At 67.5% G+C, this 56,713-nt stretch carries 50 protein-coding genes and 1 pseudogene (1 of these 51 cut by a window edge); 19 read left to right on the top strand and 32 right to left on the bottom strand.

What is annotated here, in order from left to right; all coding sequences use genetic code 11:
• Positions 1 to 524, bottom strand: partial view of a response regulator transcription factor gene (locus tag KME82_RS00250; RefSeq protein WP_036103392.1) — the 5' portion only. Its footprint begins 142 nt before the window's first position; 524 of the gene's 666 nt are visible here — the first part of the coding sequence; it begins with the start codon at positions 522 to 524; the stop codon falls past the left edge of the window.
• Between the two features lie 290 nt (positions 525 to 814).
• Between KME82_RS00250 and KME82_RS00245 the strand changes: the two genes are divergently transcribed.
• Positions 815 to 1,351, top strand: a complete 537-nt coding sequence (locus KME82_RS00245; protein ID WP_215496748.1) for a GNAT family N-acetyltransferase — start codon at positions 815 to 817, stop codon at positions 1,349 to 1,351.
• Between the two features lie 368 nt (positions 1,352 to 1,719).
• On the opposite strand, the gene dinB is transcribed toward KME82_RS00245, so the two are convergent.
• A complete protein-coding gene (gene dinB / locus KME82_RS00240; RefSeq protein ID WP_286673196.1) occupies positions 1,720 to 2,844 on the bottom strand; it encodes a DNA polymerase IV in 1,125 nt (374 codons plus the stop codon).
• 167 nt (positions 2,845 to 3,011) lie between these two features.
• Positions 3,012 to 3,509, bottom strand: coding sequence for a hypothetical protein (locus tag KME82_RS00235; RefSeq protein ID WP_215496746.1), 498 nt, complete (start codon positions 3,507 to 3,509; stop codon positions 3,012 to 3,014).
• 116 nt (positions 3,510 to 3,625) lie between these two features.
• On the opposite strand from KME82_RS00235, the gene KME82_RS00230 reads away from it, so the two are divergent.
• On the top strand, positions 3,626 to 3,928 hold the full coding sequence (locus KME82_RS00230; protein ID WP_215496745.1) for a hypothetical protein: 303 nt from the start codon (positions 3,626 to 3,628) through the stop codon (positions 3,926 to 3,928).
• Entirely contained in the window at positions 3,925 to 4,470 is a 546-nt protein-coding gene (locus tag KME82_RS00225; protein ID WP_215496744.1) for a hypothetical protein, read from the top strand. Before KME82_RS00230 ends, KME82_RS00225 begins: the two co-directional genes overlap by 4 nt.
• 203 nt (positions 4,471 to 4,673) lie before the next feature.
• Here the strand turns inward: KME82_RS00225 and KME82_RS00220 are convergent, their stop codons facing one another.
• Positions 4,674 to 5,015 (bottom strand): hypothetical protein, encoded by a 342-nt coding sequence (locus tag KME82_RS00220; RefSeq protein ID WP_215496743.1) that lies wholly within the window; start codon positions 5,013 to 5,015, stop codon positions 4,674 to 4,676.
• Between the two features lie 194 nt (positions 5,016 to 5,209).
• Positions 5,210 to 5,776 (bottom strand): hypothetical protein, encoded by a 567-nt coding sequence (locus KME82_RS00215; protein ID WP_215496742.1) that lies wholly within the window; start codon positions 5,774 to 5,776, stop codon positions 5,210 to 5,212.
• A 440-nt stretch (positions 5,777 to 6,216) separates the two neighbouring features.
• On the opposite strand from KME82_RS00215, the gene KME82_RS00210 reads away from it, so the two are divergent.
• From KME82_RS00210 to KME82_RS00195, 4 genes are all read left to right on the top strand, one after another.
• The gene (locus KME82_RS00210) at positions 6,217 to 7,272 is read left to right on the top strand and encodes a class 1 fructose-bisphosphatase (protein ID WP_215496741.1); all 1,056 of its coding nucleotides are present in this window, start codon (positions 6,217 to 6,219) and stop codon (positions 7,270 to 7,272) included.
• A gap of 255 nt (positions 7,273 to 7,527) precedes the next feature.
• Positions 7,528 to 8,991 carry a sigma-54 dependent transcriptional regulator gene (locus tag KME82_RS00205; protein ID WP_215496740.1) on the top strand — a complete coding sequence of 488 codons (1,464 nt, stop codon included), beginning with the start codon at positions 7,528 to 7,530 and terminating at the stop codon, positions 8,989 to 8,991.
• A 48-nt stretch (positions 8,992 to 9,039) separates the two neighbouring features.
• Positions 9,040 to 9,708, top strand: a complete 669-nt coding sequence (locus tag KME82_RS00200) for a hypothetical protein (RefSeq protein ID WP_215496739.1) — start codon at positions 9,040 to 9,042, stop codon at positions 9,706 to 9,708.
• Positions 9,693 to 10,703 carry a Cthe_2314 family HEPN domain-containing protein gene (locus KME82_RS00195; RefSeq protein WP_215496738.1) on the top strand — a complete coding sequence of 337 codons (1,011 nt, stop codon included), beginning with the start codon at positions 9,693 to 9,695 and terminating at the stop codon, positions 10,701 to 10,703. Before KME82_RS00200 ends, KME82_RS00195 begins: the two co-directional genes overlap by 16 nt.
• On the opposite strand, the gene KME82_RS00190 is transcribed toward KME82_RS00195, so the two are convergent.
• The 7 genes from KME82_RS00190 to KME82_RS00160 all read right to left on the bottom strand — a co-directional run bounded on the left by KME82_RS00190 (position 10,598) and on the right by KME82_RS00160 (position 16,535).
• Entirely contained in the window at positions 10,598 to 11,923 is a 1,326-nt protein-coding gene (locus KME82_RS00190) for a transporter (protein ID WP_215496737.1), read from the bottom strand. The genes KME82_RS00195 and KME82_RS00190 overlap by 106 nt on opposite strands.
• Before the next feature lie 36 nt (positions 11,924 to 11,959).
• Positions 11,960 to 12,622 carry a hypothetical protein gene (locus tag KME82_RS00185; protein WP_215496736.1) on the bottom strand — a complete coding sequence of 221 codons (663 nt, stop codon included), beginning with the start codon at positions 12,620 to 12,622 and terminating at the stop codon, positions 11,960 to 11,962.
• A 130-nt stretch (positions 12,623 to 12,752) separates the two neighbouring features.
• Complete coding sequence (locus tag KME82_RS00180; protein WP_215496735.1) at positions 12,753 to 13,484, bottom strand: C39 family peptidase; 732 nt, start codon at positions 13,482 to 13,484, stop codon at positions 12,753 to 12,755.
• An 89-nt stretch (positions 13,485 to 13,573) separates the two neighbouring features.
• The gene (locus tag KME82_RS00175; RefSeq protein ID WP_215496734.1) at positions 13,574 to 14,395 is read right to left on the bottom strand and encodes a hypothetical protein; all 822 of its coding nucleotides are present in this window, start codon (positions 14,393 to 14,395) and stop codon (positions 13,574 to 13,576) included.
• Positions 14,396 to 14,469: 74 nt separating this feature from the next.
• A complete protein-coding gene (locus KME82_RS00170) occupies positions 14,470 to 15,237 on the bottom strand; it encodes a hypothetical protein (RefSeq protein ID WP_215496733.1) in 768 nt (255 codons plus the stop codon).
• Positions 15,238 to 15,288: 51 nt separating this feature from the next.
• Complete coding sequence (locus KME82_RS00165; RefSeq protein ID WP_215496732.1) at positions 15,289 to 15,969, bottom strand: hypothetical protein; 681 nt, start codon at positions 15,967 to 15,969, stop codon at positions 15,289 to 15,291.
• Positions 15,966 to 16,535 carry a hypothetical protein gene (locus KME82_RS00160; protein ID WP_215496731.1) on the bottom strand — a complete coding sequence of 190 codons (570 nt, stop codon included), beginning with the start codon at positions 16,533 to 16,535 and terminating at the stop codon, positions 15,966 to 15,968. The genes KME82_RS00165 and KME82_RS00160 overlap by 4 nt, the downstream gene beginning before the upstream one ends.
• Before the next feature lie 389 nt (positions 16,536 to 16,924).
• Between KME82_RS00160 and KME82_RS00155 the strand changes: the two genes are divergently transcribed.
• Positions 16,925 to 17,644: a 2OG-Fe(II) oxygenase gene (locus tag KME82_RS00155; RefSeq protein ID WP_215496730.1), complete on the top strand. Its 720-nt coding sequence runs from the start codon at positions 16,925 to 16,927 to the stop codon at positions 17,642 to 17,644.
• 443 nt (positions 17,645 to 18,087) lie between these two features.
• Here KME82_RS00155 and KME82_RS00150 read toward each other — a convergent pair whose 3' ends face one another.
• Positions 18,088 to 18,522, bottom strand: coding sequence for a response regulator (locus KME82_RS00150; protein WP_031374300.1), 435 nt, complete (start codon positions 18,520 to 18,522; stop codon positions 18,088 to 18,090).
• Positions 18,515 to 19,738 (bottom strand): sensor histidine kinase, encoded by a 1,224-nt coding sequence (locus KME82_RS00145; RefSeq protein WP_215496729.1) that lies wholly within the window; start codon positions 19,736 to 19,738, stop codon positions 18,515 to 18,517. Before KME82_RS00145 ends, KME82_RS00150 begins: the two co-directional genes overlap by 8 nt.
• 115 nt (positions 19,739 to 19,853) lie before the next feature.
• Here KME82_RS00145 and KME82_RS00140 point away from each other — a divergent pair, with 115 nt between their 5' ends.
• The 3 genes from KME82_RS00140 to KME82_RS00130 all read left to right on the top strand — a co-directional run bounded on the left by KME82_RS00140 (position 19,854) and on the right by KME82_RS00130 (position 25,317).
• Positions 19,854 to 21,653: an SLC13 family permease gene (locus KME82_RS00140; RefSeq protein WP_215496728.1), complete on the top strand. Its 1,800-nt coding sequence runs from the start codon at positions 19,854 to 19,856 to the stop codon at positions 21,651 to 21,653.
• 882 nt (positions 21,654 to 22,535) lie between these two features.
• Positions 22,536 to 22,754 carry a hypothetical protein gene (locus KME82_RS00135; RefSeq protein WP_215496727.1) on the top strand — a complete coding sequence of 73 codons (219 nt, stop codon included), beginning with the start codon at positions 22,536 to 22,538 and terminating at the stop codon, positions 22,752 to 22,754.
• A gap of 667 nt (positions 22,755 to 23,421) precedes the next feature.
• Complete coding sequence (locus tag KME82_RS00130; protein ID WP_215496726.1) at positions 23,422 to 25,317, top strand: M4 family metallopeptidase; 1,896 nt, start codon at positions 23,422 to 23,424, stop codon at positions 25,315 to 25,317.
• Between the two features lie 392 nt (positions 25,318 to 25,709).
• Here KME82_RS00130 and KME82_RS00125 read toward each other — a convergent pair whose 3' ends face one another.
• From KME82_RS00125 to KME82_RS00115, 3 genes are all read right to left on the bottom strand, one after another.
• The gene (locus KME82_RS00125; RefSeq protein ID WP_215496725.1) at positions 25,710 to 26,414 is read right to left on the bottom strand and encodes a lysozyme inhibitor LprI family protein; all 705 of its coding nucleotides are present in this window, start codon (positions 26,412 to 26,414) and stop codon (positions 25,710 to 25,712) included.
• Between the two features lie 43 nt (positions 26,415 to 26,457).
• Positions 26,458 to 26,985, bottom strand: coding sequence for a hypothetical protein (locus tag KME82_RS00120; RefSeq protein ID WP_215496724.1), 528 nt, complete (start codon positions 26,983 to 26,985; stop codon positions 26,458 to 26,460).
• Between the two features lie 114 nt (positions 26,986 to 27,099).
• On the bottom strand, positions 27,100 to 27,939 hold the full coding sequence (locus KME82_RS00115; RefSeq protein WP_215496723.1) for a lysozyme inhibitor LprI family protein: 840 nt from the start codon (positions 27,937 to 27,939) through the stop codon (positions 27,100 to 27,102).
• A 452-nt stretch (positions 27,940 to 28,391) separates the two neighbouring features.
• On the opposite strand from KME82_RS00115, the gene KME82_RS00110 reads away from it, so the two are divergent.
• On the top strand, positions 28,392 to 29,348 hold the full coding sequence (locus KME82_RS00110) for a GlxA family transcriptional regulator (RefSeq protein ID WP_215496722.1): 957 nt from the start codon (positions 28,392 to 28,394) through the stop codon (positions 29,346 to 29,348).
• Positions 29,349 to 29,829: 481 nt separating this feature from the next.
• Here KME82_RS00110 and KME82_RS00105 read toward each other — a convergent pair whose 3' ends face one another.
• A complete protein-coding gene (locus KME82_RS00105; protein ID WP_215496721.1) occupies positions 29,830 to 30,732 on the bottom strand; it encodes a LysR family transcriptional regulator in 903 nt (300 codons plus the stop codon).
• Positions 30,733 to 30,932: 200 nt separating this feature from the next.
• Here KME82_RS00105 and KME82_RS00100 point away from each other — a divergent pair, with 200 nt between their 5' ends.
• From KME82_RS00100 to KME82_RS00090, 3 genes are all read left to right on the top strand, one after another.
• Positions 30,933 to 32,534, top strand: coding sequence for an MFS transporter (locus KME82_RS00100; protein ID WP_215496720.1), 1,602 nt, complete (start codon positions 30,933 to 30,935; stop codon positions 32,532 to 32,534).
• Between the two features lie 420 nt (positions 32,535 to 32,954).
• A complete protein-coding gene (locus tag KME82_RS00095; protein WP_215496719.1) occupies positions 32,955 to 34,706 on the top strand; it encodes a hypothetical protein in 1,752 nt (583 codons plus the stop codon).
• 39 nt (positions 34,707 to 34,745) lie between these two features.
• A complete protein-coding gene (locus tag KME82_RS00090) occupies positions 34,746 to 35,024 on the top strand; it encodes a hypothetical protein (protein ID WP_215496718.1) in 279 nt (92 codons plus the stop codon).
• A gap of 75 nt (positions 35,025 to 35,099) precedes the next feature.
• On the opposite strand, the gene KME82_RS00085 is transcribed toward KME82_RS00090, so the two are convergent.
• Together KME82_RS00085 and KME82_RS00080 are read right to left on the bottom strand one after the other, a co-directional pair.
• Positions 35,100 to 36,203, bottom strand: coding sequence for a PA0069 family radical SAM protein (locus tag KME82_RS00085; protein ID WP_215496717.1), 1,104 nt, complete (start codon positions 36,201 to 36,203; stop codon positions 35,100 to 35,102).
• A 1,082-nt stretch (positions 36,204 to 37,285) separates the two neighbouring features.
• On the bottom strand, positions 37,286 to 38,041 hold the full coding sequence (locus tag KME82_RS00080) for an SIMPL domain-containing protein (RefSeq protein ID WP_215496716.1): 756 nt from the start codon (positions 38,039 to 38,041) through the stop codon (positions 37,286 to 37,288).
• A 357-nt stretch (positions 38,042 to 38,398) separates the two neighbouring features.
• Between KME82_RS00080 and cls the strand changes: the two genes are divergently transcribed.
• The 3 genes from cls (at position 38,399) to KME82_RS00065 (ending at position 41,833) form a co-directional block, all read left to right on the top strand.
• Positions 38,399 to 39,835: a cardiolipin synthase gene (gene cls / locus KME82_RS00075; RefSeq protein WP_215496715.1), complete on the top strand. Its 1,437-nt coding sequence runs from the start codon at positions 38,399 to 38,401 to the stop codon at positions 39,833 to 39,835.
• An 860-nt stretch (positions 39,836 to 40,695) separates the two neighbouring features.
• Complete coding sequence (locus KME82_RS00070; RefSeq protein WP_036103330.1) at positions 40,696 to 40,959, top strand: hypothetical protein; 264 nt, start codon at positions 40,696 to 40,698, stop codon at positions 40,957 to 40,959.
• A gap of 118 nt (positions 40,960 to 41,077) precedes the next feature.
• Positions 41,078 to 41,833: a pyridoxine 5'-phosphate synthase gene (locus KME82_RS00065; protein ID WP_215496714.1), complete on the top strand. Its 756-nt coding sequence runs from the start codon at positions 41,078 to 41,080 to the stop codon at positions 41,831 to 41,833.
• Positions 41,834 to 42,357: 524 nt separating this feature from the next.
• Here the strand turns inward: KME82_RS00065 and KME82_RS00060 are convergent.
• From KME82_RS00060 to gyrB, 9 genes are all read right to left on the bottom strand, one after another.
• Entirely contained in the window at positions 42,358 to 42,762 is a 405-nt protein-coding gene (locus KME82_RS00060; RefSeq protein WP_215496713.1) for an ExbD/TolR family protein, read from the bottom strand.
• A 190-nt stretch (positions 42,763 to 42,952) separates the two neighbouring features.
• Positions 42,953 to 43,366, bottom strand: a complete 414-nt coding sequence (locus KME82_RS00055; RefSeq protein ID WP_215496712.1) for an ExbD/TolR family protein — start codon at positions 43,364 to 43,366, stop codon at positions 42,953 to 42,955.
• A 15-nt stretch (positions 43,367 to 43,381) separates the two neighbouring features.
• Positions 43,382 to 43,795, bottom strand: coding sequence for an ExbD/TolR family protein (locus KME82_RS00050; protein WP_215496711.1), 414 nt, complete (start codon positions 43,793 to 43,795; stop codon positions 43,382 to 43,384).
• Between the two features lie 41 nt (positions 43,796 to 43,836).
• Positions 43,837 to 44,586 (bottom strand): MotA/TolQ/ExbB proton channel family protein, encoded by a 750-nt coding sequence (locus KME82_RS00045; RefSeq protein ID WP_036103316.1) that lies wholly within the window; start codon positions 44,584 to 44,586, stop codon positions 43,837 to 43,839.
• Between the two features lie 83 nt (positions 44,587 to 44,669).
• Positions 44,670 to 45,347, bottom strand: a complete 678-nt coding sequence (locus KME82_RS00040; RefSeq protein ID WP_056109564.1) for an energy transducer TonB — start codon at positions 45,345 to 45,347, stop codon at positions 44,670 to 44,672.
• 146 nt (positions 45,348 to 45,493) lie between these two features.
• Positions 45,494 to 46,717, bottom strand: a complete 1,224-nt coding sequence (locus KME82_RS00035; RefSeq protein ID WP_215496710.1) for a tetratricopeptide repeat protein — start codon at positions 46,715 to 46,717, stop codon at positions 45,494 to 45,496.
• A 137-nt stretch (positions 46,718 to 46,854) separates the two neighbouring features.
• Positions 46,855 to 47,658 (bottom strand): M48 family metallopeptidase, encoded by an 804-nt coding sequence (locus tag KME82_RS00030; protein ID WP_215496709.1) that lies wholly within the window; start codon positions 47,656 to 47,658, stop codon positions 46,855 to 46,857.
• 101 nt (positions 47,659 to 47,759) lie between these two features.
• Positions 47,760 to 48,431 (bottom strand): CPBP family intramembrane glutamic endopeptidase, encoded by a 672-nt coding sequence (locus KME82_RS00025; RefSeq protein WP_215496708.1) that lies wholly within the window; start codon positions 48,429 to 48,431, stop codon positions 47,760 to 47,762.
• A 172-nt stretch (positions 48,432 to 48,603) separates the two neighbouring features.
• Entirely contained in the window at positions 48,604 to 51,087 is a 2,484-nt protein-coding gene (gene gyrB / locus KME82_RS00020; protein ID WP_215496707.1) for a DNA topoisomerase (ATP-hydrolyzing) subunit B, read from the bottom strand.
• Between the two features lie 409 nt (positions 51,088 to 51,496).
• Between gyrB and KME82_RS26905 the strand changes: the two are divergent.
• Positions 51,497 to 51,718, top strand: a pseudogene (locus tag KME82_RS26905) (DUF6053 domain-containing protein); the annotation flags it as partial.
• On the opposite strand, the gene recF reads toward KME82_RS26905, so the two are convergent.
• The 3 genes from recF to dnaA all read right to left on the bottom strand — a co-directional run bounded on the left by recF (position 51,627) and on the right by dnaA (position 56,613).
• Positions 51,627 to 52,712 carry a DNA replication/repair protein RecF gene (gene recF / locus KME82_RS00015; protein WP_215496706.1) on the bottom strand — a complete coding sequence of 362 codons (1,086 nt, stop codon included), beginning with the start codon at positions 52,710 to 52,712 and terminating at the stop codon, positions 51,627 to 51,629. The pseudogene KME82_RS26905 and the gene recF overlap by 92 nt on opposite strands.
• 680 nt (positions 52,713 to 53,392) lie before the next feature.
• A complete protein-coding gene (gene dnaN / locus KME82_RS00010) occupies positions 53,393 to 54,493 on the bottom strand; it encodes a DNA polymerase III subunit beta (RefSeq protein WP_046658564.1) in 1,101 nt (366 codons plus the stop codon).
• Positions 54,494 to 55,278: 785 nt separating this feature from the next.
• Positions 55,279 to 56,613 (bottom strand): chromosomal replication initiator protein DnaA, encoded by a 1,335-nt coding sequence (dnaA, locus tag KME82_RS00005; RefSeq protein WP_215496705.1) that lies wholly within the window; start codon positions 56,611 to 56,613, stop codon positions 55,279 to 55,281.
• Positions 56,614 to 56,713: the final 100 nt, after the last annotated feature.

Raw genomic sequence — 56,713 nt, 5'->3', positions numbered from 1 at the left:
TCCAGCTGCTCGCGCGTGACCACCCGGCCCTGGCGTTCGAGCAGCAGCATCAGGGTGCGGAATTCATGGCCGCTGAGCGCGACCGGCTCGCCGTCGCGGGTGACCAGCCGGCGCGCCGGATCGAGCACCACCGCGCCGCAGCTGAGCACCGGCGAGACCCGGCCCTGGCTGCGCCGCATCACCGCGCGCAGGCGCGCGCACAACTCGTCGAGCTGAAACGGTTTGACGATGTAGTCGTCGGCGCCGGCATCGAGCCCGGCGATGCGTTCGCTGAGTTTGTCGCGCGCGGTCACGATCAACACCGGGGTGGCGTCGTAGCGGTTGCGCAGGGTCGCCAGCACGCCCAGGCCGGAGCCGCCGGGCAGGCCGACGTCGAGCACCACCGCATCGAAGTTGTGATCGACCAGCGCAGTCTTCGCCAACGGCGCGTCGGCGACCCACTCCACGCACCAACCGTCGTGCGTGAGTCCCGCGCGCACCGCTTCGGCCAGCATCGCGTCGTCTTCCACCAACAGAATGTTCATGCCTGGTACTGCGTCACCTGGTCGCATCGTCGTCCGCACAATGCGGCCGCACGATTAAAAACTTCTTAAAAGCCGGCGCGCACGATGCCTCGCATGCTCGCTCCGACCTCCGCCATGACCGCTGCCCGCCGCACCGCCCACGCGCATCCGCGCGCCGGCCGGTCCCGGCGCCGGTCCGCGCGGCCGATGCTACGCCTGTGGCCGGCGCGCGACCGTATCGGCGCTCGACGAAGTCACCGCGCCGGTCCGCCGCACCGCATCCCTTTCCTCCCCTGCCCCGGACCTCCGCGATGAATGCCCCGCTCGCCGTATCCGTAAGCCCCGCCGCCGTCGCCATGCCCGTCCCCGGCCTGGTGGTGCGTCCCGTCGTCCGCGCCGATGCGCCGCTCCTGATCGCCCTGTGCGACGAGCATGCCGACAGCCGCGCACTCGAACGCCGTCCCTACGGCCCGCCGCGCGCGCAGCCGCTGGAGCTGCTGGAGGTGCTGTTCGAGCCGCCGTTCGGCGCCTGGGCCTGGATCGCCGAAATCGACGGCGCGGTGGTGGGTTACGCCAGCGCGACCGCCGGCTTCTCGATGCTCGAACGCGCCTACTGCCTGCATCTGGACGAGCCCTACCTGCGCGCGCCCGGCCGCGATCGCGGCGTGGAGACCGAGCTGCTGCGTTGCGCGCTCGACGCCGCCCAGCGCTTCGGCTGCTTGAACCTGCAATGCCAGTCGCCGGCCTGGAGCGAAGCCGCGCGCGAGCTCGACGCGCCGCTGCGTGCGGTGCGGATCGAGGCGGTGCGGTATGTGATGCGGATGGAGAGCGACGTCGTCGACGCTTGATCGGCGGCGGTTTTCGCATCGCTGGCATTAACGGTGCGGCCCATCGCTACGCCACGCACATCGATTCATCGATGCGCCCCTGTAGGAGGGGCGCGAGCCGCGACCGCGCTACCGCGCATACGTCATTGCCGAGAGGTCGCGGTCGCGACTTGCGGCGCTCCTACAGTCGCTTTCGGCGGTATTCCCGGCATCTGGCGTTGCCGATCGTCGATGTCGCTTTCCTCATCCAACAAGATCTGTCGGTTCTCCATGTAGGAGCGGCGCGAGCCGCGACCGCGAAACCGCGCATGCATCGTTGCCGAGAGGTCGCAGTCGCGGCTTGCGCCGCGCCTACCCTCCCGTTGCGCACAGTGCACCGTGCGTCAAGATCACAACGCGTCGATGTCGCTGTCGTCGTCGAACAGATCGCTTTGCAACACCGCGGCATCCTCGTCTTCATCGACGAACCCCGACAAACCCACGCCGACCAACCGATACAAGGTCTGCGCCGGCAATTCGACCCGCGCGCGCAGGCCGCTGGCGATGTCGGCCAGTTCGGCTTCGCCGCTCGGCGGGTGCGGCGCGGTCAGGCTGCGGGTCAGGATGCGGAAGTCCGAGGTCTTGAGCTTGAGCACCACCGTGCGCGCGATCCGCCCCGGGTTGCGCTGCAGTTCGCGCTGATACCCGGCCCAGGTCTTGCCGGCTAGGCGGCGGATGTCGGTCTCGACCTGCTGCAACGGCAAATCCTTCTCGAAGGTGTCTTCCGAGGAAATCTGCAGGGTCGGCCGCTCCGGCTCGACCGGATGCTCGTCGATGCCGTGCGCCAGTTCGTGCAGGCGCCGGCCCCAGCGGCCGAAGCGCTGCTCCAGCGCGAGCGCGCCGAGCGCGCGCAGGTCGGCGACCACGCCCACGCCCAATTCGGCCAGCTTGGCTTCCATGACCTTGCCCACGCCGGGCAGGCGCCCGACCGGCAGCGGCGCCAGGAACGCCTCGACCTGATGCGGCTTGACCACGAACAGGCCGTCGGGCTTGTTCCAGTCCGAAGCGATCTTGGCCACAAACTTGTTCGGCGCCACCCCGGCCGACGCGGTCAGCCGGGTTTCCTCGCGGATCGCGTCGCGGATCGCTTCGGCGGTCGCGGTCGCCGACGGCAATCCGGTCTTGGTCGTGGTGACGTCCAGATACGCCTCGTCCAGCGACAACGGCTCGATCAAGTCGGTGTGGCGGGCGAAGATTTCGCGCACCTGGCGCGAGACCGCCTTGTAGCGCACGAAGTCCGGCGGCACGAACACCGCATGCGGGCACAGCCGCTCGGCGCGCACCGCCGGCATCGCCGAACGCACGCCGAACTTGCGCGCCTCGTAGCTGGCCGCGCACACCACCGAGCGCGCGCCGCGCCAGGCCACCACCACCGGCTGGCCGCGCAGTTCGGGCGCGTCGCGCTGCTCCACCGACGCGTAGAACGCGTCCATGTCGACATGCAGGATCTTGCGGCGGGGCGCGGACTCGGGCACACGATCGGCGAAAGCTCGGGTGCGTGCATGGTAGCGCCTGCCCGCGCGGCGGCCGTTGCCGGCGCGGGTGGATTCGCGCCGGGCGTGGGCCTGCGGTGCCGATCCGGGCGCGCGCGGCAGGTCGCCGCGCGCGGGTCGGTGGTCGAACGCCGGACCGCGAGCGAGGCTCAGCGCGGAATCGGATACGCGGTGTAGAGCACCCAGCGCCGATCGATGAAACGCATGACCACGCGCACGGTGTTGGTCTGGATTTCACGGCCGGCGGTGCATACGCCGGCGGCGTTGGCGGCGGTGCATTGGTAGGAGAAGAACTGGATCGGCAGATCGCGCGCGGCCTCGGCGTTGGGCTGCGGGTTCTGCGCGCAGTACAGCGGCGGGTTCTGCGCGGCCAAGGTGTTGTAGGCCTCGGTCCAGTCCTGCGCGTCGCGGAACAAGGTGCGGTTGTTCTGAGTGAAACCCTGCGGCGGGACCTGGCCGCGGATGTGCGCGTTGAGGTGACCGCCGTATTGGTTGTTCATCAGCGGCGAGGACGAAATCTGCACCGTGTTGATATTGGTGCAGGCGACCTGCGCGAACGCCGGCGCGGCGCACAGGGCCAGCGGAACGGCGAGCGCGGCGAGGAAGCGGCGGGCGGCGGGGGCGCGGCGCGAAGCGATGTGGTTCATGGCGAACTCCGGTGAGGTGGCGGAAAGAGGAGGCGGGACCGGCGCGCGCTGCGAGCCGGTCGGCCCGACGGATCGGATGCGCGGGTTGCCTGGAAAAACGCCCTGCGAGGCGCTCCGTGAATCCGGCCGCGGCTGGCGTGGATGCGCGCGCGGCGGCGAGTGCGGGCCGTGCGCATCGCCGGCGCGTTCGAACGCTCGGCGCGGGTATCGAATGCCTCGCGACGGCGCGTTCGGCCGGCGGTCGCGATGCGGCGTCGCGATGCGGTCGTCGTATTCGCGCCATCGTCGTTCGACCGACGTCGCCCGCCATCGAGCGCGCGACCGCGATCGCGATCGGATCGAACCAGGCCGCGCCGAACGAACGGCGCGACCGCGCGCCCATTCACGACCACCCCGGCATCGCGTTCTCACCGGCATGACTCATCCCCCCAGCACGCGTACCGACGCCGGCGAGGCGCCCGTCATCGCCCACCCTTACTTCGCCGGACTGCCGGCGCCGGATTCGAGCGATTTCGAATCGCTGTGCCGGTTCTGCGAGGACCACCGCATCGCCGTGCTCGCCGCGCTGCCGTGGGTCGCCGCCGAGGTCGCCGCGCTCGGCGGGTTCGCCTCGATGCTGCGGCTGGTGCGCCGCCACGGCGGCCGCCGGCTGTACCTGCCGCGCGGCCGCACCGCGTGCTCGGTGCGCCTGGGCGTGGCCCTGGACGCGCCGACCCACCGGCGCCTGCTCGACCGCGCCAGCGCCGCCGGCACGATCGAGATCCCCTCGGCCTGGGGCGTGTTCGTCGGCCTGCGCCGGGTCGCGATCCGCGCCGCGGTCCGCGCCGGGCGCAGCCAGCGCGAAGTCGCCCAGAGCTTCGGCGTGACCGAGCGCCATCTGCGCCGCGAAGCCGATTCGATCCAGTTGGCCGACCATCCCCGCACCGATGCGGACGACGCCACCGCCGCGCCGAATAACTGAGCGCGAAGCACCCCGTCGGGATCCAGGCTTACGACCCATCGACTCGGATAACGTGCGTCGGGGCTGACTTGTTCGGCCCGGCGCATCCTTCATGTGTGCCGATCGTGGCGCGCCACGATCGGCATGCCGGTTAATCCGGCGGCGAGACGAACGGGGCGTTCGATGCGGCCTGGGCGATCAATCGCCGGCCATCGAATCGACGGTCATGCATTGCCGTCTTCGGGCCGGCGCAGATCCAGTCGGCAGTGAAGACAGAAATCGGTCTGATAGTTGGTGCATACCCTGTCGTCGGACGGGTCGGGGGCCACCCACTGGTGCGGCGTGTTGCCGCAGCAGGGGCAGCGGAATTGATCGGCGCTGTTGAGCCGCCGAACGGAGCGCACGCTCACAGCCACCACAATGAAGATCGCGATGGCGATTGAAGCGACGACGACCACGGTCGACTGCGCGAGGCTACCCAGCAGGGCGACGAAAACCGCGATCCAGGCAAGCAGCGGACCGGAATCGGTGGGCGCCCTTAGCCGGTTGTACTCCGCCAGTTTCATACGTCCAAGGTTCCGCGGGGCCTGCGCGGTTCGATGGCCGCAGGATAGCAGCGGAGACGACCGCGGCCATCGATACATCCGCCGCGGCGTGCCGACCTGACCAGGTCGTGTTTGCAATCACGAGGCTCCGATTACCGGAGCATCGCGACAGCACGACCGGCGCCTGCGATGGCGAGGTGCGAATGGAGGGGTGATTACCGCTTCTTCTTGACCGGCAATTTGTCGCATTCAAGATCGCCGGCGCCCATGTGATCGAATCCAAGCATGAGCAGGTTCGGCGTGCAGTTCGTGTCGCCCGGGCATTCGGTGATGCTCACGTTCATGACGTTGGCGGGCCGCCGTTCACCCGCATCCAGTCCCATCAGAACCTCGATCGCATGCTTGCTCGTACCCGGATCGAAATCGATCGACACGTATTGCGCTTCGCCGTGCTCCCAGACCGTTTCCACTGACTTGATCGGCGCCGGCAGGGTCTTGGCGACGCGGGCCGGCAGCTCCGGCCCGGCATGATAATTGCCGCCGCCATCGCAACCGTCGCCCCAATCGATGCGGTCGAAATCGGCGGCGCAACCGAACTTCTTGTCCTGCACCCCGAAACGCTTTTCGAGCATGCAGCCAAAATCGGTCGCCCGCATTCTCGGCCAGGCCGTCAATTCGGTGGGGGCCAGCCCGGCGCCAGCGGCCTGGCTGGCGGACGCTGCCGCAGCGAAAGCATTTCCTGCGACGAGCATCGATACGGCAACGAATATCCATTTATGCATGGCGAGATCTTCCTTTGATCGGTCGTTTGGCAAAACCAATGACGAGGCCGATCTCCACGAGGTCGGTCGTCTCGTCGTCCATGATTGCCGTTCGCGCAAGACAAACACAGTCTGGGGCATGCCCTAGTGGACACACCGCGGTCAGCACACCGCCAAGGCCAGGGTAAAGCCCGCGACCTCGGGACATCCCAACCTCCGGGCTTGCGGCCGACGTAGCCACCGCACGATGCCGCCCTGGCGAGGCGGCAAGGCGCGGGTCGATGCGTTCGTCCGCCCGGCGCCGCCACGGCGGCCGCTGGATGCCGCGTGTACACGCCGGCCCGTCCGGCCTCGCCCGCACGCCCGCACGCCCGCAAAAACTGAACGCGTCGCGCGGCGGCCACCCGGCCGGTCATCCGCATCGGCGACAATGACGGCCCTCGCCGCCACCGCCCCGAGCCATGTCCGCCGCTCTCAATCCCAGCACCAGCCCCATCTCCCTGACCCGTTACCTGATCGAAGAACAGCGCGCCGGGCGCATCAACCCCGACCTGCGCCTGCTGATCGAAGTGGTCGCCCGCGCCTGCAAGACCATCTCGATCGCGGTCGGCAAAGGCGCGCTGGGCGGCGTGCTCGGCGAGGCCGGCACGCCCGGCGAAGCGAGCATGAACATCCAGGGCGAGGCGCAGAAGAAGCTCGACGTGCTCAGCAACGAGATCCTGCTCGAAGCCAACGCGTGGGGCGGCCACCTCGCCGGCCTGGCCTCGGAGGAAATGGACACCTCGCACCCGATCCCCGACGTCTACCCGCGCGGCAACTACCTGCTGCTGTTCGATCCGCTCGACGGCTCCAGCAACATCGACGTCAACATCTCGGTCGGCACGATCTTCTCGGTGCTGCGCTGCCCCGACGGCGTCACCCAGGCCGCCGACAAGGACTTCCTGCAGCCCGGCAGCGAACAGGTCTGCGCCGGCTACACCACCTACGGCCCGAGCACGATGCTGGTGCTGACCATCGGCAACGGCACCCACTCGTTCACCCTGGACCGCGAAGTCGGCAGCTTCGTAATGACCACCCGCGGCATGCAGATCCCCGAAGACACCAAGGAATTCGCGGTCAACATGTCCAACCAGCGCCACTGGCAGCCGCCGATGCAGGCCTACGTGGGCGATCTGCTGGCCGGCAAGGAAGGCCCGCGCGGCAAGGACTTCAACATGCGCTGGGTGGCCTCGATGGTCGCCGACGTGCACCGCATCCTGACCCGCGGCGGCATCTTCAGCTATCCGCTCGACGCCAAGTGCGCCGCCCAGGGCGGCAAGCTGCGGCTGATGTACGAGGCCAACCCGATGGCGTTCCTGGTCGAACAGGCCGGCGGCGCGGCCAGCACCGGCCGCCAGCGCATGCTCGAGGTCGAACCGACCGGCCTGCACATGCGCGTGCCGGTGTTCCTGGGCAGCAAGAGCGAAGTCGAAACCGCGGTGCGTTACCACCACGAGTACGACGCCGAGCAGGGCTGAGCCCGCTCGCGCGTCGCGCGACACCGGGCCGCGACGGCCCGGCGTCGCACCTGCGACCCGCGGCGCAGGCCCGGCCGGCAGGCACACCAAAGCCACCCGTCCTCCCCATACGCTCGATTCGTCCCAAACCCGGCCGAGATCGCCTAAACGCGCCGCGCCCGCCGCAGCGGCCTTCGATGACCGGCTTTTGCCGCGCCCCGCGTTTGCCTAAGGACTTGCAGGTGCCGGTGCATTTGCGCCGGCGGGGAAGCTTCGATGTCCAACACCACTCGGGGCGACTTGGGGAGTCGTCGCACCACCAACCGTCACGCCGCCGCGCGCTCGATCGCCTCGCGCGGCGACGGCGCGCGCGAGCTGATCTACCTCAGCCCTGGCGGGGCCGGCCGCATGCATGCGCTGGCGCCGCTGCAGACCCTGGGCTGGACCCTGCGCCGCGCCGCCGACGCCCGCACCGCCCTGCGCATGCTGCAGTCCCAGCCGCAGCTGCCGCACGCGGTGCTGATCGACCTGCGCGAGGGCTTCGACGCCCGCGACCTGGACGAACTCGGCCCGGCCCTGGCCACCCAGAACGCCGGCTGGATCGCCGGCATCGCCGCGGCCCAGCTCGACGACGAACACGCGCGCCGGCTGATCCGCGACTACTGCTACGACTACGTCACCCTGCCGTGCCCGGAAGCGGTGCTGCACACGGTGATCGGCCACGCCTACGGCATGGCCGCGCTGGCCTGCGGCCACGACGCCGACAGCATCGGCGCCGGCGGCGTGGACGGCATGATCGGCGAGAGCCAGCCCATCCGCAGCCTGTGCCGCGGCCTGCACAAGGCCGCCGCGACCGACGCGCCGGTGTTCATCGCCGGCGAGACCGGCACCGGCAAGGAACTGGCCGCGATGGCGGTGCATCGCCACTCGCATCGCCAGCGCCATCCCTTCGTCGCGATCAACTGCGGCTCGATCCCGCACAACCTGGTCCAGTCCGAACTGTTCGGCTACGAACGCGGCGCCTTCACCGGCGCGCAGCAGCGCAAGCTCGGCCGCATCGAGATGGCCAACGGCGGCACCTTGTTCCTCGACGAGATCGGCGACCTGCCGATGGACAGCCAGGCCTCGCTGCTGCGTTTCCTGCAGCAAGGTTCGATCGAGCGCCTGGGCGGCCACGAACAGATCCCGGTCGACGTGCGCATCGTCTCGGCCACCCACCACGACCTCGACGACGCCATCGCCGCCGGGCGCTTTCGCGCCGACCTGTTCCATCGCCTGTGCGTGCTGCGCCTGGAACAACCGCCGCTGCGCGACCGCGGCGGCGACATCGACCTGATCGCCGACCACGCCCTGCAGCGCTACGCCCAGGAAACCTCGCGCGGGATCAAGGGCTTTTCGCCGTGCGCGCGTCAGGCCCTGCACCGCCACCCGTGGCCAGGCAACGTGCGCGAACTGATCAACCGCGTGCGCCAGGCGGTGATCATGGCCGAAGGCCGCTACATCACCGCCGCCGACCTGCACATCGACGACGCCGGCGACGGCCTGCCGGTCACCCTGGAAGAAGCCCGCGACGCCGCCACCCGCGAAGCGATCGAACGCGCCCTGCACCGCAACCGCCGGCGCCTGGGCGAATCGGCGCGCGAACTGGGCGTGTCGCGGGTGACCTTGTACCGGCTGATGCAGCGCCTGGGCATGCGCGGCAGCGAGGACGAAGCCGACGAGGAATCTCAGGCTGTGTGACGCCGATCACGCACAATTTCCGGACTAACCAAGACGGGGAGTCAGGGGATGAAGCCAAGGATTTCGGTCAACCAACTCGGCGAATACATGATGGCCACGCCGACGCGTCGGCGGCAGATCGTCAGGGATCAGAAAAACCCGCCGCTGTTCAAATCCACCCGCTACCGCGACGCGCGCGAAGTGATCGCCGAGCACATCGCCTCGAACATGGTCGACGACACCGCCGCGCTGACCGCCGCCGAAGCGCTGCGCGAGAACACCGAGGGCGGCGACTTCGCGGTCCAGGACCGGATCCATTCGGCGCATGCGATCACCGCGTTCCTGGATATCTGCGAGGACATGAAGGTCGGCGCGCTGACCGCGGTGCGCGTGGACACCTTTTCCAGCGACGGGCTCGAACTGGCCGGGGTCAAGGTGGTGATGCGTCCGGAGGCCTTGTTGCTGGACCCGGCGACGCAGGAGGTCGTCGGCTGCGTCAAGCTGCACTTCTCCCGCACCCAGCCATTGGATGGCCGCAGCGCCGCCTACGTCGCGACCGCGCTGCGCGCGCACCTGGAGCAGAACCTGTCGTCCCCCGGTACGGTCAATCCCGATCGCTGCTACGTCGTCGATATCGCCACCCGCAGCATCCTGAGCGCGCCGAAGGCCAACAAGCGCCGGCTCGGCGATCTGGGCGCGGCGTGCGAGGAGATCAAGGACCGGTGGGCGCAGGTTTGATGCCTGCGCGGCAAGGCGCGGCCGTTGCGTATGCAGCGACGGTCGCGCGCTCGATCGTCGCCGTTTTATGCGGCCGGGCAACCCCCTGCCCTGCAGGGCCGTCGACCCGGGTTCACGATCCGTCCATGACTCGAACTCAAGCGCAAACACCTGCACGCGATGCCGGATCGACCGATCCCGCCGCGCGGCGAACATCGCCGACGTTGATCGATCATCCCGCGCTGAAAACGCTGCTTGGGCAGTTTAAAGCATATGCGCAGTGCGGAATGAGCGCGGTTCAATCCGGGCACAGGCAGTTCAAGGCGTCCGAGGCATCGCTCCACGCCGCCGCGATCATGGAACGAGTGGCCGCGGTGGACGACGCCCTGGCTTCGCTGCACATCGCATCGAGGTATCTGCATGAACTGTCCGCGCAAGCCGAATCGGCGGCGGCGCTGCACCGCTACCACTACGAGAATTTCGTACTTCGCGCGATCGGCGCCGTCGACCGGGTTTATCGACTGATCGGCGCCGCCTTGCGGCTGGATCCAAGACGCTACGATTTGTCGTCGGGCAATCGCCATGTAGACCAATACGTGCGGCTTCATCATCCCGGGCTGCACGCCTCGGTCGCGACCGTCCACGGCCTGGGCGAGCACTACCGGACGATCCGCAACGCGTTGATCCACGCCGAGGCCTACTCGAACCGCGAGCTCGGCCTGTTCGATACCGCGCAAACGCTCGATTGCCGTTTCGAGAACATCGACACGCCCGCGCTGTATCGGGCCTGCATGCGCCAACGCTGCGACGAAGCGGACGCGCGGCTCGCGCAATTGCAGGCCGCGATGAGCGCAGTGCTCGACCAGCTCGCGCCGCTGCTGGCAAACGGCGCGGCCGCGGCCGCGCAGACTCAAAACGAGCGCGAGCCCCGCATCGAAAACACGAAGTTGGGCGCGTCCGGCGTCAGCCCCGCGGCGAGTTGTCCGTTGAGCGTCCAGCCCGAAGGCAGCACGTAGCTCGCGCCGATGTTGAGCGTGGTCGAGTTGCTGGAGCTGCCCGGCACGCGACGTTTTTCGCCGCCCGGCGCGGTCAGGTGGGTGGCGCCGGTGACGGCGGTGGCGACGGCGAAACTCACCGCGGAACGATCGTTGAGCGCGATCGCCAGGCCGCCGCTGAGCTGGATGCTGTTGCCCAGTTCGACCCGCGCCGGCGACACCTGTTCGGCCACCGGCGAGATGTCGTCGAAATTCGTCGGCTGGTTGTAGGTGTAGCCCAGGTTGCCGAACAGGATCACCGGATCGTAGGTGCGCAGCGCCGATACGTTGACGGTCGCGGCCCAGACGCCCGAACCGGTCGGCAGGTCCTCGGGGATGTTGAGGTTGTTGTTGTCGCCGTCGGGCTGGATCAGTTTCAGGCCGAACGGGTCGCGCCCGGTCGGCGCGCGCACGCGCACGCTGGTGACGATGTCGGGCCAGCGCTGCGATTCCTTCACCCATTGGTAGTACGCGGCGATGCTGGCGTCGCCGATGCCCTGCGAGCGCATCCGCACTTCGCTGACCACGCTGGACGCGCCGCCGGCGCCGCCGCTGACGAAACGCGAGTCGCGGTACACGTAAGGCAGGCTGGCTTCGATGCTGAGCCGGTCGCTGAGGCCGTAGCGGCCGCTGAGTTCGAAGGTGCCGACGCTGGCCTTGGTCTGGTCCAGGTTGATGCTGCCCAGGAAGATCGCGTCCAGCGCCAGGAAGCCGCTCAACGCCAGTTGCCGGCGGTCGTAATAGCTGTAGCTCAAACCGGTGTCGAGGGTGAACTTGCGTTCGAACAGCGGCGCGTGTTCGCGCACGACCAGGGCCTTTTCCTGTTCGCGGCGCTGGGCGTCCTCGGCGCGCTGGGTCTGGCCGACCTGCACCGGCGCGTCGTCCTCGCCGTCGCGCGCGGCGCTCGCCGAGGCCTTGCGTTGCGCCTGTTCGGCCACATCGCGCGCGTTGTCGGTGGCCTCGCTTTGCTGCGCGAGCGACGGTGGCGCGCCGCTCAGGCCGCGTCCGCGCTGGCTCAGTTCGAGCTCGTCGACCTGGCCGCGCAGCCGCTGGATCTCGGCTTTCTGCGCGGCCAGTTCGTCGCTCATGTCGAGCATGCGCTGGTGCAGCGACTTGAAATCGGTGGCGGCTTCGTCGGCATGGGCCGGCGCGCTTAGGGCGAGCGCGAGGGCGACGGACAGGGGAGCGAGTAGAGGGCGCATGGTCTCGGCGTCCGTGACAAGAGGGAGGGAAGACGATCAGCGCGGCACTGCGCGCAGGCCGTCCAGGGCCTGCTGCAGGCCGAGTTGCCGGCTCAGTTCCGGAGTGATCGCCGAGGTCACGATCTGCAGCTGCATGCGGTTGCTCGCGTCCACGCCGTTGCCGGCGATGCGGCCGAGCTGGGCGATGCCGCCGACGGCGCCTGCATCCAGGCGTTGTTGCAGCGATGCGCCGGGGCCGTCGACGGCGATGCGCGCGCCGCCGTCGAGGAAGGTCACCCGCGCGCTCATCGCGCCGGCGCTGGCTTGGCTGTGCGATTGGCCGTTGAAGCCGGCGGCATCGGCGCGATCGACGAATGCGATCGAGGTCAGGTTGCGCAGACGATTGCCGTCGCCGGCGATCTGCGCGATCTGGCCGATGCCGCGCACCTGCACCGATTCGGCGCCGCTCGCGTTCGCGCCGGCCGCGCCCGCGGCGAGCGTCGCGTTGCCCGCGTCGGCTCCGCTGCGCGCGTCGACCTGCACCTCGAAGCCGCCGCCGCGACGCTCGACCAGCAACGCGCCGCTGGCGAAGGTGCTGCCCTGCTGCGGCGTGTCGAGGCTGGACACCAGGTCCACGCGCAGGCCGACCAGCATCTGCGCGCCGAAGTATTTGCCGCTGATCGTGGCCAGGGTGGCGTCGTCGACGATGTACGCCGTCAACGCCTGTGCTTTCGAAGGAGGCAGGGCGGCCGCGGGTTGCAACGCGGCCGCCGCTGCCAAGAGGGCCGAGAACAGCGTCGGGGGGAGTAGTGGACCGTTCATCGGACACCTCGAAACGTGCGAAACGACGTCAAAAAAGATCGGTGATCACCAGCCCGAACTCGACCACGCGCGGCGGCGCGGTGACGCGATCGAGCGCGTCCACGCGTCGCTGCAGCGCGGGCGAGCTGCGGCTGGTGACCAGATAGGAATCGGCGCGCATCGGTTGATCGCCGACCACGGCCAGCACGATGCCGTTCCAGCCGCGCACGAAATCGGCTTCCTGCATGACCCGGTGGCCGAGCGCGGGATCGGCGAGGAACACCCGCCCGCCGGCCGCGCCCTTGACCACGACGAAATGGCGATAGCCCTTGAGATCGAGCAGCGCGATCACCGGCATCTGCAGGCGGTACAAGGCGTCGGCGTCGATGCGGAAGCCGTGCGCGCGCATGCCGATGCTCTCGACGTAGCGTTTCATGTCGAGCATCGAAAAGCCGTTGCGCACCACTTCCTTGGGATCGACTCCGACCATCATCTTCTTGATCAGCTCCGGCTCGCTGACGTCCAGGCCGTAGCCGTAATGCAGCACGCTCGCCAACGCCGCCGAGCCGCAGCTGAAGTCGTAGCGCTGGCGCAGCAGTTCGCGGTAACGCAGATCGCGCAGCGTGCGCATCGGTTTGAGCACCGGCATGCCGCCGTTGCCGGTCAGGCGGGTCAGGTCGACCGTGCCGCGGCTGTCGTCCGCACGCTGCGCGCGAACGGCGCCGCAGTGCAGCGCGACGAGGGTCGCGATGGCGATCAGCGAGGCTCGATGTACGGTCATGGCGGCAAGGCACCTGGACGTTGCGCGATCGAAGCGGGAACCACGGTGGCCGCGTCGCGGCCACCGTGGCGGTTGCGGTGCAGCCAGGCTCAATCGCCGCAGCCGCTGCCGCAGGTCGGCGGCGGCGGCGGTGGCGGCGCGCAGGCGCCGCACGACGCGGTCGCGATCGACAGGCCGTTGTGTTGCAGGTTGCCGACGCCGGAGGCGACGTTGACGCCGATGTTGCCCTGCGCGCCGGACAGCGCGTTGCCGTCGAGCGAGGCGTACAGGTCCAGGCTCAGGCGACGGCCGTCGCTGTCGAGCAGGTTCGAGATCGCCAGTTGTTCGCTGTCGGCGGTCGCGATGGCCAGGCGGCCGGAGCTGTTGACCGATGCGGCCATGCCGTTGCCTTGCGCGTTGCCGACACCGGCGGCGACGTTGACGCCGAGGTTGCCCTTGGCGTTGGACAGTGCGTTGCCGTCGAGGGTGGCGTCGTAATACGTGTTGTCGGTGTTGGTGGTGGCGTAGTTGCCCAGGCTGACCTGGCGGCCGAACACCATCGCCGAGGCGAACACTTTTTCGCCGTCCACCGCCGACAGCGCGGTGTCGTTGGCCTGGGCATTGCCGACGCCGGCCGCGACGTTGGCGCCGATGTTGCCTTGCGCATCCGACAGCGCATCGCCGCCCAGGTGCGCGTCGTGATCGCCGTCGCCGAGCGAGCTGTTGAGCAAGGTGGTCTGGTCCTGATCGACGGTCGCCGCCGATTCGGACGCGACCCGGATCTTGCCGCGGACCTTGACCCGACCCGATACATCGATCTGGTTGGCGATGAAGGTGGAACTGTCGATGACGGCATCGTCGCCTTCGGCCAGGGCCGGCAGGGCGATGCCCGAGGCCAGCGCGATCGCCAGCAACGTGGTGTGCAGTTTCATGTGCGTTCTCCGGAGGTAAGTCGATGGAATGCGGACCGTTCGCGGCCGCGGCACGGGCCGCGGCCGCGCACGCATCACTGGCAGCTGCCGCACGACGCGGTGGCGATCGACAGGCCGTTGTGCTGCAGGTTGCCGACACCGGCGGCGACGTTCGCGCCGATGTTGCCCTGCGCGCCGGACAGGGCATTGCCGGTCAGGGTGGCGAAGGTGTCGAGGTCGCAATTGGCGGCCAGTTCGTTCAACCACGCATCCTGTTCGCTGTCGGAGGCGGCCTTGGCGATCGTGCCGGAGCTGTTGACCGAGGCGGCCATCGCATTGCTCTGCGCGTTGCCGACGCCGGCGGCGACGTTGACGCCGATGTTGCCCTTGGCGTCGGACAGCGCGTCGCCGTTGAGGGTCGCGCGGTATTCGGTGTCCTGCTGCGAGGAGTACGCGTAGTTGTAGCTCGAACCCTGGCTGTTGAAGGTCATCGCCGAGGCGAACACCTTCTCGCCGTCGACCGCCGACAGCGCGGTGTCGTTGGCCTGCGCGTTGCCCACGCCGGCGGCGAGGTTGGCGCCGATGTTGCCCTGCGCATCCGACAGCGCGTTGCCGCCCAGATGCGCGGTGTGGTCGCCGTCGCCCCAGGACTCGTTGCTGTCGGTGATCTGATCCTGGTCGACGGTCGCCGCCGATTCGGACGCGACGCGGATCTTGCCTTTCACATGCACCTTGCCGGACACGTCGATGCTGTTGCCGATGCGGGTCGTGCTGTGGATCTGCGCATCGTCGCCTTCGGCGTAGGCCGGCGCGGCGATGGCCAGACTCAGGGCGAGGGCCAGCAGAGTGAATTGAACGTTCATGGGTCGGACTCCTGGTAGTGGTGGTTAGGGCCTTGCGGTCTGCCGTTTTTTCTATGGAACGCCCCCGGGCAGTTGGAGCACGATGGCGTTGACCGAGGTATTGCCGGTCCCCGCCGTCTGATTGAGTTGCAGCACGCCCTGGCCGCCGCGGAAGGCGTCGTCGGCGATGACCGCTTCGCGCAGGCTCGGCGCGGCGTTTGCGCCGTAGGCGTCGGCGGCGGTCGCGCCGGCCACCGACGCCAGCGCGGCATCGTCGAGTCCGGCGGCCACGACGCCGGTCGCGATGCGGCCGTTGCTCAGCGCGAACGCATTGAGTTGGCGATTGCCGGTGCCCGCGCTCTGGTTCAACTGCAGCAGGCCGCGACTGTCGGCGAAGGCGTGCGCGTCGATGCGCGCGGATGCGGCGCGGCCGGAGGCGATGCGTGCGGCGTCAGCATCGATATCGATGTCGGTCTCGCCGATGCGCTGGTCGGCATGCAGCGATGCCAGCGCGAGGCCATCGGGCGAGAGCGCGAACGCGGCGAGATTGGCTTGGGCGTTGCCGACGCCGGCGGTCTGGTTGATCGCGGCGCGGCCGTCGAGGCCGCGGGCGGCATCGGCGATGCGGGCGCGGTCGCTGCCTGCGGGCGCGGTCGGCTCGGCGGCGCGCGCGTCGCTGCAGATCGCGGTCGCCAACAGGCACGCCGCCAAGCCGAACGGCGTCAGCCGCTGTGGACGCAGCCGCGCGCTCATCGACCCGGCCCCTGCGTCGGCGCGACTTGCGGCGCCAGGGCCTGCATGACGCTGCCGGTGACAAGATCGCCGATCCCGGCGGTGGCGCTTTTCACCGCGCCGCCGACGCTCATGGTCGGACCCATCGGCGGCGCCGCGGCGGAACCGCCGAGCATCGCCTTCGGATTGGCCGCGCCCATCGCATCGGCCGGCACCAGCAGGCCGGTCAGCGCCTGCGCGGCCGTCGCCGGACTCAGGCCGGCCGAGCCGTGCTGATCGAGTTCGGCGTCGCCGATCAACGGTGCGAGCGAGCGTTCCAGGGTGCCGTGGAAGATCTGCGCCGGGAACGTCGTGGCCTGGGTGCGTACCGGATTGTCCTGCGCCGGCAGCGCGCGGTAGGCGATGCGCGGGTGGACGGTGCGGGCGATCACGACGCTTGGGTCCTCGCTCGGGTTCGCGTTCGGCGCGGCGTCCTGGGCGTGGACCTGGCCGGCGAACGCAAACAGCGCCGCGACGGCACGGGGCAAAGCGGCGCTTATCGCCCGCTGCAACGCGGTGCGGTCGAACCGACGGGGGATGGCGAACATGACGGCGTACTCCGAAGCGGGAACTCAGTGCGTGCGCTTCGGGGCAGTCGAAGCGGCGCGAGAGGACCTACGCGAGAGTCGTGCCAAGTTTTCAAGTGGCTGAAAATTATGGATTTTCCGCCAAATATTTAAAACACGCCGAGGGCTTGGGCGATTAAACGTTGCGCCGCGGTTACGCGGCCTGGCGCTGAACGCGGACATGCTGCGCAGCGTCAATGGATGAACCGTTCACCGCTCAGGCTTGCTGAGCCGGGCCTTTGGCGGTTTGGCTGACCGTGTTCGCGATCGCTTGCCGTGGTGTTGCGTTTTCGCAACCCGGCGCGCGCATGCGACGATGCCCGCCTTCCCCTCGGCCAGGCCCGGGGCGCCCTCTTGCAGCCATCAACGCCATGTCATCGACGACCGATTCCAGCGCAGACGATTTCATCGAGGTCTATCCGCAGGCGCTCACGCGCGAGCAATGCGCGACGCTGGTGCAGCGCTTCGACGCCAGCCGCGACAGCGAGCCGGGCCGGGTCGGCGGCGGCGTCATGCCCGACCTCAAGGACAGCCGCGATCTCACCATCACCGGCCGCGACGGCTGGAAGGACATGGAGCTCGCCTTGAACCTGGCGGTGTTCCGCGGCCTGCTGCAGTACCTGCGCCGCTATCCGCACACGATGATCGCGCCGCTGATGCTCGAAGCGCCGAGCGCCGACGGCAAGCGCCATCGGCTCACCGCCGAGCGCGTGGCCGAGATGGACGACAACGCGTTGTCGCCGATCGCGCAGACCGTGTTCCGTCCCGGCGCGATCAACCTGCAGCGTTACACCGCCAACCGCGGCGGCTACCCGTACTGGCATTGCGAGCTGTACCCGCGCGACCAGAGCGCGGAGACGCTGCACCGGCACGTGCTGTGGACGATCTACTTGAACGACGGCTTCGAGGAAGGCGAAACCGAGTTCCTTTACCAGCGCCGCAAGATCGCGCCGCGCGCGGGCGACCTGCTGATCGCGCCGGCCGCGTTCACCCACACCCACCGCGGCAATCGGCCCAAGGGTGGGGACAAGTACATCGCGACCAGCTGGATTCTGTTTCAGCGCGCCGAGCGGTTGTACGCGGGCGGGTAAGGGTGGCGCTGCCAGGCCGTGATGGTTGCCAGGAGCAAATCCCCCGGCGCTGACGATGTGGTCGCTGCGACGGTTTTCGCCGGGCGCCCGCCCCCTTTTTCAAAGTGGGCTCATTGACGCGCTTGATGGATCTTGTGGATGCGATTGCGGCCGCAGATTCGGGCGCTGCTTCGCGTTCGGGAATCGGGAATCGGGAATCGGGAATCGGGAATCGGGAATCGGGAATCGGGAATCGGGAATCGGGAATCGGGAATCGGGAATCGGGAATCGGGAATCGGGAATCGGGAATCGGGAATCGGGAATCGGGAATCGGGAATCGTAAAAAGGCTCCGATCGCCTGTTCCCCAACGCAAGGGGTTCCCCCCTTTGAAAAAGGGGGGCCAGGGGGGATTTGCTTTTGCTCCTAAAGCTTTGCGCTTAAGGCTTCCACGCCCCGCCCGTCCTCACGGATTGCGCGGATGATTCAACACCAGCCAATACAACCCCACCTGCTTCACCGCCCACACGAACTGCTCGAAATCCACCGGCTTTTGGATATAGCTGTTGACCCCGAGCGCATAACTGGCCTCGACGTCGAACGGCTCGGTGCTGGTGGTCAACACCACCACCGGCAGAGTGCGGGTGGGTTCGTGCGCGCGGATCGCCTGCAGCACCTCGCGGCCGTCGACCTTGGGCAAGTTGAGGTCGAGCAGCACGATCGACGGCAGATCGTTGGGATCGCGATCGGAATAGCGGCCACGGGCGAACAGGTAGTCCAGCGCCTCGGCGCCGTCGCCCATCACCACCAGCCTGTTGGCGATCTTGGCCTCGTCGAAGGCGAGCCGGGTCAGCTCGACGTCGTCGGGGTTGTCTTCGACCAGCAGGATTTCCTTATGCATTCGGGGTTTCCTCGCCCGCGGATACGACGGGCAGTTCTACGGTAAACGTGCTGCCCACATCGGGCTGCGAATGGGCGCGCAGCTGGCCGCGGTGGCGCTCGACGATGCGCCAGGCGATCGCCAGCCCGAGGCCGTGACCGCCGCCCTGATCCGGCCCGTGCAGGCGCTGGAACGGTTCGAACAATTTGTGAGCATATCGCATGTCAAATCCGGTGCCTTGGTCGCGTACCGACAGCACCAGCCGGTCGCCGGACCGTTCACCGAAGACCTCGATACGGACCGGTTCGCGCTCGTCATCCGGCGGCGCGGAAGCCGGCTGTACTGAAGACTGGGCCGCAGCATGCCGGGCGGCACTTCGTTCGCAGGTGAATTTCCAGGCGTTGTGCATCAATTGGTTCAGCATCAGCTTCAGCAACCGCTCATCGCCCTCGACCTGCAGGCCGGGCTGGACGCTGATCTGGGCGCGGTGACGCGGGTCGGCGTCCTGCAGCTCGGCGCCGACCCAGTCGGCGAGCAGGCTCAGGTCGACCGGCGCGATCCGCATCTCGGTACGGGTCACGTGCGACAGCTCGGTCAACGCCGCCAGCAGCCCGGTCATGCGCGAGGCCGCGGCGCGGATCCGCGCCAGGTAATCGCGATCGGTTTCGTTGAGGCGCTCGGCGGCGCGTTCGTTGAGCAGCGCGGAAAAACTTTCGATCGAACGCAGCGGCGCGCGCAGGTCGTGGGCGACCGCGTCGGCGAACAGCTGCAGCTGCCGGTGCGAGGCGTCGAGCTGCGCGCTGCGCTCCTCGGCGCGCGCGCTCAACTTCATCCCGGCCTCGCGTTCGCCGCGGATGTCGCGCATGTGCGAGATGAAATACTGCGCGGTGCCGTCTTCGTCGCGCATCACCGCGACGTTGAGCTGCACCCACACCTCGCTGCCGTCGCGATGCACGTAGCGCTTGTGCTCGTCGACCGAGGCCAGCGCGCCGCTGACCAGCGCGGCGACCAGATGCTGGCTGATCGCCAGATCGTCGGGATGGGTCACTTCGCTGTAATGGTGGCCGCGCAATTCGTCGACGCGGTAACCCAGCAGCGCGCACAGGGCCGGATTGACTTCGAGCCAGATGCCGTCGGTGGACACGATCGCCATGCCGATGTTCGATGCCGTCATCGCCAGGCGGAAACGGTCGTCTCCGGCCTTGGGGGCGTTGATCGGGGCGTGCGGCAGGCTCATCGAATGCGGCGGCAGGCTCAGGCGGCGTGACCGCGCAGTGTAGCCAAAGCGGTCGTGACGGCTCGGTGGATGGCGCATACGGCGTCGACACGGCCAAGTCTTGCACAATGCGGCGATGGACTTTTCGCAAATCGCCTTCCTGCTGATCCTGGGCGCAGCGCTGTATTTGTTCGTCAGCGAGCGGCTGCGGGTCGACGTCACCGCGATGTTGACCCTGCTGGCGCTGGTGCTGACCGGGGTGCTCGATGCCAAGCAGGCGCTGTCGGGGTTCGCCAGCGAACCGGCGATCATCGTCGCGGCGGTGTTCGTGATTTCCGGCGGGCTGGCCGCGACCGGCATCACCGAGCGGCTGGGTCAGTGGATCGGTCGTGCAGCCGGGCACAGCGAGGGCCGTGCGATCGCGGTGACCATGCCGGCGGTCGCGGCGCTGTCCTCGTTCACCCACCACGTCATGGTCACGGCAATGATGCTGCCGATCCTGACCCGGTTCGCGAAGTCGCGCGGGCTGTCGGCCTCGCGCCTGCTGATGCCGATGTCGTTCGCGGCCTCGCTCGGCACCACCCTGACCCTGGTCAGCGCGCCGGCCTTCCTGCTGGCCGACAACCTGCTCGAACGCACCGGTTCGCCGGGCCTGGGCATTTTCTCGATCACCCCGATCGGCCTGGCGCTGGTCGCGATCGGCGTGCTGTACATGCTGGCGGCGCGCTGGTTCCTGCCCAAGCGCGGCGGCGAACACGGCGACGACGGCTACCTGCGCCTGGACCGCTACCGCACCGAACTGGTGATCGTGGACGGCTCGCGCTGGAGCACCCGGCCGCTGGCCGAGCTGCAGAAGGCGCTCGGCGACCGCTTCGTGATGACCGGCTGGCTGCGCGACGGCCAGCGCCGCCAGGACCTGGGCCCGAGCAGCCCGCTGATCAGCGGCGACATCCTGCTGGTCGAGGCCTCGGCCGATGCGCTGGCCTCGCTGCACGACGACGCCGGCCTGGACCTCAACGCGATCAAGCGCTTCGGCGAACACGCCGACGGCGACGGCGAGGCGCAGCTGGTCCAGGCGGTGGTCGCGCCGGGTTCGGAGTTCATCGGCCGCAGCGTGCGCGAACTGGATTTCGCCCGCCGCTTCCACGCGGTGATCGCCGGCCTGTGGCGGCAGCAGGGCGCGGTCGCGCCGCGCCTGTCCGACGCGCGCCTGCGCGAAGGCGACCTGCTGGTGCTGTGGGGCCGGCCGGCGCGTTTCACCGAGCTGGCCGCGCACCACGGCTTCCTGATGCTGGTGCCGTTCGCCGGCGAGGCGCGCCGGCGCATCCGCGCGCCGCTGGCGCTGGCGATCCTGGCGCTGACCGTGCTCACCGCCGCGACCGAATGGCTGCCGGCGCCGCTGGCGTTCCTGCTCGGCGCGGTGGCGATGGTGGCCACGCGCTGCGTCGATGTCGAACAGGCCTATCGCGAGATCGACGTGCGCATCTTCGTGATGATCGCCGGGGTGATCCCGCTGGGCGTGGCGATGGAGCAGACCGGCACCGCGCAATTGCTGGCGCAAGGGATGCTGCACGTGATCGCGGGCTGGTCGCCGCTGATGATCCTGCTGGTGATGTTCACCGCCGCCGCGCTGCTGACCCAGATCCTGTCGGACGCGGCGACCACGGTGCTGCTCGGGCCGATCGCGATCTCACTGGCGCAATCGCTGGGCCTGCCGCCGACGCCGTTCGTGGTATGCACCGCGCTGGGCGCGGTGGTCGCGTTCCTGACCCCGATCGGGCATCACGGAAACCTTCTCATCCTCGGCCCGGGCCAGTACCGGTTCGGCGATTTCCTGCGCATCGGCTTGCCTCTGACCACGCTGATCGCCTTGGTCAGCGCCTGGATGGCGCGCTGGCTCTGGCTCGACGGTCCGTTCTGGCCGGCCCTGTCCTGAGCCTGGGCCTGACGCAGGCAGGCGGCGCGGCGCGACTGGCGCTCGATTTCGCTGCTGCGCGAGGACAGTCCAGGGCAATGCATGGGCTCGTGGCGCGCGGCGGCGGGATCGTCGAGCGCGATGCCCGGGCGCTGTCCGATCCGGCGATCCGGATCGCGACTGCGATAAGGCGCCGGCGCGGACGCGTGCAAGGGCGCGAACGCGGACCGCGACGGCGGCGTGTCGCGGGCGACGGCGATGCCGGCGCAGCCGACCGAGCACAACAGCGCGGCGCAGGCGGCGCGCATGCGCCAGCCGTGCCAGCCACGCGCGCGGTCCGCGCGCCTGCGCGGCGCGGGCGGGCGGCGCGGCATCGTCGTCGTCCTGGCAGTGGCGTGCATCGGGCCGTCCTGGTCGCAGTCGCGTGGGAGCGAGCCGCGACGCTAGGCGATCGACCGGAAGACAGAATCCGCCGAAGGTCGCGGGTGGGCGGCGGCTTACAGCCACGGTTCATGCGAACGGCGTGGTGGGCGGGTGGCTCGGGTGGTGGTGGTTGCGCGGTTGCCGGTGGTGGCGCGGTCGCGATCGCGTCGCTCCTACATGGGCTACCTGTAGGAGCGACGCAAGTCGCGACCGCGGGGTACCCGTTCGCCGCGCAATGCCGGCCGCCCGCGCATACGCCGTCCAACCACCTACATCACGGTAGGAAATTTCCTACGCCGCGCCTCGTGGTCCCCCTAGGGCAAACCATAAACGGTTAAGTCACCTTATCTGCGCCCCGGCAGCACGACTTATGCGCCGGCAACGGACGCCGCTCAGCAAAGGAATGGGTCGCCGCCTTGAGCAAGCGGTCAAGCTGGGCCGGGGCAACTTCCGATTCGTTCGACAAGGCTGACTACCGTGATGCCGTACACCGTGCAACTCAACGAATCCACCTACCTCGGCCGCACCTTGTCGTGCGATGTCGCCGACGAACGTTTCGACAACCCGGCCGAGGCCTCGGCCGCGGCCAAGAACGAAGCCTTCCACCTGTCGGTGCAGCTCGGCCTGCCGGTGGCGATCCGCATCTTCGAAGACAGCCGCATCTACCTGTCGCACATCATGCCGGCGCCGCCGCGCTGAGGCCCGACACGCGACAAACCGCGCCGTCACGATTGCTGTTGTGGCAGGGGCTTGAGCCCCGACGCTGTTCGCTCCGATCGCATCGCCCCCGCCCGCATCTCGGCCGCGCGCCATCGCCGATCCGACGCCGTTGAGGCGCGGTGCAACGCAACCCGCGCCGTCACAACTACTTTTGTGGGAGGGGCGTGAGCCCCGACGCTGCTCGCTCCGATCGCGTCGCACCCACGCATCCCGGCCGCGCGCCATCGCTGATCCGACGTTGCGTTACGCATCGTCCTAAGACTTCTTTACCCAACACCAATATCGCGATCAACGCGATCTTCCGCATGCGCGCATCACGCGCGACGCATCGCCGCGCGCTTCGTATCGAAACTTGTTACTAAGTTTCATCCGCGCGCATGCGCGCGTTCGATGACTTCTGACGCACATCCCAGTTCGCGCATCCCACGGCCACATCGCGTGTGGAAAAGGTGGGGGGTGTGCGGCCGGGCAGCGTTCGGATGCATGGGGAATGCTGACGAACACACAGCAAAGACCGCCGTCGATCGCATCTTCGCCGTCGCATCGAGATCCCTGCCGTTGTGCAGTACCGCCGCGCGCGACCACGATCGCGCCGTGGCGATTTGCTTGTCTTTTCTTCTTTGTTGCATGACTCGGAGAGCTACGCATGTCCATGAAACAACGCATCCTGACCGCCTCGATCTTGTTGGCGATCACCGGCACCACCGCCACCGCGCTGGTCACCGCGCAACGCGACGGCCACGCCAACGCCGCCAACGCCAGCGCGCAGAACCAAGGCAACGCCGCCGCGCCGAGCGCGTCGCACGTCAACGCCAACACCGCATCCTCCCCCGCCGCGCACAGCGCCTATGCGACCGCCTCGGGCAGCACGCCGGCCGCGCAGCTCGAACTCAGCCCCGCGGTGGCGCGCGCGCGCGAACTGCTGCAGGCGCAGAAGCTGCAAAGCGCCGGCGCGCAAGCGCTGGCCGGCGCCGATCGCGCGGCGATCGAAGCCGAGCGCTACGTGCCGCGCGATCTGATCGTCGAAGCCGACGGCAGCCAGCACGTGCGTTTCAACCGCGACTACCAGGGCCTGCCGGTGATCGGCGGCGATCTGGTCGCGCACCTCAAGGGCGGCCTGCTGACCTCGGTCAGCAAGACCATGGACCTCAAGCTCGGCCAGGGCGGCGCGGCCACGCCGAAGCGGTCGTCGGCGCAGGCGATCGCCGATGCCGGCGTGCATTTCGCCGGCCGTTTCATCGACAAGCCGTCTTCGCGCATGGTGTATTTCGCCCAGAACAACGAGCCCAAGCTCGCCTATGAAGTGACCTTCCGCGGCCTCAACAAGGCCCAGCGTCCGGTCCACGATCTGATCTACGTCGACGCCGACAACGGCGGCCTGCTCGGCCGCGACAGCCGCATCTACACCGCCGAAGCGGCCGAAGGCCAGGGCTTCACCGTCACCCGCGGCAAGGTGCCGATCTCCACCAGCAAGGTCGGCGCGGAAGAAAGCGACGGCCGCGGCGCGGGCTATCTGCTGCGCGACGACAAGCGCGGCGGCGGCACGGTGCACAACACCGGCGGCACCGTCGTCGATCTCGTGTTCGGCGGCGGCGATTTCACCGCGCCGCCGATGTTCGATGCCGACAACGTCTGGGGCAACGAGCAGATGACCAACATCGAGCGCACCGGCGTGGAAGCGCATTACGGCGTGTCGAAGACCTGGGACTACTACAAGAAGTTCTACGACCGCGTCGGCATCTTCGGCGACAGCCTCGGCGTGCAGAGCTTCGTCAATGTCACCTTCACCTATTTCTTCTTCATCGACGTGGGCGGCACCAACGCATTCTGGGACGGCGAAGCCAAGCGCATGGTCTACGGCAACGGCGATTACGGCGTGTCCAATCCGGTGGTCGCGCTCGACGTGGCCGGCCACGAAATGTCGCACGGCGTGACCCAGGCCACCTCGGGCCTGATGTACTCGGGCGACGCCGGCGGCTTGAACGAAGCGACCTCCGACATCCACGGCACCCTGGTCGAATTCTTCGACAACAGCCCGAAGGACCCGCCGGATTACCTGATCGGCGAGAACGTGATGCTCAGCGGCGTGCCGCTGCGCTACATGTTCAAGCCGAGCCTGGACGCCGACGAGGAAGGCAACGGTTCGTTCGACTGCTACCCGGCCGGCGGCTTCACCGAGGAAGACCCGCACTACACCTCGGGCGTGGGCAATCACTTCTTCTACCTGCTGGCCGAAGGCCAGAAGGTGCCCAAGTCGCATCGCAAGACCGTGCTGCCGTCCGACCTGGTGTGCAACGGCGCGACCGGCCTCAAGGGCCTGACCCCGACCGTCGCCGGCCAGATCTGGTACCGCGCCAACACCTTGTACCTGACCTCGCAGGCCAGCTACCCGGATGCGCGCGTGGCGACCCAGACCGCGGCGCAGGACCTGGTCGATCGCGGCCTGCTCAAGGCCAGCGCGGTCAAGACCGTGGCGTGCGCGTGGGAAGCGGTCAACGTCGGCCTGCCGGAAGGCTCGACCGCGGCGCGCTGCAAGAACTGAGCGGTACCCGTGCTCTGATTTGAGCTGGCTTGGTGGTTGTTCCGACCCTCGCGCCGCGCTGCGGCGCGGGGGTCTCTTGTTTGCGCTCGGTGAGACGCCATCGGCCAGCAATAACCTCAGACCTCGACAATGCGGCCGAAAGCGACTGCAGGAGCGGCGCGAGCCGCGACCGCGAAACCACGCATACCTCGCTGCCGCGATGTCGCGGTCGCGGCTCGCGCCGCTCCTACAGGGGGATTGCGTGACCTACACGCCTACCTTGTAAGGCTGCGCGACCGATCGAGTCTCGATGGCTTCGCTCTGCATCCGCATCACATACCGCAACGCCTCGATCCGCGGCGCGTCCAGCGCGCGCGGCTTCGCTCACAGCGGCCGCGTGTGGCGATGACGCCTCAGCGCTTGGCGGCCGGCACCGCGAAGTAAGTGCCTTCCAGCGAACCGTTGTGGCCGCAGTAATCGGGCATGGTCAAGCGCTGGCCCTTCGCATCCAGCGCCGTCACCTGCAAGGTCGCGCCCGCGCGCTCCAGTTTGAGCACGCTGTCGTCGTCGTCCACATGCACGCTCGCCGTATCGTTCTCGCCGCGGTCGCGGCCGGCGGCGTCGCAAACCCAGCGGCCGTCGAGCGGATGCGCGGCGTTGGCCTGCACGTCCCAGCGGCCTTTCGCGTCGCGACGGATTTCGATTTCGCCGGCGATGTTGCGCCAGCGGCCGGCCAGACCCGGCGCCGGATGCGCCTGGATCTGGCCCAGATACTTGCTGCGATAGTCGAGCGTGCTGCGCAAGTCCGCGGCTTTTTCGGCCGCCGCCGCATCGGCGTAGCCCGCGTCGCGTATCTGCAGGAACCAGCGCTGCTCGTCGCGCAATGCGGCGGCGGCCGGCGCGTCCAGCTCGGCCAGGCTGCTGCGATAGACCCGCGCCAGTTCGGCATCGGCGCGCGCCAGTCGCGGATCGGCGCAGATCGCGCGTTCGACCTGGCTGCTTGCGCGCGCGCAATCGAACGAAGGCCGCGGCGCGGGCGATGCGGCCTGGGCGGCGCCGTGCAGGGCGATGATCGCGACGACGGCCGACACGCGGCGAACGGTACGGGTTGAACGCATGCGGGTTGTCCTCGGGCCGGGCGTCGGCGAGTGCGGTGGCGGATCAGGGTTGGCGGAAGAAATCGTAACCGGCGAAGTCGACCACGTCCGCGGACAGCGCCTTGCGGTCGACGCGGCGATAGCTTTCGCTCGGTTTCACCTGCGCGCAGCTGCGCTTGCGATCGTGGACCCAGTACAGATCGCGCCCGCAACGCAGCAGCACCATCAACTGCGGCCGCGCCTGTTGCTTCGGCCGGCATTCGCTGTCGGAAGTAACTTCGCAGCCCGGTGCGTCGAACACGGCGCGGCCGTCCTCGATGCGTCCGATGAGCAGGTCGGTGCCGCCGGTCTGGCTCGCGCGCCAGTTCCAGGCCGCGCGAATCGTCTCGCCCTGCTGGCTCAGTTGCAGGCTCTCGCAATACTCCTCGCCCTGGTAGCGCTCGCAGGTCTGCCAGTAGCCGTCGAACGCCGCCGCCGTCGCGGCGGGCGCGGCGGCCTGGGCGACGCCGCACAGGCTCAGGCACAGCGCGATCGACGCGGCGCGCGCGCGGACAATCGATCGAATACGAATCAGATTCGGCGTTGCGGACATGGCAGGACTCATTGAACCGGATTGAATGGAGCGACTGGATGGCGCGAATCGTAGAAAACGAATTCGAACGTTCGTGTCGCCACGCAGCCGACGACGACGACGACGACGCCGAGGTTACGAATAGAACGGCACACGCTGCATCTTGTAGACGCCGCCGACCTTCTTGAACACGCGCTGGGCGTGCAGGTCTTCGCTGTCGAGCAGGTACTCGCCCGGCCCGATCGGCCCGGGCGACGGGACCTCGCCGTTTTCGTCCTTGGCCGCGTCGATGCGCTGCGAGTAGGCGCGGATCTTGTTGGCCTGCAGGGCCGAACGCACCGCGGCGGTGATGATGCGGTCGTACAGGCCGATCACTTCGCGTTCGCTGCCCGCGCTGGCGTCGTGACGGCGCTGTTCGGCGTCGCACGGATCGGGGCGGTTGAGGCAGCTCTCGCCCTGGCTGTAGTCGAGGAACGGCTGCGCGGTCATCTTCGCCACCGCGGCGCGATCGCCGGCGGCCACCGCGCGGCGGAAATCGGCGATGAAGACCTTGAAATCGCCGTGGCGCCCGTAGCGGTACACCGCCGGGCCGGGCGCGCTCGCCGAGGGGGCCAGCGCCTCGGACCAATCGCGCTTCATCTGCGCCAGGCGATCGCGGTAGGCGCGATCCAGGCAGGCGCGGTCGGCGCAGGCGTTGCGGCGCGCGAGCCAGCGCTGTTGCTCGGCGGCGATCGGATCGATGCGGCGGCCGGTTTCGCCGTCGACGCCGACGGTCTCGGACTGGATCTGGCGGTAGAGATCGTTCATTTCGCTGTCCAGGCGCGACAGCCCGGGATCGGCGCAGATGCTGATTTCGACCGTGGTGCGCGCGCGCTTGCAGTCGAACCCGGCGGCCTGCGCGCTGCCAGCGAGCAAGGCGAAACCGAACAGGGCCAGGCCGAGCAGGCGGCGGGTCGCGGCGGAGCGAGAGGGCATGAGGATTCCTTGCGGCGCGGCGGCCGCATCGATCGGGACGGGAGAAGTGGGCAGGGGCCGGGCGGGCGGCGGCCGGCGCGTGACGGCGGCGGCGCGAATCGGCGCGGCGGCTTCGCCGGCAACGCGCGATGCCGGGCCGCACGCGAATGCGACGTCGCCGGCCGGAGCCCAGAACAGGCGCGGGCGGCGGTGGATAACTGCGTGGCGATGGCGTTCCAGCATCCGGGCGTTGGCTTGTCTTCCTGACGGCGGCGGCGCATCGCGCGCCTGCGTAGTGCGCCGCATTGTCGACCAGCCCGCGCGTGCGCACCAGCCGACCATGCACCAATGGCGTGGAAACCGCCAGATTGCGCCTGCTTTCGGCCAAGGCCGAAGCTGCGCAGGCGGTACCCGTTGCGGCCGCGGAGCCGTGGCTAGAATCGGTTATCCCCCGCCCCACGAAGTCCCCGTTAATGCATCGGATCGCTGTTGTCGCTTTAGAGAGTGTCCTGCCGTTCGAGCTGTCGATTCCCGGCCTGGTGTTTCCCTCGGTGCGCCGCGCCGACGGCGAGCCGGCCTACGAGGTGCGGATCTGCGCCGAAACCGAACGGATCAAGACGCGCTCGCTGGAGCTGATCGTCGCCTCCACGCTGAGCGCGCTCGATCAGGCCGACACCGTGATCGTGCCGGGCCTGTCGGACTGGCGTACGCCGATCGCGCCGGCCACCCTGGCCGCGATCGGCGCGGCGGCGCAGCGCGGCGCGCGCGTGGCATCGATCTGCACCGGCGCCTTCGTGCTGGCCGAAGCCGGCCTGCTCGACCACCAGCGCGCGACCACCCATTGGTCGACCACGGTCGAACTGGCCGAGCGTTATCCCCAGGTGCGGGTCGATCCGGACGTGTTGTTCGTCGACAACGGCCAGATTCTCAGTTCGGCCGGATCGGCGGCGGGCATCGACCTATGCCTGCATCTGGTCCGGCGCGATTACGGCGCGGCCGCGGCGGCGGCGGCCGCGCGCTGGGCGGTGATGCCGATGGAGCGTGGCGCCGATCACTCGCCGCTGGTGGTGCATGAGGCGCCGCAGTCGGACGCCTCGCTGGCGCCGCTGCTGCGCTGGATGGAGCAGCATCTGGACCGGCCGCTGCTGATCGACGAGCTGGCGCGCCGCGCGGCGATCAGCACGCGCACGCTCAACCGGCGCTTTCGCGAACAGACCGGCACCACGCCCTTGCAGTGGTTGTTGATCGCGCGCATCCGCCGTGCGCAACAGTTTCTGGAAACCACCGACCTGTCGGTGGAGCAGATCGCGATGCAGGTCGGCTTCGCCTCGGCGACGACGTTCCGCGATCGCTTCGCGCGCTCGGTGGGAACCAATCCGACCTCGTATCGGCGGGGGTTCGGGGAAGAAGGGGAGCGGCGGTTGCGGTGAGGGTGTGCGCGCCGCGGTTTGAGATAGGTGCGTTGTTGATGGGTGGCGGGATTCGAAGTCGCTGCTGACTCAGTTGCGATTGACTCCGTTGCCATATCGACTTTTTGATCGTTGTATCGGTTGCCGCTGTTGTTACGCCGGCAATGCTTCGTTCTTTGACCACCGCGCTCTGACGGCGATACGCGCCTTCTCACCTGCCCGCGCCTCTGCCAGCCGTCATTCCCGCGAACGCGGGAATCCAGAGACTTTCGCGAACCTGCGATGCCGATGCGCTTCGTGGACTCGCGCAAGGCACCGGCATGAGCAGGACCGACTCGACTTCAAATTCTTTCGCACGAAAGTCGCTGGATTCCCGCGTTCGCGGGAATGACGGCTGGCAGAGGCGCGGGCACCGCGAATGACTCAGGCGAAAGCCATGCCGCCGGAACTCCACCAGCAACAGCGAATCGTCGACACAAGGTCCCGGCTTGGCCGGCGTCTCTCAAACCACCGCCCCCTGCACAAACAAATGCTCATCGAGAAAATCCACGAACACCCGCAATTTCGGCGACACGTGCCGGTGCGCCGGCCATAGCGCCCAGAACTGCCCACGCTGGGTTTCGAACCCCGGCAGCACCCGGCGCAACTGGCCCGAGGCCAGGTAATCGCGCACGAGGAAATCCACCGAGTAGACGATGCCCCAGCCGTGCAGCGCCGCCAGCACGGCGGCTTCGCTGTTGTTGCATACCAGCGAGGCCGGCAGGTGCGGCGGCGCTTCGCCCGGCTCCAGGCGCAGCGACCATTCCTGCACCTTGCCGCTGTTGGCGAAGCGGAAATGGATGCAGTCGTGGGCTTCCAGATCGGCCGGCGCGCGCGGTTCGCCGCGCCGCGCGAGGTAGTCGGGCGAGGCGACGAGCATGAAGCAGAACGGTCCCAGCCGGCGCGCGCGCAGGCGCGAGTCGGGCATGTCGCCGCTGCGGATCACCAGGTCGAAGCCGCCTTCGATCACGTCGACCAGCTGATCGTTGAAGTCCAGGTCCAGCTCGACCTCGGGATAGCGCCGGCGGAATTCGCCGAGCACCGGCAGCAGGAAGCGATAGCCCGCGTTCGGCAGGCTGACCCGCAGGCGTCCGCGCGGCGCCTGCATGGCGTGGGTCAGCATCGCCTCGGCGTCGGCCAGCTCATCGAGCAAGGGCCGGCAGCGCTCGTAGAACTGGCGGCCTTCCTCGGTCAGGCGCACGTTGCGGGTGCTGCGCTGGAGCAGGCGCACGCCGAGCTGCTGTTCCAGCTTGGCCACGCTCTTGCCGACCGCCGAGGACGACACCCCGATCAGGCGCCCGGCCGCGACGAAGCTGCGGGTCTCGGCGGTGCGGATGAAGGCTTGCAGGCTGGTTAGTTTGTCCATGGGGGCCGGGAATCGGGAATGGGGAATGGGGAATAGGGAATCGGAGAGCAAGGGCGTGAGCTCGGGTCGGCTCTGGCTCTACCGATTCCCCATTCCCGCTCCATTACATCCAATCATTCCACAAAGACCGGCCCAAGCCGGTGTTTTTCATCGATTGCGGCGCGACTACCCTGGTTTCCAGCCCCCGACGCGACCTCCCCATGCCCTCCCCGCCCCCCGCGGCCGCCCTGCCCGGCCGCTACGACCGTTTCCTGATCCTCGGCGCCGTGTGCCTCGCCGGGCTGGTGTTGCCGCTGAGTTTCACCGCGCCGCCGGTCGCGATCCCGGCCATCGCCGCCGAACTCGGCGGCAGCCCGATCGCGCTGAACTGGATGACCAACGCTTTCATGCTCGCCTTCGGCAGCTGCCTGATGGCGGCCGGCACCCTGGCCGACACCTACGGCCGCAAGCGGGTGTTCTCGATCGGCATCGTCGCGTACGCGGTGGTGTCGCTTCTGCTCGCGCTGGCACCTAACCTGCTCACGTTGAATGCGTTGCGGGTGCTGCAAGGCGTCGCCGCGGCGCTGGCGCTGGCCGGCGGCAATGCCGCGTTGTCGCAGGAGTTCCACGGGCCGGCACGGATCCGCGCCTTCAGCCTGCTCGGCACCGCGTTCGGGCTGGGCCTGGCGTTCGGCCCCAGCCTGGCCGGCTGGCTGGTCCAGACCCAGGGCTGGCGCGCGGTGTTCCTGTCGAGTCTGGCGATCGCGGTGCTCGCGACCGTGTTCGGCGTGCCGCGCATGCGCGAATCGCGTGACCCCGATGCGGCGCGGCTCGACCTGCCCGGCAGCCTGAGTTCGACCGCGATGCTGGCGATGCTGACCATCGGCGTGCTCGAAGCGCCCGAACGCGGCTGGAGCGATCCATGGGTGCTCGCCGCCCTGCTCGGCTCGGCCGCGATGCTGGCGTTGTTCGTGCGGGTGGAAACCCGCGCGGCGCGGCCGATGCTCGACCTGAGCCTGCTCAAGTACCCGCGCTTCGTCGGCGCGCAGTTGCTGCCGATCGGCACCGGGTTCTGCTATCTGGCGTTGATCATCGTGTTGCCGGTGCGCCTGATCGGCATCCACGGACTCAGCGCGCTCGACGCCGGCCTGATGATGATCGCCCTGTCCGCGCCGATGCTGGTCGTGCCCTTCGTCGCCGCGGTGTTGAGCCACCGCATCGCCGCCGGCCGTTTGTGCGCGATCGGCTTGTTGCTCGCCGCCGCCGGTCTGGTCTGGCTGGGGCTGCAGGCGGCGGACGGGTCGGTCGCCGGATTGGTCGCACCGATGCTGTTGATCGGCGCGGGCTCGGCGGTGCCGTGGGGCTTGATGGACGGCCTGGCGATCAGCGTGGTGCCGAAGGAACGCGCCGGCATGGCCGCCGGCGTGTTCGGCGCCAGCCGGGTGTCGGGCGAAGGCATTGCGATCGCGGTGGTGGCCGCCGCCTTGGCCGGCCTGCTGCACCTGCGCCTGGGCGCTACGACGACGGTCGATGGTGCCGTGTTGGCGCAAGCCGCGCAGCGTTTGGCCACCGGCGATGCACTGCGCGCTCACAGCTTGTTGCCGCAACTCGACCCGGCCGAACTCGTTCGCGGCTACGACCAGGCCTTCGCCTGGCTGATGTACGGGCTGGCTGCGGCGACCGCGGCGATCGCCGCCCTGGTGTTCGCCTTGCTCGGCAACGCCTCGGCGCACGAACCGGCCCTGCAGGCCGCCCGCGACGATGCGGCGGATGGCGGCATGGTAACGAACGAAACCATGCTCGCGCGCGACTGCGCGGGCTGATGCGGATCGCGCGCGGATTCGCGCGACGCGCACCGATACAGCGATGGCGAAAACCTGCACCGCCGATACGGCGATGCCGCGTCATCGCCGTACGGCGGCGTCGATCGCCGCGATGTCCTCGAACCCGCATTCCTCTCGATACCTACGACAAGACACATCGTATTCGTGATGCCCACGTGACATCGAACCCTATGCTTTGGTCGTGGTTGCCGTTTTCATCGCAAGAATCCAGCATACGAAACGCCGCTTGAAGGCATGCGTGCCAAATTGAGTTGTCCTGTATGCATGTTGAAAACTCTACGCATCCGCTCGCGTTTTCCGTCGCTTCTTCGATCGGCGATTGTCCGATCGGTCGCGCTCAAATCGGCGACGCTCCGATCCAGACTTCGCTCACCGAAATCCCTGCATCGGGCGGCCTGCATGAGCTTCGTGCGCAGCGCGCGCGCTGAGCCCGACGCGGGCGCTTCCGCCGGCGACGACGTCGCGCCGCGCCGCCGACAGGCGATCGTCATCGTGCTGACGTTGCTGGTCCTCGCCCTCGCCGCCGGCTGGGGCTGCCTGCGCTGGCGCGAACACCGCGAACAGGAAACCGCGCGCGCGACCGCGGCCTTGAACCGCCTGTTCGAATCGCGCCTCGGCATCGCCTCGACCTCCGGACTGGGTCGCTTGCCGTTCGTTTCGCGCGCGAACCTGATCGCGACCGAAGCCGCGTTGCGCCGCCTGTGTCCGCGCGATCTGCCGGCGGTGCGCGCGCGCGGTCTGGCCGTACTTGCGCGCAGCTATACGGTGATCGGCGACTACCGGCATGCGCAGGCGCTGATCGACGAAGCCGAACGGCTGCTGCGCGAACACGGCATCGACGATCCCGGCGTCGACGCCGCGTCGGCGTCGCTGCTCAATCTGCAGGCGCGCTACGACCGCGCCGAACGGCTCGCCAGCCAGGCCTTGCGGCCCTTGCAAGGCGCGCGCGACGCAGCCACGCGCATGCGCCGCCTCGCATTGCAGACCGAACTGGCGCGCGCCAAATGGGGACTGGCCGACGACGACGGCGCGATGGCGATGCTGGAATCGGCCTTGACCGACGCGCGATCGCTGGGCCCGGCGGCGCACGATTCGGTCGCCGAACTGCTGACGCTGCGCGGCGAATGGCGCACGCGCGAGTATCAGCTTCAGGCCGCCAAGCGCGATCTGGAGCAGGCCATCGCCATGACCGAACGCGGCAATCCCCTGCTCGCCGATGCCGCCCGTTTCCAACTGGTGCATACGCTGATGAAGAACGATCTGGACCTGCAGGCCAGATCGCAGGCCGAACGATTGCTGACATATCGCCGCCGCGCCTTCGGCGAACGGCACCCGGAAACCGGCCGCGCCTGGGTGCTCGCGTCCGAAGCCCAGTACCTGTGCGGCGACCTGGCCGCCGCGGTGCAGTCGGCGGCGCGCGCGCGCACGATCATCGTGGCGACCTACGGCGAGCAACATCCCGAATACGCCGAACTGTTGCGCCAGGAATCGCAGAACGACGCGGTGCTGGGGCAGGGCCGCGAGGCCGTCGCCAAAGCGCGCGCGGCGAACACTCTATTGGAAACGACCCTCGGCCCCACTCACGAGCGCAGCCTGCGCGCGAAGTACAACCTGGCGATCAAACTGGTCTTCAGCGGCGACGCCAGCGACACCGCTTCGTTCAAGCAAGGCGTGGACATGCTCGAGGACCTGATCCGCACCGGCAAGGAGACCGACATCCCCATGCCGCTGGAGAAGACCAAGCTGGCCCTGGCCTTCGCCGAACAACCCGGCGAAGCCGCGCAGCAGCACGCCGAGCGCCTGCTGATCGACAGCCAGATCGAGAACCGACAGTATTTCCCGCCTCACGCCAACATCCGCCTGGTCAGCGATTTCGCCCTGGCGCAGTTGCTCGTTCGCCGCCAGCGCGCGACCCAGGCCGATGCCCTGTTCGCCGACGTGATCGCGCACATCGAGCGCGGCGACCACATCCGGCCGACCATGCATTCGGTGGTCGGCAAGGCGCTGCTGTATCGCGCCTCCTACGCATTGAGCTCGTGCCGCAAGGATCAGGCGCTGGCGTTGCTGCGCCAGCAGTCGGCGAATTGCGAACGCTACCTCGGGCCGCGCAGCGATTGCGCGGCGAGTACAGAGCTCTCGCAGAGTCAATGAGCTCTCGTGCCCGCACTCAGCTGGCCATGGCTAAGGCGCTTGGCGTTGCTCGTCCAGCAGTCGGCGAATTGCGAACGCTACCTCGGGCCGCGCAGCGATTGCGCGGCGAGTACGCGCGCCGCGCTCTTCGAGCTCGAACACCACGACTACCTGCCGGCGCGATTCGCACAGCACTACGACGGCGCCGATCCGACACGCCATTGGGCGCGCTTACTGAGCGACCGGCTCGGCCACGCGCAACGCTGCGAACCGAGCGGCGCCAGGTCCGGTGACGAGCGTTCGGCGAAGCCGCGCGAAGGCAACAGGAAATCGGAGTAGATCGCGCCTGCCGTCGCGATGCCGCGGGCGGCGCCGGGCGCACGCATCGAGGGCGCGCGGCAAGCGGCCGGATCGTCAGAACAGTTCCAGCTGCGGCGTCGGCTTGCGCGGCGCGACGAAACGGCTGGTGTCCAGCGCCGGCAAGCGGCCGAATCCGTGCCGGCGCCAGGCTTTCTGGAAACGTTGCGCGATCAGTTGCGCGAACGGGCCTTCGCCGCGCATGCGCTGACCGAAACGGCTGTCGTAATCCTTGCCGCCGCTCATCTGCTGGATCAGGCTCATCACGTGCGCGGCGCGATCGGGGTAGTGCAGTTGCAGCCACTCGCGCCAGACCTGCTTGAGTTCGTGCGGCAGCCGCAACACCACGTAACCCGCGGCGCGCGCGCCGGCGTCGTAGGCCGCGGCGAGGATGTGCTCGATCTCGCCGTCGTTGATCATCGGGATCGTCGGCGCGACCATCACCCCGACCGGCACGCCGGCCTCGGCCAGGGTCCGCATCGCCTTGAGCCGCGAGTGCGGCGCGGAGGCGCGCGGTTCCATCTTCGCCGACAGCGGGTTGTCGAGGGTGGTGACCGAGAAATACACCGACACCAGGCCGCGTTTCGCCATCGATGCGAGCAGCTCGACGTCGCGCACGATCGATGCGTTCTTGGTGATCAGGCTGAAGGGATGCGAGCAGGCGTCGAGCACCTCCATCACCCCGCGGGTGATGCGGAAGCGGCGCTCGATCGGCTGATAGGAATCGGTGTTGATGCCCAGCGCGATCGGCACGCAGCGATAGCCCGGCCGCGCGAGTTCGTTCTGCAAGCGCTCGGCGGCGTTGACCTTGGCGAACAAACGGGTTTCGAAGTCCAGCCCGGGCGACAGTTCCAGATAGGCGTGCGAGGGCCGGGCGAAGCAGTACACGCAGCCGTGTTCGCAGCCGCGGTAGGGATTGACCGACTGGCCGAAGGCGATATCGGGCGAATCGTTGCGGCTGATGATGCTGCGCGCGGTTTCTTCGGTGACCCGGGTTTCCGGCCGCGTGTCGGTGCCGTCGTCGACATACACCGAGCCCCAGCCGTCGTCCTCGCCGTGCGCGGTGGTGACCGCATACCGTCCCGGCACGTACGACGCCGAACCGCGGCCCTTGAACGCGGTGGGCTGGAGCGAGACTTGGGTTTTGCGGGCCGAATCCATGCGCGCAGGGTAGGGCGGGGGTGTCGCAGCGGGTGCGACGCGGGGGGGCGATGGGGCGGTGGATAAATCGATGGGCGTGTCTGTGTGGTTAGCGAGGTGAGCCGACCAAGCGACCTGGTCGAACCGCCGACGTTGGCTCAATAACTCATCCACTCGTTCATCCGATACCGATACATCGCTCGCTGATGGGGCTCGCACACCATACTTACAGCGTCGGCGCGCCCTCCCGACTGTCATTCCCGCGAACGCGGGAATCCAGTGCCTTTCGAGCGAAAGGGTTGGGGGCGCTCGCATACGACGCCTTCAACGCCGATGCGCCCTCCCGACTGTCATTCCCGCGAACGCCGGAATTCAGCGCCTTTCGAGCGAAAGGGTTGGGGGCGCTCGCATACGACGCCTTCAACGCCGATGCGCTCTCCCGACCGTCATCCCCGCGAACGCGGGAATCCAGGGCCTTTCAAGCGAAAGGGTTAGGGGCTCACATACGACGCCTTCAACGCCGATGCGCCCTCCCGACTGTCATTCCCGCGAACGCGGGAATCCAGCGCCTTTCGAGCGAATGGGTTGGGGGCGCTCGCATACGACGCCTTCAACGCCGATGCGCCCTCCCGACTGTCATTCCCGCGAACGCGGGAATCCAGCGCCTTTCGAGCGAATGGGTTGGGGGCGCTCGCATACGACGCCTTCAACCCCGACGCGCCCTCCCGACCGTCATTCCCGCGAACGCGGGAATCCAGGGCCTCTCAAGCGAAAGCGCATGAAGTCCTTCGCTCAGGCGTGCCCAAAAAACCGGCGTCGCTCAATGTCTACTTGCAGTCATCAGGCCGCTCGGAATACGAACCCTTCTCGCTCGAAAGGCCCTGGATTCCCGCGTTCGCGGGAATGACGACTTGAGAGGTTCGACTCAACTAGTGGATTTGGAAGTTTCGACTCAGCTCGTGGATTTGGAAATTTCGACCTAGCTTGCAATTTCCGCCTTCGCCGAATCAAAGCGAGTTCGCATCCACGGGAATAACGTCCTGGATCTTCAGACGAGTCAGCGACGAACAATCGGCGCCGCAACGCATGGCGATCGATCGCAACTACTCGATGGCAAACGTCACATCCACCGAGGCATTGACGCTGATCTGCCCGACCGCCATGGTCGCGCCGTCCTCGCCGCCGCCGCCGCCGGTGTTCTGGATCACGTTCTGCATCTGCTGGCCGCCACCGCCGCCCCAGCCGGTGCTGCTGCGCCACCAGCCGCCCGAATACGATTCCGAAATCGTCTGCGCCGCGCCGCGGCGGACGCCGAGTTCCAAGGTCAGCGCATCGGCTTTTTCCTTGGCCGCGCGGATCGCCAGCGCGCGCGCGGCGTCGCGGTGCTTGCGCAGTTGCGAGGTACGAAATTCGATGCCGTGGATGTACTGCACGCCGTTGCCGAGCAGGCCCGACAGCAAGGCGTCGAAATCGCCGACGCGGGTCAGGCGGATGCCGATGCTCTTGCGCACGACGTACAGCAACGGCACCACGCGCGAACGCTCCAGCGCGGAGCGGCTGGAATCGTCGCGTTCGTACTGCGGCTCGATGGTGATGAAATCGGTCTGCACGTCCTTGTCGGGCACGCCGTTGCGCTTGAGGAAGGCCAGCGCGCTGGCGATGCTTTCGTCGTTCTGGCGCTTGGCTTCCTCGAGCCGCGGATGCCGCGATTCGACCCCGACGTTGAGCAGGATTTCGTCCGGGGCGACTTTTATTTCGGCCGCGCCGGAGACGCTGATGATGCGATTGGCCTTCTGCGCGAAGGCGGGCAGGGCGGGCAACGCGGCCAGGGCGAGGACGAACAGCAGGCGGTATTTCATGACGGGCCTTCCGTGGGTGGGTGCGCCGGCGAGCGGCGCGGGCAGGGTGGAGGCCACAGTAGTCGCAGCCGCGAACGGACGCGAGTCCGGCCGGCGAATTCGGGTCCTGCCGGGCCGCGGCGCGGCGATGCGCGCGATCATCCGCCCGCGCCGGTGCGAGCGGCTTTCCGAACCGGGCACGCCGTGCCTCGATCGCCCGCGAAACCGGCCCGGTGCCGTCACCATTGCGGCCGGTCGCGGCGCGGATCCCGAGCGGTCACGCGCGCTCGGAGTCGGGTGGACCGATTGCACACTTTGCGCCCATGCCCCGGCGGGCTAGCCTTAGCCCACGCCGGCGACCGCCGCAGCGATCGCCCGATGGAGCCCGACGTGTCCGAGCTGTGGCAAACCCTGGTCAGCATTCCCTACCTGGGCGTGTACCTCACCGCCGGCTGGGCGCTCTATCTGGTCTGGCTGGGGCTGTGGATCGTGCTGCAGAAGCGCGAGCCGGTCGCGACCATCAGCTGGCTGATCAGTCTGGCGGCGCTGCCGTACCTGGGCTTTTTGATCTATTACTTCTTCGGCCCTCAGCGCATCCATCGCCAGCGCCTGCGCCGGGTGCGCGCACGCGCGGCACTGCCGGCGCCGCCGCCGGGGCTGACCCCGTCGCCGGAAGCGATCGAACTGGCCCGGCTCGGCCAGGCCACCACCGGCCTGCCGCCGACCACCGCGACCCAAGCGCGCCTGCTGATCGACGGCGGCGCCAAGTACGCCGCGCTGCTGGCCGACATCGCCCTGGCCCGCGAGCGCATCCACCTGGAGTACTACATCTATCAACCTGATCGCACCGGCACCGCGCTGCGCGATGCGCTGATCGAACGTGCGCGCGCCGGGGTCACGGTGCGGCTGCTGCTCGACGCGGTCGGCTCGGGCGCGACCAAGCAGCGTTTCATCCAGCCGCTGATCGATGCCGGCGCGCAGGTCGCCTGGTTCCACCCGATGAAGCTGCGCTGGCTGTGGCGGCGGCCGTGGCTGAACCTGCGCACCCATCGCAAGATCGTGGTGATCGACGGCCGGGTCGGCTACACCGGCGGCATCAACATCACCGACGAGGAAGACGAACGCCTGCGCGAGGACGCCTACCGCGACCTGCATCTGCGCCTGGAGGGCGACGTGGTGCGCGAGCTGGAACTGGTGTTCACCGAAGACTGGTGCTACGCCACCGGCGAGCCGCCGATCCGGCACGTCAACGCGGCGCCGGTGCAGGGCACGATCGCCGCGCAGGTGGTCAGTTCCGGCCCGGATTCGAGCTGGGAAGCGATCCATCGCGTCCACGTCGGCGCGATCCACGCCGCGCGCCAGCGGGTCTGGCTGGTCACGCCGTACTTCGTGCCCGGCGAAGCCGCGCGCATGGCGCTGACCTCGGCCGCGCTCGGCGGCCTGGACGTGCGCCTGCTGGTGCCCAAGCTCAGCGACAGCCGCCTGGTGACCTACGCGGCGCGTTCGTACTTCGACGAGCTGCTCGAAGCCGGGGTCAAGATCCACGAGTACGGCCCGCGCATGCTGCACACCAAGGCGCTGCTGTGCGACGACGAAATGGCGATCATCGGCAGCGCCAATTTCGACCACCGCAGCTTCCGCCTGAACTTCGAGATTTCGGTGATGTTCTACAACGCGACCCTGGCCGGCGAACTGGCCGCGTTGATCGAACAGGAATGCTCGCGCGCGCCGCGGGCGCGCAGCGACCGCGAACGGTCGTTGTGGCGTACGCGGTTGCCCGAGGCCTTGGCGCGGTTGGTGTCGCCGTTGCTTTGAGGGGCGAGCATCGGGACAGGCCTCGGCGCTTCGTGGGAATCGCGATAGCCCTTGAGGCTTCGAAGTCTTTTGTGGGAGGGCCTTCAGGCCCGACGCTTTTCGATCAGCCGCGACGATCGGACCGGAAAGCATCGGGCCTGAAAGGCCCTCCCACAAAAGCCCCCCAGACTGCGAAATGACCGGACGGGTTCTTGCGATTGCCCGCGGCGTTGGCCCGGCTGGTGTCGCCGTTGCCTTGAGGGAAGGGCATCGGGATAAGCCTCGGGTTTCGAAGTCTTTTGTGGGAGGGCCTTCAGGCCCGACGCTTTTCGATCAGCCGCGACGATCGGACCGGAAAGCATTGGGCCTGAAAGGCCCTCCCACAAAAGCCCCCAGGACTGCGAAATGACCGGGCGGGTTCTTGCGCTTGCCCGAATCGTTGGCCCGGTTGGTGTCGCCGTTGCCTTGAGGGAAGGGCATCGGGATAAGCCTCGGGTTTCGAAGTCTTTTGTGGGAGGGCCTTCAGGCCCGATGCTTTTCGATCAGCCGCGACGATCGGACCGGAAAGCATCGGGCCTGAAAGGCCCTCCCACAAAAGCCCCCAGGACTGCGAAATGACCGGGCGGGTTCTTGCGCTTGCCCGAGGCGTTGGCCTGGTTGGTGTTGCCCGCAAGGGCCGGTGGGTGCCGGCCTGGGCCATTCAGCCGCAGCCGCTCTTGCCCGCCGTTGTGCCGACCGTCGCAGCCGGGGATCGCCCCAGCTGCCGCCGCCACCGCGCCGCGCTACACTCGAACCGGGCCCGCCGAGGTCCACGCGCCGGGCCGCCACGCTGCGAGCGGGCGCGCAGAGGGGTCATCGAATTCGTCAGGGAGCACGCCGCAATGCCTTGGGTTTACCTGTTGCTGGCCATCGCCGCCTTCGGCCTGGCGCTGAAGACCACCTCGCCGGGACTGATGGCCGTCGGCCTGCTGGCGGCGCTCGGGCTGATGATCGCCGGCGTCATGAGCCTGCTGGCGCGTCGCCTCGACAACACCAGCCGCGACGTGTCGGTGATCATCGACCCGGTCGAACTGCGCCGCCTGCGCGAGCAGGCCGAAGCGCGCAAACTCGCCGCGTCGTCGCAGTCCGAACCGACCCAGCGCTGAGCGCGCGGCCGCACGCCGGCCGCGATCGATCCGCCACTGTTCACGCCGCCGGCCGCGCACGCATGCGTGGCCAAACTGCGCACTCGCCGCATCGCAGCCGGCGGGTTAGGCTGATGCCATGACCGTCCTGAGCGTCAACGTCAACAAGATCGCGGTGCTGCGCAATTCGCGCGGCGGCGGCGAACCCGATGTATCGCGCGCCGCGCAAGCCTGCCTCGACGCCGGCGCGCACGGCATCACCGTGCATCCGCGGCCCGATGCGCGGCACATCCGCGACTACGACGTGTACGCGCTGGCCGAACTCACCCAAGCGCGCGCGGTCGAGTTCAACATCGAAGGCAATCCGTTCGCGCCGCCGCGCGCCGGCTATCCGGGCTTGATCGAACTGTGCCGGCGCACCCGGCCGGCGCAGGTCACCTTGGTGCCGGACGGCGACGATCAACTCACCTCCGACCACGGCTTCGATTTCGAACGCGACGCCGACGCGCTGCGTCCGTTGATCGCGCAACTGCACGAACTCGATTGCCGGGTCAGCGTGTTCGCCGACGCCGATCGCGAAGGCATCGAGCGCGCGGCCGAATTGGGCGCTGACCGGGTCGAGCTTTACACCGGCCCGTACGCCGACGCCTTCGCGCAAGGCGATATCGACACGACCGTGCGAGCCTTCGCTACCGCCGCGCGTCGCGCCCAGGCCGCCGGCCTCGGCGTCAACGCCGGCCACGATCTGAGCCAGGCCAATCTCGGCGCGTTCCTGCGCGCGGTTCCAAACGTGCTCGAAGTGTCGATCGGCCACGCATTGATCGGCGAAGCGCTGTACGCCGGCCTCGATGCGACGGTGCGCGCGTATCTGGATGTGATCGCGAAAGGCGATTGAGCGTCGAGCCCTTGCCGCGTCGCTCATAGGGTTGGGGCAATCGCGGCGTTGTCGCTGAAATGCCTGGATTTCCAGCGTTTTTTATTGGCGGATTCGAGCGCATGTTTCACGACGAATCGCCATGATCGCGGCGCCTCGTACCATCCATCATTTCCGGCACACCCGCATACCTGCGCCGGCCACACCGCAGACTTGCATCACAGCCAACCCCGTCGCAACACCACGGCGCAAAAATCCAACCTCCGGTGGAAACCACATGGCCTGCCTGTAGGAGCGGCGCAAGCCGCGACCGCGACACCACAACCACGACGCAAGCGAGGAAGCGGTGGACCGAGCCTTCGGCCGCACCCGAAGACAATCCTCCGCGAGCCGCAACGAATCGATCCGAAGCTTCCTCCGATTGAAAAGCGCGCAGGACGATTTGCTTTCGGCAGCGCACGAGCATTGAAACCAACGCATCGCATCTGCCAAAACGACGACGGCCGCCCCACCGGGACGGCCGCCGCCTCACAAACCGCGCTCCCTCAGCGGGTCGAAATATTCTGCACCCCGCTCTCGCGCGCCGCCGACAGCGCATGCGCAAACGCCTGATAGTCGGCGTCGGCGTTCGCACCGACCTCGACCACCGTGTTCGGCGCCGCCTGCACCAACGCCTTCAGCGCCGCCGGCAATTCCGCGCGGGTCAGGGTCTGGCCATCGAGGGTGAACGCGCCGCTGGCCTGCACCATCAATTCGGCGCGTGGCGGCGGCGTGTCGCGTTGCGGTCCGGGAACCGGCAGCCCGAGGTTCAAAGTGCCGGTCAGCACGGGCGCGGTGACCATGAAGATCACCAGCAGCACCAGCAGCACATCGACCAGCGGGGTGACGTTGATTTCGGCGACAGGCGCGTCGCCGGAGTAAGCAGAAGCACAGTAGGTGGAGCCGGCCATATGCATCTCCCTCCATGGGCGGGGTGCCCGGCTTTACGTTAATCCCGTCACAGTTATCGGCGCAAGACGTACCCGCCAGGCCGGCGACCCGCGCCAGGGGCACGAAGTCGGCGCGCATAAGAACACGCATAAAAAAACGCCGCCCGGTGGGCGGCGTTCTCACGACGGTAAGCGTCGGTTCCGGACGGAATTACTTCTGGACGAAACCGATTTTTTTCATGTCTGCGTTTTTGGCGTAAGCCAGCACCTTGGCGAGCGTGCCGTATTCGGCATCCTCGTTGGTGTCGATTTCTAGCAGAGGTTGATTGGTGGGATCGCGCTGCACCGTTTCCTTCATCATCCCCGGGATCGCCGCGATCGGCGTGGGATTGTTGTTCCAGAACACCTGACCGGTCGCATCGATCCGCAGCTGGATCGGCGGCGGCGGCTCGACGGTTACCGGCGGCGGAACGCTGGTCGGTTGGGGCAGGTTGACGTCGATCGGGTAAGACACCGTCGGCGCCGTGACCATGAAGATGATCAGCAGCACCAACAGCACGTCGACCAGCGGGGTCACGTTGATGTCGGAGATCGCGCCGCTATCGGAGTTGTTGCTGAAAGCCATGGGACTGTTCTCCGATTAACGTTCTTTGATCGCGACGAAGCCGACTTTGCGCATGCCTTGCCGCTGCGCAACCGTCACCACCGAATTGACCACCTTGTACTTCGTGGTGCGGTCACCGCGGATGTTGATCGGCGGCTGCGGCGTCTTCTGCGCTTCGACCGACAAACGGCTTTCCAGCTGATCCATGGTGACCGGCTCATCGTTCCAGTAGACCGCGCCGCTGTCCTGGATGGCCAGGGTGATCGGCGTGATCTTGGACGCCTCCTCGGGCTTGGCGAGGGTGGCTTCGGGCAGTTTGATCTCGACCTTATGGGTCATCAGCGGTGCGGTGATCATGAAGATGATCAACAGCACCAGCATCACGTCCACGAGGGGCGTGACGTTGATGGTAGCCATCGGGCCGTTGTCGTTGCCTGTACTGAAGGCCATGTCCGAACTCCAACTACGCTAAAAGTGAAGGCGTGTGTTGCTTAGCGCTTGCTCGCCACTTCGCCGACGCGCGAGCCGGTGGCGAAGAAGTCGTGCAGGTCGTGCGCGAAGGTGTCGAACTTGTTGTTCGTGACGCGGTTCAGGCGGACGAAGAAGTTGTACGCAAGCACCGCCGGGATCGCGACGAACAGACCGATCGCGGTCATGATCAGCGCCTCGCCGACCGGGCCGGCAACGGCCTGAATCGAGGACTCGCCGCTGGCGCCCAGGCGCAGCAGGGCGTGGTAGATGCCCCACACGGTGCCGAGCAGACCGACGAACGGAGCGGTCGAGCCGACGGTGGCGAGCACGGTCAGACCGGCTTCCAGACGCGAGCTCTCACGGGTGACGGCCTGACGCAGGGCGCGGTCGACGAACTCGGAACGGTTCAGCGACTCGACCAGGCGCGAGCCTTCGTGACGCTGGTGGTGCGCGGCGGCCTGAGCGGCATCGAGCGCGATCTTGGAGAACGGCTCGCTGCGCGACTGCTCTTCCATGTAACGGATGGCGTCCTGCGCGTTCGGGGTTTCCCAGAACGTGCTGACGACGCGGTCGGAACTGCCGCGCAGGCGGAGGTTCTTGACGAAATTGATGACGATCCAATAGACCGACAGAACCGACATCAGCGTGAGCGTGATGAACACGATCCAGCCAACGGCGTCGAAGTTTTGCAACAGATGCGAGAAGCTCATCTGCTGAAGTGCTTCAGCGTTAGAGCCTCCGGCGGCGGCGGTGGTGGTTTGCTGCAGCATGACGCTTACCTTTGAATGTCGTGGAAAGGAAAGAAGGTAGTACGTATTACTTAATGCGACTTACAACTGTCCGTGGAACCCGATCAGTTCGGCGGGACGAAATCGACGGGCACTCGGACGCGGCTGGCGATCGGCTGACCGTTGCGCACTTCCGGGTTGAAGCGCCACTTGCGTGCGGCATCCATGGCCGCGCGGTCCAGATTGCGGTTGCGACTGGATTTCTCGACCTGCACGTCCAGCACGTTGCCCTGGGCATCGATGCTGATCACCAGGACTACCGTACCGCCCACGCCCTGACGGGCTTCGGTCGGCGGGTACTTGGGCGGGTTCAGGCGGCGCGAAGACGGATCGACGCCCGAATTGATATCGCTGGCGGCGGCCGGCGGCGACGGCGGTGCCGGCGGCGGCGCGGGCGGATCGATCGGACTGGGGTCCAGATTCTCGACCGGCGGCTGATCCGGCGGCGGCGGCGTCGGAGTCGGTCGCGGCGGCGACAGTTCCTTCGGCGGCGTCGTGATCGGCTTCGGCGGATCCGGGGGCGGCGGCGGCGGCGGCGGCGGCGGCGGCGGCGGCTTGATGATGTTGACCATCGTCACCTGCTCTTCTTCCTGCTGCTGTGCGGGCGGCGTCATCGGGGCCAGCAACAGCAGGAGCGCCGCGGCATGCACGGCGATCGCACAGGTGATACCGGCAATACGTGCCCAGTTCAAACCTTCGCGGTCGTCATCATTCCTAACTTGGAGTTCGAGGTCTTGCGTCATGCCGTCAGCTCGGGAGGTGTTTCCGGACGCCAAGGCGCCGCGGGCCATCGTTCGGTTCGTGCAACCGTTTCCAGTCGCGCGAACCTCCTAGCATATACCAAACCGCGTCACAGGTTCCAAGCGCGGTCAGGCTCTCTTTGCTGAAATTACTTGCTTTTCAGCGCGAGAATCTTCTTGGCGTCGTCGGGCTTTTTAACGCCCTTGGCGATCGCCTGCTTGGCGGCTTCCTTGGCCTCTGGAATGCGGTCCTCCGACCACAGCACGCGAGCGAGATTCAGGTACGTCTCACCGTCGGGTGCGAGCGGGGCTGCTTTCTTGTACGCGTCGATCGACTTCCCCGCTTGCTCGGAGAAGTAGTACGACTGCGCCAGCGCGACGTAAGCCTGGTAATCGGGCTTGAGGATGCCCTTGTCCAGGCCCTCGGTGATCACGCTGGCCGCCTGCTTCTCCTTGCCATCCAGATTAAGGTAGGTGGCGTAAAGCTGGCGGTAATCCTTGTCTTCGGTGAACTGACCGGCGGCGCGCATCTTCTCGAGCACGGCGGCGGCCTTGTCGAGCATGTCGGCCTGCGAGTAGACCGCGGCGACGTTCATCTGCGCGCGCTTGTCGTTCGGGTTCTTGGCGGCGATCTGCTCGGCGACCTTGGCCGCTTCGGCGCCCTGGTTGCCTTCCACGTAGGTGGCCATCAACAGGTTCTGCCACTCGGGCTTCGGATCCGACGAGGCGGCGATCGCCTGCTTGATCACGGTGGCGGCTTCCGGGTAGCGCTCCAGGCGGTACAGCGCGTTGCCCTTGATGATCAGGTGCTCGGGCTTGGTGCTCTTGGATTCGTTGAGGAAGCGGTCGATGGTGGCGAGCGACTCGGCGTACTGCTCTTCCTGCAACTGCAGCTGGGCCAGCACGAACATGCGGTCGAAGTGGCTGTTGTTGTCGAGACCGTTGATCTCCAGCGCCTTCTTCAGGTACTCCATCGCGGCCTTGTTGTCGTCGGCGTCGTAGGCGACCTGGAAACCGATCTGGGCGGCGAAGGAGCGCTCGTAGGCGTTGAGCGAGGTGTCGGCGATGATCGCGTCGGCCTGGGCGCGCGCGTCGGCGGTTTTCTCCTTGTCGAACGCGTCCATCATCTTCTGCAGCTTGGCGCCGCCCTTCGACGAGGCCTTGGCGTCCGGCGCGGTGCGCGTCGCGTTCGGGTACTGGTTTTCGACCTTGGCCGGCGCGCCGGCGGTCTTGTTGCTGTCGCGGGCCGCGCGGCGCTGGGCCGAACGCTCCGAGGCGGTCTGGGCGGTGGCCTGGGACACGGCACCGAACACCAGCACCGCGCCGATGGCGGCGGCGAGCAGGGTGCTGTTGCGGGTGGGTTGCTTGTTCATGGACTCACCTCTAAGAGACTCAGCGGCCGCGGACCGGGGGCCTTGCGGCGGGACGGCGCAAGGCCAAGGGGCCGCCAACCTAACAGAAACTCGGGTCGACGCGATACGGGTCTGAACCACTGTTCAGTAATTCACTTTCATCCACACTTCGGCGTACGGCCGGCCGCGCGGGCTTGTTCGTAAACCGGAATCAGGGCCCCGGCGCGGGCGTTGAGTTCCTGGATGCGCGACTGCGGATCGGGGTGGGTCGACAGCCACTGCGGCGGCCGCGAACTGCTGGCCGCGATCATGTTCTGCCACAGATTCACGGCCTGTCGCGGGTCGTATCCGGCCTGCGCCATGAGCCGCTGGCCGACCACGTCGGCCTCGCTTTCCTGGGTGCGCGAACCCGGCAGCAGGAACGCGGTCTGCAGCGCCGCGCCGCCGAGCTGGCCGGTCGCGCTGGCCGCGCCTTCGCCGTAGCGCGCGCCGAGCAGGCTGCCGACGATGTTGAGCCCGGTCTGCGCGCTCATCTGCCGGGTGATGCGCTCGTCGTGATGGCGCGAGACGACGTGACCGATCTCGTGGGCGATCACCGCCGCGAGCTGATCCTGGTTCTTGGCGACGGTGAAAATGCCGGTATTCACGCCGACTTTGCCGCCGGGCAGGGCGAAGGCGTTGGGCGATTCGTCGACGAACAGGGCGACTTCCCAGTTCGCCTGCCAATTCGGCGGCAGTTGCTGGGTGATCGAGCTGACCACGCAGCGCACGTAGGCGTTCTTGCGCGCGTCGGTGCTCAGTTTCTGCTTGCTTTTGGCCTCCGCGAACGCTTGCGCGCCCATCTGGTCGAGCTGCGCCTGCGAGACCGCGCCGACGTGCTGGGTTCGCCCGGTCGGCGAGGTGGTGGTGGCGCAGGCGGTCGCGATCAGCGCGATCGACACCCCGAGCAGGATACGTTTCATGCGAGCTTTCCCCGTAGCAATCAGACCTTGTAGCGCCGCGCGGATTAACACTTCGTCAATTCCGTTTTTCGACCGCCCGATCGGCCGCTTCCAACCGTCGCTCAGGCGCTCGCAAGCACCGCCGCAACCGCGATCAGATTGTTGATCGCGTGTGCCACATAGGCCGCCCACAAGCTGCCGCTGCGGTAATAGACCCAGCCGAAACACAGGCTCATGAAGCCGTACACCGCCCACAGCAGCAGCATGCTCCAACCGTGGCTCACGCTCAGTCCGGGCGGTTCGTGCAGCAGCGCGAACGCGGCCGAGCTCAAGGCCAGGCCGAGCCAGGGCCGTCCCGCGGCCCACACGCGCCCGAACAGCACACGGCGGAACAGCAATTCTTCGTACGCCGGCGCGAGCCCCACCGCGAAGATCAGCAACGCCACCGGATAGGCGCGGATCGCGTCGCCCAGGACCATGTTGGTCGGGGTCATTTCGATGCCGCGCTGCTGCGCGAATCCACCGATCAACGCGTTGAAGGTGAGGCAGGCGATCACCGCCAGCGCGATCCAGCCCCAGGTCGAAATCCGCCACAGCGCACGCCACGACGCCGCCCGTTCGGCGGCGCCGGCTCTTCGACGAAAGTAGTAGACCAACAGCGCGCTGGCGGCGGTCGCGATCAGGCTGATGACGATCATCGCGCCCGAGTCGGAGGCGATTTGCGCGGAATTCGTCCCGCGCAGGCCCTGCGCGAACCCCCACAGCGCGGTGCCGAGCAGCGACAAAGCCGCCATCAGAACGATGGACAGCACAAGATCGACAAGGAAACCGCCAACTCCGGCAAACCGCGGCAGCGGGGTGGACGCGCTTTTGGGCGTCGAAGGCGAGGTCGGCGGCGCGAGAGCCGACGACGGCGCGTGGGCGACGCGCGCGGGCGCGTCGCCGGGGTCCTGACCCGCGGTGGGCTCAGACGTCGAGATTGGAGACCTTCAGCGCGTTGTCCTCGATGAACTCGCGGCGCGGTTCGACCACATCGCCCATCAGGGTGCTGAAGATCTGGTCGGCGGCCACGGCGTCTTCGATGCGTACCTGCAACAGACGTCGCGTTTCCGGATTGACCGTGGTGTCCCACAACTGCTCGGGGTTCATTTCGCCCAGACCCTTGAAGCGCTGGATCGCGCGGCCCTTCTTGGCTTCCTCGAGCAGCCAGGCCTGCGCCTGGGCGAAGCTGTTGATCGACTGGTTGCGATTGCCGCGGATGATCTGCGCGCCTTCGCGCACCAGGCCGTGCAGCATCGAAGCGGCCTCGCGCAGCGAACGCAGCTCGCCGCCTTCGAACGCCGACAACGGCAGCACCTGGATCAGTTGCTGGCCCATGTGGGTGCGCGTGACCAGCAGCGCCGCCTGGCGCGTCTCGTTGGCCGGATGCAACTGCAGCGCGTAGCGCGGCTTGCCCAGCCCGGTCTGGTTGAGGCGCTTTTCCAGCGCGTCGAGTTCGTGCCGCTCATCGACGTTGGCGAGCAGGTGCTCGGTGTCGAGCGGAGTGAAATCGATCAGCGCCTGCAACACGTTGGGATCGTAGCGATGCGAGTTGCGCGCGATGGTCTCGCGCGCGCCGGCGTAGGCGAGCAGCAGCTTCTCCAGCGCCGCGCCTTCAATCGGCGGTTCGCCGGTCGCCGGAATCAGCGCCGCGCCTTCGACCGCATTGTTGGCCAGGTACTGGTCCAGCGCCGCGTCGTCTTTCAGATAGATCTCGTTCTTGCCCTGCTTGATCTTGTACAGCGGCGGCAGCCCGATGTAGATGTGGCCGCGCTCGATCAGCTCGGGCATCTGCCGGTAGAAGAACGTCAGCAGCAAGGTGCGGATGTGCGAGCCGTCGACGTCGGCGTCGGTCATCAGGATGATGCGGTGATAACGCAGCTTGTCCGGGTTGTACTCGTCCTTGCCGATGCCGGTGCCCAGCGCGGTGATCAAGGTGCCGACTTCGGCGCTGCCGAGCATGCGGTCGAAACGCGCGCGCTCGACGTTGAGGATCTTGCCCTTGAGCGGCAGGATCGCCTGGGTCTTGCGGTTGCGGCCCTGCTTGGCCGAGCCGCCTGCGGAGTCGCCCTCGACGATGAACAGTTCGGACTTGGCCGGGTCTTTTTCCTGGCAGTCGGCGAGCTTGCCGGGCAGGCCGGCGATGTCGAGCGCGCCCTTGCGGCGGGTCAGGTCGCGCGCCTTGCGCGCGGCCTCGCGGGCGGTGGCCGCCTCGATGATCTTGCTGGTGATCGCACGCGCTTCGTTCGGGTGTTCCTGGAGGAACTCCTCCAAACGGGTACCGAACGTGTTCTCAACGACCGGGCGCACCTCGGAACTGACCAGTTTTTCCTTGGTCTGCGAGGAAAAGCTCGGATCGGGCACCTTGACCGACAGCACCGCGATCATGCCTTCGCGCATGTCCTCGCCCGACAGCGCGATCTTGGACTGCTTGGCCGCGCCGGTCTTTTCGATGTAGTTCGCCAGCGTGCGCGTGAGCGCGGCGCGGAAACCGATCAAGTGGGTGCCGCCGTCTTTCTGCGGGATGTTGTTGGTGAAGCAGAACATCGTTTCCTGGTAGGAATCGGTCCACTGCAACGCCACGTCGACGGTGATGCCGTTCATTTCGCCCGACACCGAGATCACGTTCGGGTGCAGCGGCGTCTTGACCTGGGCCAGATGCTCGACGAAGGAGCGGATGCCGCCCTCGTACTGGAACACGTCGCGGCGGCCTTCGCCGCGCTCGTCGACCAGGGTGATCTTGACGCCCGAGTTGAGGAACGACAGCTCGCGCAGGCGCTTGGCCAGGATGTCGTAGTGGAACTCGACGTCGGTGAAGATCTCCACCGCCGGCTTGAAGCGCAGCAGGGTGCCGCGCTTGGTCGAGGCTTCCAGCTGCTTGAGCGGGTAGATCGGCTCGCCCAGCGCGTATTCCTGCTGGTGGTGAAAACCGTCGCGCCAGATGTTGAGCCACAGGTGCTCGGACAACGCGTTGACCACCGACACGCCCACGCCGTGCAGGCCGCCGGACACCTTGTAGCTGTTGTCGTCGAACTTGCCGCCGGCATGCAGCACGGTGAGGATCACCTCGGCCGCGGATACGCCTTCTTCCTTGTGGATATCGACCGGGATGCCGCGGCCGTTGTCGTAGCAGGAGACCGAGCCGTCTTCGTGCAGGGTCACGACCACATCGTCGGCGTGGCCGGCGAGGGCCTCGTCGATCGCGTTGTCGACCACCTCGAAGACCATGTGATGCAGACCGGTGCCGTCGTGGACGTCGCCGATGTACATGCCCGGGCGCTTGCGCACGGCTTCGAGCCCGCGCAGGACGGTGATCTTGCTCGAGTCGTAGGTCTGCGGGGTTTGCGCGCTTTGCGGCGGGGTCGAACCGGTGGCCGATTCAGTCGAGGGGTCGTGCTCGGTGTTGGTCATTGCGTCAACAGGCTCCGATCGACGCAGGCTCCGGCGGGGCCGGGTGCGTCGAGACACAGAAGATAAGTGATTGAAGTATAGCAGGCGGCGGGGGTACCCCGGGCCGCCGAACGGGGCCGGCTGGGGCCTGGGACGCGCAGCAAGAGCCGCGCGCAAGATCGGACGGACGATCCCGGCCCCTCCCCCTAGATGCGGCCAACGAGCGGCGTTTTAAACCCGCCGGCCTCGAAACGTTCCACGTGGAACACGATCGTTCCCTGTAGGAGCGGCGCAAGCCGCGACCGCGGCAATGAAGCGACTTCGAAGGCCTAGGAAACCCGTCAAGCCGGGCTATCTCGCTCTGACCGCAGCAAATGGCAGATCAGGCCCGAGTCTTTCTAGGGCGGCTTCTGTGTGAGGGGCTTCAGCCCCGACGCTTTCCTTTCAGGTCACTCTGGACGGTCGTGCGATCTGTGAGAAAAGCATCGGGGCTGAAGCCCCTCCCACAAAAGACCTCGTACCGTCGTCGTTGGCCAGTCGCTTCGAGGTGCAACCTCGAATTACCGGGCCACCAACGCCCCGTGTTCCACGTGGAACCTGGTCAATTCGACCTGCATCGCCGCCAAGGCCGGTGGATCGTCGGTTCCGGTAATGAACACCTGGGCCCTGGACGCCAGCAAACGCTCCAACACCCGACGCTGGTGGTTCCGATCCAGCTCCGACGCCAGATCGTCCAGCGCCACCACCGGCCACTCGCCCAGGATCGCCGCATGGTGCTCGGCCTGCGCCAACAACGCCGACAACGCGGTCAACTTGGCCTGGCCGCGCGACAGGGCTTCGCGGCCGGGCAATCCTCCGAAGCCGATCCGCCAATCGGCCCGATGCGGGCCAACGGACGTATACCCGGCCAGTTGATCGCGATCGCGGGCCAGCAGCAGGGCATCGGCCAGCGGAAATTCGTCACGGCGCCAGCCAGGCTGGTAATCCAGGCGCACTTCGCCCAGCGCCGGAGCCAGATCCGAGGCCAATGCGGCGAATCGCGGCTGCAGCTGATCGAGGTATTGCTGACGCCGCCGGGTCAGCGGCTCGCCGGCCTCGGCCAGCTCATGATCCCAGGCGTCGAGCTGGCCATCGCGGGCGCGGGCCTTGAGCAGCGCATTTCGCTGTTTGAGCGCCCGGGTGTAGCGCCGCCACAGCGGAGTGAAGTCTGGTTCCACGTGGAACAAGCCCCAATCCAGGTAGCGCCGGCGGATTTCCGCCGCACCGGTGATCAGCGCGTGGCTGCCGGGCTCGAAGCTGACCACCGCCAGGGCGGCACACAGCTCACCGAGCTGGGATACGGCCGCACCATCGAGCCGCCCAGTCCAATCCTGGCCGGAATGGCGCATGCCGGCCTTGCGCTTCTGGTCGCGGCGCAGTTCCTGCCACTCGACGAAGACCTCCAGCGCCGGATCGCCCGCGCGGATCAAGCCGTCGCGGACCCGGCCGCGGAAACTGCGTCCGTAAGCCATCAGGTGCAGCGCCTCGAGCAGACTGGTCTTGCCCGCGCCGTTCTCGCCGGTGATCAGGTTGATCCCGGGCCGCGGCGACAGGCTGACGTCGGCGAAACGCCGGAATCCGCGCAGGTCCAGGCGGGTTACATGCATCGCGGGATCATCGCAGAAGGCTCGGGGGAGGGCGGAGACCGCTTCGGTCGCCCGGAAAACCACGATTCGGCGGGATTTCGGGGCGGCAGCGGAGCAGGATCATGGCAGAAAAGCCGGGTTCGGGGTCAGCGAAGCCGCGAACGGCGCGGATACCGGCAAATCCGGTGCAGCGGGTCGGGGAGCCTGGCGCCGACATCCCCACGGCTGTGGGATTTACCCGTCTGAAGAGCCGCGCAGGCCAGATCGTCATACGAGAACGCCGCATGGTCGACATCGATAGAGCCAAGAGGCGAGGGGGCTTGTCGCCAGGCCTCGATGCCAGCGGAGCGCTCGCTCGCGCCGACGTGCCGGGTTCCGGACAACATCGGCGCGCCAAGCCGGCACTACGAAATCCAAGCGCTTCCTGCCAACCAAAACAGCGGCTCATCCGAGCGACGAAGGCTTCCACCGCCCAGTTCCGATATCCGCTGCGGCAAGCCCGGACGCCATGGCCCTAAGCGACGACGGCCCGCCGAATCCAAGGGCCGGATCCCGAGATCGCCGCTCGACAGGCAAAAGCTTACGCCCCGACCAAACGCGCAGCCCAAACCCCAGAGCCCAAAAACAAACACGCCCGGACAAGCCGGGCGTGTGGTGTTCCACGTGGAACCGGGTCGTGAAACCCAGTCCATCGCTGTGAATCAAAGCCGCAGCGGCATCACCACATGGCGGCAGCGTTCGTTGGAGGCTTCGCGGACCAGCGCCGAGGAGTTGGCGTCGCGCAGCGCGATCACCACGTGCTCGTCGCGCAACGCGGTCAGAGCGTCGAGCAGGTAGTTGACGTTGAAGCCCACCGCCAGGTCGTCGACCTTGGTGTCGGCTTCGACTTCTTCCTGCGCTTCTTCCTGTTCCGGGTTGTGCGCGCTGATCTTGAGCTGACCCGGGGTCACCTCGATGCGCACGCCGCGGTACTTCTCGTTCGACAGGATCGCCGCGCGCTGCAGCGACGCGCGCAGCACCTCGCGTTCGATCCGCACTTCCTTGTCGGCGCCGATCGGAATCACCGCTTCGTAATCCGGGAAACGGCCGTCGATGAGCTTGCTGGTGAAGGTCACATCGTCGCGCTTGACCCGGATGTGGCCGCGGCCCATCTCGATCTCGATCTCGCGATCGCCGCCTTCGAGCAGGCGCTGCAGTTCCTGCACGCCCTTGCGCGGAACGATGATCTGGCGCTTGGTCTGCGAACCGCCCTCGTAAGCCGCTTCGCACAAGGCCAGACGGTGCCCGTCGGTGGCGACGCAGCGCAGGCTGTTCTCGCGCAGATCGAACAACAGGCCGTTGAGGTAGTAGCGCACGTCCTGCTGGGCCATCGCGAACGCAGTGCGTTCGATCAGTTCCTTCAGCGCCGCTTCCGGCACGCGCACGCGCTCGGTGGCTTCGACTTCGTCGATCGACGGGAAGTCGTTGGCCGGCAGGCTGGCCAGGGTGAAGCGCGAACGCCCCGCCTGCACCGTGATCTTTTCCGCGGCCTGGCTGACGGTCACCTTGCTGCCGTCGGGCAGGGCTCGAATGATCTCGAACAGCTTGCGCGCCGGGATCGTGGTCTCGCCGTCCTTCGCATCGTCGACCGCAACGCGGGAAATCATTTCGACTTCCAGGTCGGTACCGGTCAGCGAAAGCTGCCCATCCTTGACCTGCACGAGCAGATTGGCGAGGACCGGCAAGGTCTGCCGGCGTTCGACGACATTGACCACTTGGGCCAACGGCTTGAGAAAGACTTCGCGTTGCAGACTGAAACGCATGCGGACCCCTTGGCCGTCTGTGGGCGCAAACCCAATTACTAAAGAGATGTATAAATCAAAAGCTTAGTGGCGGTGGTGTAGCGAAAATCGTTGGAGAACTGCCTTAAACCTTTGACCTATATGGTTTTTTCGGTACTTCAAAAGCGGGTAGAACTGGCTTGGTAGGGCGGGTGCAACCTGTGGATAGATTGCGCGCCTCTCGGCGGCCTCGAAGTTGTCCACAGTTTGTACGAGTTTGATCCCCCACGTTATGCCTTTCGCCAGCGCAGCTTACGGATTACCTTGTCCCTCGTCGCGCTGGACCACCGCGGCGAACGAGCGACACCGGCGGTCCGCGGTGTGGCGAGCGGTCCGATCGATAGGCAACGGATGACGGGCATCCGGTCTCATCGCGAACCACGGGTCGCCGCGTACCACCGAACAACACCGCGAACGAACCTCAACCGCTGCCGTCCTGCGATCCCGATGGGTGAGCGCAAACGCAGCGTCCGAGCCACCGTTCCAACATGTCGCAACACCGTCGCTTCGTTTCCGGGTCGCCGCCGCAGTTCTCAGCGAACGCAGGCTTCGGCCTGGGACTATCGAATCGACGTGCTTTTACATTCTTACTTGTACAACCACAGCAGCGCTCTGGCCTGAAGCCGATCACTCGCTGAGCTTACTTATCCACCGTTCTTTCCGAATCACTGACTGGCAGCGATGCAGCCGTCATGACTCGCTGAGCTTGCGAATCAACTTGTCTTTCGTACTTTCCGAATCACCCAACACTTTCAACCCAGCCAGCTTTACTCGCTGAGCTTGCGAATCAACTTGTCCCAGTCTTCGCGCAGCTTGCCGTCGGTTTCCATCAAGGTGCGGATCTGGCGGCAGGCGTGCAACACGGTCGTGTGGTCGCGGCCGGCGAAGGCATCGCCGATCTCCGGCAACGAGTGCTCGGTCAATTCCTTGGTCAGCGCCATGGCGACCTGACGAGGACGGGCGAGCGAGCGCGTACGCCGTTTCGACAACAAGTCCTTGATCTGAAGGCCGTAGTAGTCTGCCACGGTCTTTTGGATGTTGGGGATGCCGATCGCGTGCTGCTGCGCGCGCAGCAGGTCGCGCAGGGTTTCCTGGGCGAACTCCACGGTGATCGCGCGGCCGGTGAAGTTGGCGCGCGCGGTCAGGGTGTTGAGCGCGCCTTCCAGGTCGCGCACGTTCGAACGCATCTTCTTAGCCAGCAGGAAGGCGACTTCCTCGGGGATCGCGGCGCCGCGTTCCTTGGCCTTGGAAATCACGATCTGGGCGCGGGTTTCGAAGTCCGGCGGCTCGATCGCCACCGACAGGCCCCAGGCCAGGCGCGATTTCAAGCGCGGCTCCAGGCCTTCGACTTCGCGCGGGTAGCGGTCGCAGGTCAGGATGATCTGCTGCTTGCCGTCGAACAGCGCATTGAAGGTGTGGAAGAACTCCTCCTGGGTGCGGTCCTTGCCGGCGAAGAATTGAATGTCGTCGATCAGCAGCGCGTCCACGCGTTGGAACTGGCGCTTGAACTGATCCATGGTCTTGTCCTGCAGCGACTTCATCATCGCGCTGAAGAACTGTTCCGAGCGCAGGTACATCACCCGCATGGCCGGATTGGCCTCGCGCATGGCGTTGCCGGCGGCGAACATCAGATGGGTCTTGCCCAGGCCCGTGCCGCCGTACAGCAGCAGCGGGTTGTGCGCGCGTTCGCCGGGTTTCTGCGCGGCCTGCAACGCGGCCGCGCGGCCGAGCTGGTTGCTGCGGCCTTCGACGAAATTATCGAAGGTGTAGTGATTGTCGAGATTGCCCTGGAACGGCTCGGGCGGCGCCACCGGGCGCGGCGCGGCGACGGTGGTGTCGGCCTCGCGCGCCGGCGCGGTGGCCACGCGCGGCAGCGAACCCACTTCCAGGCTGACTTCCTCGCTGCCGGCGAAATACGACAGCAGTTCGCGGATCCGGCCCAGGTAGCGCTCGCGCACGTGCTCGACCACGAATGCGTTCGGCGCATAAAGCACCGTCACGGTATCGCGCTGGGTGGCTTGCAGCGGTTTCAACCAGGTGTGTACGTCTTCGACCGGAAATTCGGCTTCGAGGCGTTCGAGGCAGCGGGGCCAGGCATCCATCTGTAGTGCGTCTTCTTGTGCGTGCGTGTAGCTGACTCGGTCGACCGGCCGGCGTGCGACCCAACAGGGACGCGGCTGGCGACGGGCGAAAGCGGCCCCG

This window comes from Lysobacter capsici, from assembly GCF_018732085.1.
Lineage (GTDB): Bacteria > Pseudomonadota > Gammaproteobacteria > Xanthomonadales > Xanthomonadaceae > Lysobacter > Lysobacter capsici_A.
This window is presented reverse-complemented; position numbering and strand designations above follow the sequence as displayed.

Coding starts and splice junctions, on each gene's coding strand:
- KME82_RS00110 (WP_215496722.1), top strand. CDS start 28,392: ATGCATCGGATCGCTGTTGTCGCTTTAGAGAGTGTCCTGCCGTTCGAG.
- dnaA (WP_215496705.1), bottom strand. CDS start 56,613: ATGGATGCCTGGCCCCGCTGCCTCGAACGCCTCGAAGCCGAATTTCCG.
- cls (WP_215496715.1), top strand. CDS start 38,399: ATGGAGCCCGACGTGTCCGAGCTGTGGCAAACCCTGGTCAGCATTCCC.
- KME82_RS00160 (WP_215496731.1), bottom strand. CDS start 16,535: ATGTTCGCCATCCCCCGTCGGTTCGACCGCACCGCGTTGCAGCGGGCG.
- KME82_RS00145 (WP_215496729.1), bottom strand. CDS start 19,738: ATGAGCCTGCCGCACGCCCCGATCAACGCCCCCAAGGCCGGAGACGAC.
- KME82_RS00120 (WP_215496724.1), bottom strand. CDS start 26,985: ATGTCCGCAACGCCGAATCTGATTCGTATTCGATCGATTGTCCGCGCG.
- KME82_RS00165 (WP_215496732.1), bottom strand. CDS start 15,969: ATGAGCGCGCGGCTGCGTCCACAGCGGCTGACGCCGTTCGGCTTGGCG.
- KME82_RS00190 (WP_215496737.1), bottom strand. CDS start 11,923: ATGCGCCCTCTACTCGCTCCCCTGTCCGTCGCCCTCGCGCTCGCCCTA.
- KME82_RS00180 (WP_215496735.1), bottom strand. CDS start 13,484: ATGACCGTACATCGAGCCTCGCTGATCGCCATCGCGACCCTCGTCGCG.
- KME82_RS00025 (WP_215496708.1), bottom strand. CDS start 48,431: ATGGCGGCTTTGTCGCTGCTCGGCACCGCGCTGTGGGGGTTCGCGCAG.
- KME82_RS00245 (WP_215496748.1), top strand. CDS start 815: ATGAATGCCCCGCTCGCCGTATCCGTAAGCCCCGCCGCCGTCGCCATG.
- KME82_RS00140 (WP_215496728.1), top strand. CDS start 19,854: ATGGACTTTTCGCAAATCGCCTTCCTGCTGATCCTGGGCGCAGCGCTG.
- KME82_RS00105 (WP_215496721.1), bottom strand. CDS start 30,732: ATGGACAAACTAACCAGCCTGCAAGCCTTCATCCGCACCGCCGAGACC.
- KME82_RS00100 (WP_215496720.1), top strand. CDS start 30,933: ATGCCCTCCCCGCCCCCCGCGGCCGCCCTGCCCGGCCGCTACGACCGT.
- KME82_RS00035 (WP_215496710.1), bottom strand. CDS start 46,717: ATGAACAAGCAACCCACCCGCAACAGCACCCTGCTCGCCGCCGCCATC.
- KME82_RS00225 (WP_215496744.1), top strand. CDS start 3,925: ATGACTCATCCCCCCAGCACGCGTACCGACGCCGGCGAGGCGCCCGTC.
- KME82_RS00170 (WP_215496733.1), bottom strand. CDS start 15,237: ATGAACGTTCAATTCACTCTGCTGGCCCTCGCCCTGAGTCTGGCCATC.
- KME82_RS00200 (WP_215496739.1), top strand. CDS start 9,040: ATGAAGCCAAGGATTTCGGTCAACCAACTCGGCGAATACATGATGGCC.
- KME82_RS00135 (WP_215496727.1), top strand. CDS start 22,536: ATGCCGTACACCGTGCAACTCAACGAATCCACCTACCTCGGCCGCACC.
- dnaN (WP_046658564.1), bottom strand. CDS start 54,493: ATGCGTTTCAGTCTGCAACGCGAAGTCTTTCTCAAGCCGTTGGCCCAA.
- KME82_RS00205 (WP_215496740.1), top strand. CDS start 7,528: ATGTCCAACACCACTCGGGGCGACTTGGGGAGTCGTCGCACCACCAAC.
- KME82_RS00030 (WP_215496709.1), bottom strand. CDS start 47,658: ATGAAACGTATCCTGCTCGGGGTGTCGATCGCGCTGATCGCGACCGCC.
- KME82_RS00115 (WP_215496723.1), bottom strand. CDS start 27,939: ATGCCCTCTCGCTCCGCCGCGACCCGCCGCCTGCTCGGCCTGGCCCTG.
- gyrB (WP_215496707.1), bottom strand. CDS start 51,087: ATGACCAACACCGAGCACGACCCCTCGACTGAATCGGCCACCGGTTCG.
- KME82_RS00085 (WP_215496717.1), bottom strand. CDS start 36,203: ATGGATTCGGCCCGCAAAACCCAAGTCTCGCTCCAGCCCACCGCGTTC.
- KME82_RS00080 (WP_215496716.1), bottom strand. CDS start 38,041: ATGAAATACCGCCTGCTGTTCGTCCTCGCCCTGGCCGCGTTGCCCGCC.
- KME82_RS00125 (WP_215496725.1), bottom strand. CDS start 26,414: ATGCGTTCAACCCGTACCGTTCGCCGCGTGTCGGCCGTCGTCGCGATC.
- recF (WP_215496706.1), bottom strand. CDS start 52,712: ATGCATGTAACCCGCCTGGACCTGCGCGGATTCCGGCGTTTCGCCGAC.
- KME82_RS00210 (WP_215496741.1), top strand. CDS start 6,217: ATGTCCGCCGCTCTCAATCCCAGCACCAGCCCCATCTCCCTGACCCGT.
- KME82_RS00070 (WP_036103330.1), top strand. CDS start 40,696: ATGCCTTGGGTTTACCTGTTGCTGGCCATCGCCGCCTTCGGCCTGGCG.
- KME82_RS00220 (WP_215496743.1), bottom strand. CDS start 5,015: ATGAAACTGGCGGAGTACAACCGGCTAAGGGCGCCCACCGATTCCGGT.
- KME82_RS00150 (WP_031374300.1), bottom strand. CDS start 18,522: ATGCATAAGGAAATCCTGCTGGTCGAAGACAACCCCGACGACGTCGAG.
- KME82_RS00235 (WP_215496746.1), bottom strand. CDS start 3,509: ATGAACCACATCGCTTCGCGCCGCGCCCCCGCCGCCCGCCGCTTCCTC.
- KME82_RS00060 (WP_215496713.1), bottom strand. CDS start 42,762: ATGGCCGGCTCCACCTACTGTGCTTCTGCTTACTCCGGCGACGCGCCT.
- KME82_RS00155 (WP_215496730.1), top strand. CDS start 16,925: ATGTCATCGACGACCGATTCCAGCGCAGACGATTTCATCGAGGTCTAT.
- KME82_RS00130 (WP_215496726.1), top strand. CDS start 23,422: ATGTCCATGAAACAACGCATCCTGACCGCCTCGATCTTGTTGGCGATC.
- KME82_RS00175 (WP_215496734.1), bottom strand. CDS start 14,395: ATGAAACTGCACACCACGTTGCTGGCGATCGCGCTGGCCTCGGGCATC.
- KME82_RS00095 (WP_215496719.1), top strand. CDS start 32,955: ATGAGCTTCGTGCGCAGCGCGCGCGCTGAGCCCGACGCGGGCGCTTCC.
- KME82_RS00055 (WP_215496712.1), bottom strand. CDS start 43,366: ATGGCTTTCAGCAACAACTCCGATAGCGGCGCGATCTCCGACATCAAC.
- KME82_RS00045 (WP_036103316.1), bottom strand. CDS start 44,586: ATGCTGCAGCAAACCACCACCGCCGCCGCCGGAGGCTCTAACGCTGAA.
- KME82_RS00215 (WP_215496742.1), bottom strand. CDS start 5,776: ATGCATAAATGGATATTCGTTGCCGTATCGATGCTCGTCGCAGGAAAT.
- KME82_RS00065 (WP_215496714.1), top strand. CDS start 41,078: ATGACCGTCCTGAGCGTCAACGTCAACAAGATCGCGGTGCTGCGCAAT.
- KME82_RS00050 (WP_215496711.1), bottom strand. CDS start 43,795: ATGGCCTTCAGTACAGGCAACGACAACGGCCCGATGGCTACCATCAAC.
- KME82_RS00040 (WP_056109564.1), bottom strand. CDS start 45,347: ATGACGCAAGACCTCGAACTCCAAGTTAGGAATGATGACGACCGCGAA.